This is a genomic window from Extibacter muris (assembly GCF_004345005.1).
Classification (GTDB): domain Bacteria; phylum Bacillota; class Clostridia; order Lachnospirales; family Lachnospiraceae; genus Extibacter; species Extibacter muris.
In genome coordinates this window covers 1-50,827 of the sequence record NZ_SMMX01000020.1, presented here as the reverse complement: position 1 = coordinate 50,827, position 50,827 = coordinate 1, and the positions used below count along the sequence as shown (strand labels likewise).

The following is a 50,827-nucleotide window of genomic DNA, read 5'->3' as shown; positions in this document are numbered from 1 at the left end:
CGAATAATCATTCCATCTATTACGACTTTCTTTTTGACCGGCTGATGAGGCGGTCTTAGAGTTGTGCCATAAAATCACTTCACAAAAATTTTTCAAAAAGTGCTTGACTTTTTATTAGCAGGCTTTCTGATTCCATGTCTTCACCGCCCCAAGTCTGACTCCAGCTCATAATAAGCCCTGAGGCATCTGTACCCTTCTTCAAACAGCGCTTTCTGCCTGTCATACGTTACTCTGTTATCCATGTTAGGATGAAAGGCAAGTTCAGGCTTAACAAACTGGTGTATGACCGAGAAGTCTCTGAATGCACCTACACCGACACCTGCAATAACCGCTGCTGCAACAGATGTAGCCGTCTCCACATGGTCAAGCCGGTGCAGCGTGACCCCAAGCACGTCTGAGAGAATCTGGGCAACAACGTCTCCCTTTGCCCCTCCTCCGGTCAGCACCAGCTCGCCAACATGCGCATGTTCTCTGTGTGCTTTCAGTATCAAGTCCAGGTTCATTGCGACGCCTTCCAGAACCGCCCTGATATAATCGCATTTTTCATGCTCCATCTTGATTCCGAGAAAACTTCCGGAAGTATCCGGATTCCATCTCGGACTCCGCTCCCCGAGCATATAAGGCAGAAACACAAGTCCCTTAGCCCCGGCAGGGGAATGCATGACAAGCCTGTTCAATATATCATATACGGATCCGCCTTCCTGCTCTGCACGCTGTTCCTCCTCCCGGCACAGTGCCTTCTTGATATAGGAATAAGAACTCCCCGCCGCCTCCGGAAGCAACTGTCCGATTACATCCGTAGACGCATGTAGTTCGGGCATCTTTTCCGCCTCTATCCCTGCGGCTTCAAGAACCTCCTGCGACCACTCCATCCTCCTTAGGTCAAAGGCATCTGTACCGGATGCTTCCGAATAATCGGTCACAAATCTTCCTGTCAGCCTGCAGATGATGTAATCCTTAGCCAGCAGCATCTTATAAGTCCGTCCATACAGTTCAGGCTCATTGTCCCGTATCCACATCAGCTTCTCGATACTGTAGCTCGCGCTGGCCCTGTGCCCGTTCAGTTCATACATCCGTTGTCCGCCGACGCGCCCCACAAGCATACGTGCCTGTTCTTCTGCCCGCAAGTCAGCCCATATCATAGCCGGGCGCAGTACATTTCCCTGCCGGTCCACGATAACACAAGCCTGCATCTGCGAAGAAAATGAGATGCCGAGTACATCCGCGGGGCATATTCCTTCCACTATCTTCCTTGTGGCCGTGCAGACTGCGTTCCACCAGTCAAGGGGATTCTGTTCCGCACAATTCTTATGGAAAAAATGTACATCATAGGGCACGGTGTAACTCTTTATCAGCCTGCCATCTGTCGAAAACAGAGACGCTTTGTCGCTTGACGTTCCCATATCATGGGCAATCAGGTATTTATCCAATCTTCTTCTCCCTCTCTTAGCCATTAACGCCTTCTCTGGCCTGGCTTTTTTGTCCACCTGTCCCATTGCGATTATTATAGCATACGATATGGAAAAAGTAAACTAAAGAAATATATTTACTTTCGTACGAAATCGGCAATCTTGACATAAAGTATTTTCTGTGCTAGTATACAAGTGATTCACATAGCAATAGGAACGTAGTCAGGAGGGATATCAATGAAAGAACGGCACACTGCGCTTCTGGAATATGTCATACAGCACGGCAGGACAGAGGTGAACACACTTGCCGCGTATCTCCACACATCCAAGGTAACGGTCCGCAAGGACCTGGATTACCTGGCAGAACGGGGGATGCTGAAACGGGAACGTGGTTATGCTGTCCCGAACGATCCGGGCGACATCAATTACCGAATGGCGCTTCATTATAATAACAAGCAGAGAATCGCCCGCAGGGCAGCTTCCTGCGTGCAGGACGGCGAGACGCTCATTATCGAATCCGGCTCTACCTGTGCGCTGTTTGCAGATGAACTGGCAAAGTCCAAGAAAAATGTCACTATCATCACGAACTCTTTCTACCTGGCCAATTACCTGAAAGGTTACACGAACATACAGCTTATCGTGCTGGGAGGGACGCTCCAGCCCCACGGCCAGTCACTTGTAGGGCCGCTGACGAAAAGTGCCGTGGGCGCTTTCCACGTCGAGAAGATATTCGTGGGAACAGACGGTTATTCCCGCACGGCCGGCTTTACCGGGGACGATCTCATACGGTCCGATACATTGAGCTCTATGACCGGTTCCGCAGACCATACGTATGTGCTTGCCGGCTCGGAAAAGTTCAGCCAGCCCGGCTCTGTCGCTTTTCTGGACTTGAAAGACGTATATGAGGTAATTACGGACGGAGAGATTCCGGCAGAGGAGCGCGATTATCTGGAAGAACAGGGAATCATCGTCACAATCGCATAATCCGGCGTTCCGGTCCGAAGGGGATACACGGCGCTATAACAGGAGGTTATCATGAAATATCTATTAGACACCGCCAGCCTTAAGGATATCGCACATTACTGTGAGATATTCCCCATAGCCGGCGTTACATCCAACCCGTCAATTGTAAAAAGAGAAGGTCAGATCGACTTCTTTTCACACATGGGAGCGATCAGGTCTATCATCGGCAGAGAGAAGCCGCTTCATATACAGGTAGCGTCACTTGACGCGGAGGGGATGCTGAAGGACGCGGATGCTATCCTGGAAAAAGTAGACGCGGACGTATATGTCAAGGTTCCGGTCACGATGGAGGGAATCAAAGCTATCCGGCTTATGAAAGCCCGCAATATCCGCACGACCGCCACCGCGGTCTACAGCAGACAGCAGGGGTTCCTGGCCATGGAGGCCGGCACGGATTACATCGCCCCTTATTATAACAGGATGGAACATATGGGGCTGGACGCCGAGGATGTCATCGCATCTATGGTGGAAATGATCGACCGTTACAGCTATCCGTCACAGATTCTGGCGGCCAGCTTCAAGAATGCCGGCCAGGTTGACCGGGCCTTCCTTGCAGGCGCCCACACTGCCACCATGGATCCCGCTATCCTGGAATCAGCACTGACGCAGCCACACATTATAAATGCGGTCGATACATTTGACGCAGACTGGAAATCCGTATTTGGAGATAAGACGATATCAGAACTTTAAAAGCCATTGCAATAACGGTTATAAAACGGTATAACACATAAAAGGAAACCGTTTTATAACCGTTATTTAACTGGGAGGGATACGATGAATCTACAGCAGATGAAATATTATAAACACAAGAAGGGCTACTCTTATGCACAGCTGTCCGAACTATCGGGCGTGCCGCTTGGAACGATACAGAAAATATTCAGCGGTGAGACGAAGTCCCCGAGGCATGCTACTCTTGTGGCTTTAGAAAAGGTGCTGGCCCCCCGGGATGAGGCAGATATGCTCCGTGAGCCGGCCGTCTGGTACCATTCGGGGAAAGACAAGTATACGCTCGAAGATTACTACGCCCTGCCGGACGACCAGAGGGCAGAATTGATTGACGGGATGTTATTTACAATGGCCGCTCCCTCCCTGATGCACCAGATGATATCCATGGAGGCCTCATATAAGATCAAGGATTTCATCCGAAGGCAGAAGGGAAACTGTGTCGTACTTGCCGCCCCGGCAGATGTGCAGCTCGACTGTGACGAACACACGATGGTGGAGCCGGATATCGTAATCGTATGTGACAGGGATAAGCTGACGGACCGCTGTATCATGGGGGCACCGGATTTTATACTGGAGATCCTGTCACCAGCGACAAGGCAGAAGGATATGTTCTTAAAACTTACAAAATACCGCAACGCAGGCGTACAGGAATATTGGATGGTAGATCTGGAAAAGGCGCGGGTCATCGCGTATTTTTTTGAAGAGGACGAGATACCAGTTATCTACGGGCTCGGAGAATCCATACCTGTTAAGATATTCGGCGGGGAATTAAAAATTGATTTTTCCGAGGCAGAGCAGTCGCAGAGAGTGCCGGAAAGCTCACAATAACTGATTGTAAAAATGTGCCGGATATAGTAAAATATAGCTAATCATAAGAAAAGGGGTGTCGATAATGGATAAAAAAGTATTAGACTATGTTGTGGAAAAATCGCACGAACTGATGAATGCACCGACATGCAGCAAAGAGACGAAAGAAGCCGCCGAGGCGTGGCTTAATGCTGTCGGTACGGAAAAGGAAGCAGAAGTGACCAGAAGCTATGTAGCCGAGTTGGAAGAAGATATCATGCCGATTGATACTTTGATTGGTTTTGCAGAGTCCGAGGGAGGCGCCCAGGTATTCGGAGCTGACAAGGCAAAAGAAGTAGCGGCGCATGCCAAAGAGATCAAATCAGCCGGAGCAGCATACTGCGACTGCCCGGCCTGCGTAATAGTGGCAGAGATTCTCGAAAATAAGGACATGCTTCTGCAGTAACGGAAGATATGGATGCGGACCAGTATGTGTACATAGGATGAAGAGCGGGGCAGCTGCCCCGCTCTTCATCCTATCCCGCACTTCCGGTTCCATCTGACGCCGTCGGACCCTCATCGAGCATCCCTTCCATGAGGTAGAGGTCCGCCATCCAGCTGCCCACCATGCCGCACTGGTTCTGCAGCAAGGTGAAAATCTGCTCGACAGCCGCATTCAGGTTCTGCTTGTACATGATGATTTCTGTACCGGCAGTTCTTGACAGTTCATCTACTGCAGCTATTTTAACACCGGAACCTGATCTCTTACATATCTCCGCCGTCAGTTCGCCGCTCTCTCTGTCACTGCAGATGACTGCGTCAGCCGGACGCTCATCCCCCGTCACGAGGAGCTCATCTAGCATAGCCGCGCTTCTTTCCGCATCCTTCCACGGCAGGATGAGAAGCTGCCCCGCAGGACCGGCCATCTCCCTGTAAGCCAGTTCACGCATGCGGATACTGTACGCGTCCTTCAGATTCCATCCTATATAAACGACATCCTTATATCCGCGCCGCTTAAGAACTTCATACAATGTCTGTACCGCCAGGCTGTTGTCCAGCGCTACACAATCCGCATAGGGAAGCCCTTTGTCCGTATCAAAGAACACCAGGTTCATGCCGAGGGCGCGCAGCCGCTTCAGCTTATCCGGATCTGCCGTCATATCATCCAGCCACACGACTACATTGCGCAGACCTCTTTTATACAGCCTGTAAAGGCAGCGTTCCAGTTCCTCCGCGCGCGGCTTTTCCACATAGAGCAGAAGCGCTCCTTTTTCCTGAGCATGATTCTGGAAACGGGCGATAAATTCCGAGAAGAATGGATTCCGGGCCGGGGCTATGAGCACGACCATATCCAGATCGCCTTTATTCCCTACATTGCGAAGCGTAATTTTCGTTCCTCTTCCTACTTCGCGCACAACCAGTCCGTCCTCCTCAAGAATCTCAAGAGATCTGCGTACCGTGACACGGCTTACATGGAGCAGTTCTTCCAGCTCCCGTTCAGGCGGTATCCGGTCGCCATCCTCATAATGCCCCTCGAATATCTCGTCACAGATTTTATTTTTTACAATCTCATATAAATTTTCATTCACCATAATAAACCTATCTTACATGCTCGTGGATTCCATGTCCAGACGCTTGATGATATCCTCCTGAATATCCGGCGACAGGTCCAGGAAGTTGACAAATGTACCGTGGATCCTCATGATATAGACTCCGCCCGGCGCATACTTCTTCGGATTCTCAAGCACCTTTCTGAGCATCTCAGGCGTTGTAACATTTACGTACAGATAAAACGGCGATATCCCTTCCTTCTTCGGGTTATAAAAGAGCGGCGCTATGATCTTGTTCTTGAACTCGATCCCTTTTTCTTCAAACGACTCCGACCTGAAATAATTCGGATTCACACCGAGGTGGGAGGCGCAGCCTCCATTCATCTTGTCAAATGGCAGCTTCATATTCGACATCATCCTGAATCCGAGACCTGAATGCGCTTCACCGTACAGCGGATCGATCCCGTAGCCGAGCTGCTCTCTGGCTTTGCGTCCGTCAGGTGTCGCTCCCACCCAGTATCCATACAGCAGATGGGTAGACGGGGAAGCCCAGTCTGCCCGGAATGGATTGCCAAGGTAATTTTTCCTGGAGGCCACAAGGTCGCTGACTCTCCCTGCTATTTCTGCCGCTTCGTCATCCACTTTCGCAATATTGTTGCCGTATTTCACTGCCTTGAGCAGATACTGCCGCATCTCCGGATCATGTCTGAAATCATCCCGGAGCGCTTCCAACAGCCTACCTGCATCTTCAGGCCTCTCATCGAGCAGCGTATCAATGGCCGCAAAAGAGTCCGCCACGACAGATAGCCCGTGAATCAAGCATCCGCTGCCGTTATATTTCGTCCCCTGTACCTTCGTGTCCCTCACATCAACTCCACTTTCAATTCCGCCCATCAGGGAAGACAGAAATGGCACCTGCAGCAGTGAGATCGCTTCCGAAGCCGCATTGGCGCACATGGTCATCTTATCTACATACCATTCCAGATTCTCGTAGAAGACAGTACGGATATTCCGTAACAAGTCCAGCTCCGTACTATATCCGTTTTCTTCATTGCTTCTGCCGAATTTCTTACCGGAGATTGTCGAGACGCCGCCGTTCAAGGACAATTCCAGCACCTTTGCCATATTCAGCCAGCTGTTTGTCGTATTGCCGTTATCTTTCCCCATAATGAGAGGTTCCTGGCAGCCTGCCACGGAATAGTCCTCCAGATCCTCCGGATCTACCTTGTTCCTGTCTGTTAATATTTCAAATACTGAATCGTCATTAAAGAAAGACGGGGTCAGGCAGCCCGGTGTAAACAAGAACCTTCCGAGACTTTCGTACAGTTCATCCGGCGTATTCTTATGCAGCTTCACCGACAGGATAGGCTGCGGCAGGTTCATGTCATAGTACGCATCCAGAAGCGCGTAGGATGTAAGGTTCGTCATATCTTCTCCCGCCAATGACCGTCCGCCGATAATCAGGTTCTGCGAGATGGCCCAGCTCCGGTCTGCCACATTGTAAAAGACGAGGAGGTGCTTCAGCAGCGCCGCCGCCATATCCCGCTCGGTGTCTTCTGCCAGCCGGTACGGTTCAAATATGCGGTCTGCATTCCCTACGGAGAACGCATATGGGTTCGGTGTCTGCTCCAGGCACATCACCTGCCACATGAGGAGGAAGGACTGTATAGCCTCGTAGAGGTTGCACGCTCCATGTGCCGGTACTTTTCCAAGCGTCTCCGCCATGATTACGAACCGTTCCCGGTCTCTGCCTTCTGCCGCTTCTGCTTTCTCCTGCGCCAGCCGGGCATATCTGCCGGCTAACACGATTACGGCGTCAAGCGCAGTGTCTATCCCCTCATAGTACACCCGCTTCTTTTCGCACGTCTCCTCCTGCCGTTCCTTTATCTGCCGCTTGAGCCCCTCGACCCCGATCCGCAGTACGGGACGCATATCCGGTATGAGATGTCCCGTCACCTGTTCGATAAAGAATATGGCTTCGCTCGTATCCTCTCCGGCCTTATCGTATGCGCCGCAGAGTGCCCTGGAGAATTCCGTATCAATATTATATCCTTTCAGGTCTTCTATACGTTCCTGCGTAATATCTCCGATAGGCTCGATATCCCCAAATACAGCGGCCGGGTCACAGTAACCGGTAAAAGAGTCTACGGAGAATGCCGGGTTGATAAGTGCATATGACCTGGCAAACGCATCGTCCTGCGTCCCCGCAAACACATGGTAGTCGCTGAGCCAGAGGGGAATCTTTTCCGCTACCGTGACAAGCGTCCTGGCAATCCGTATGCAGTCCGGCTCCTCTTTATATTCGCGGTCGCACTCCCGCATGATCTCTTTGGCAAGAAACCAGCCTTCCAGATGGTCTATCGCCCGCTCTTCCTGGAATCTTTTTTTCGCCAGGTCCGTAATCTCACCGGCGCTTAATATCTTTTCAATCTTCATATCCGCTGCTCTCCTTATATGGATCATATGATTTTCCATGCACCTGTGAAGGTCTGGTCACGTTCTTCTATAACGGCAACCCAATAAAGCGACTGATTCGCGGAATTCTTTGAGTGTCTCATCCTTCACATATGCATCTGCGGCCATCTTATATTCCCATCCGCATTCTTCCCATTTTTTTCTGCCGAATTCGTGATATGCCAGTACTTCAAACGTCACGTTATCTCCTTTGATCTCGTCGAAAAACGTGAGGAATCCTTTCCGGTCGTCCGGACCGTCATTTACCCCGCCAATCAGAGGTACGCGCACATGGAGCTTCGGGTGGCGGGCCGCTGCCTCCCTTATGTTGCTCAAGACACCGCTGCAAGGGACGCCCGTGTACCGTTCATGCTTTCCGGCACTGCAATGCTTGCAGTCTATGATGAGCTCGTCAATAAGCGCAAACAGCTCCGGCAGCCTGTGATGTGTCCCGTTCGTCTCTATTGCAGTGTGTATGCCGTGGTCTTTCAGCATGTGAAGCACCTCTTTTAGTTCCTTGAACTGCATGGTTGCTTCTCCGCCGGTAAAGGTCACCCCGCCACCGTCATAAAACATCATTTCATTCGCACATGCCTCGCGGAATACTTCTTCCGGCGTCTCTTCTTCGTAAGACAAGCACATGCCCTTTGTATCATGTTCTGTGATACACTCTTTCTTTTTGCATGTGCGGCACATATCCCTGTCTACATGCGTCCCCTTAATGGCGCCGTGGGGACAGACAGATTCCAGTATCCATTCGCTGTCCGCGATGATTACGCCATCCGGCTCCATCCCTTCCGGATTGGCACACCAGGGGCATTTCATATTGCAGCCCTGGAGGTGGTAGACAAGCCGGTTGCCGCTCCCGTCCTGTGAATAGTTGAATCCTTTTTGAAATATCTTCATCACATATCTCCGCCGCTTCTTCCCTTACATATGGAACAGATCTTTGTTATGTCCGTACAGTTCTCGGTAAACCGCGAACTGTTCTTCATAATATTTCTGGTTCTCGCGGTTCGGCGTCACGACTGTGTCTTTCATATGCACGAGCCGGGCACACGCCTCTTCGTAGTCCGCATATTCTCCGCTGGCGACTGCCGCTGTTATTGCTGCTCCTATTCCTGCCTGTTCGTTACCAACATTCGTATAGATGTCGCAGTCGAATATGTCCGCCTGCATCTCCAGGAACAGCCGTCCTCTTGCCCCGCCGCCAGACGCGATAATCTTGCTGTACTCGATGCCAAGCCCTTTGAATATCTCGATGGATGTGCGCAGGCCGAATACGATTCCTTCCATCGTGCTTCTAATCATATGTTCCCTTCCATGCCGGAGCGTCATGCCGAAATAGATCCCTTTGGCACCAGGGTCATTGTATGGCGTCCTCTCTCCGCTCAGATACGGAAGGAATACGAGCCCTTCGCTGCCCGCCGGAGCCTCTGCCGCCATCGCTGTCATCTCATCGAACGTATCCATATACAGGATCTCGTTCATAAGCCATTTCAGCGCAACTCCACCGCTCAAGTGGGCTCCCATCAGCATCCACAGGTCTTCCTTTACATGGCAGAACGTGTTCGTGCGATACTTTTCATCATACAGCGGTTCATTAAATCCGCCCGATATCTGGCATGCAGTCCCAATATTAGCTGCCAGTGTCCCAGGTCCGATGATGCCGTTGCCCACGCCCTGCATCAAGGTGTCGCCACCGCCGCAGGCAATCTTTATGCCAGGCTTCAGTCCTGTCATTTCCGCGCATTCCTTCGTCACTGTTCCGACCACATCACATGACTCATGGCACTCCGGGAAAATATCCCTGTCTATGCCAAGCCTGTCTATCAGTTCCCAGGCCCACCGGCGCCGCTTCGTATCAAATATAGCGCCGCTTGAGGCATCTGTCATGTCCGTGCCATATTCCCCGCACATCCGAAATCTTATGTAATCCTTCGGGAACATGACATGCCGTATCTTCTCATAATTGTCCGGCTCATGTTCTTTCACCCACATCAGGGAAGAGATAAGAAATCCTGTGCTGAGAGAATTCAAGGCTACGCTGCGGTACGAGTCCTCCCCCACGACATCGTATATCCTGTGGATCTCATCTTCCGAACGCTGGTCTGCCCATATGATTGCATTGCGTATAAGACGGCCTTGCGCGTCTGTCATGACAAGACCATGCATCTGCCCGGAATAGCTGATCCCCTGAATACGTGCCGCTTCTTGCGGGTACTTTTTCACCACGTCTGCAATCGTCTGCCGCGAAGCCTCCCACAATATCTCCATATCCTGCTCCGCATATTCCGGCCTGCTTTTTATTATGTCGTATCCAACCTGGGCACTACCGACTACATGCCCTTTCGCATCCATGAGCAGTGATTTCACGCTGGACGTCCCAATGTCCACACCCAAAAAATAATTCATATGCCGCGCACCTCCTTATATTGGTATTGTAATACAATACCAATTCTGCGTCAATACTTTATGTACCGATTGTACTAAATATACCCAGAGCGGCAATGTAACGCTGCCAGCTGATGGAAAGGCTTTGGCTGTGTCAGTATCGTTGGAAACCTTGGTTGGCAATAACATAATGAAGAAGAGCCGGAACCAGGTACAGGGATGTTATATGGAATAGCATCCCCTTCCTAGTTCTGGCTCTTTTTGTAGTAACGTCACACAGCTGCCCTCGCCCGTGGCAGTAAAGTAGATAGCCGATGGGGAGGTATGGGGCAGATGCGAAGGTATAAGCGGTAGGGACGGAGAATCCTCACCAGAATCCTTTGCCAGTGGGGTGAGAGCCGCTATCGGCGAACACTCCACTGGCTTAGGAATCTGTGTGATAGTCGCAGTTCCCGGACGCATCAGAGCGGATGCGCCATACCTCTCCATCGGCGTCTACATTACATAACCCCCTACTACTCTGACACCTGAATCATGACCTTTCCGGTCCTTCTGTATTCCGGTTTTGTAAATACATCCACGATATCATCCAGCGGAACGATATTTGTTATCAGGCTTTCCAAGTCGATTGCCTTGGATTCCAGCACCTGGATTGCACGTTCAAACGTATATGGATTGATGAACGAAGAAGTGATTTTCAGTTCTTTCTTGAACACGTCATCCGGTTTGAGAGGAAGGCTCTCGTCCGGCGCTGCCAGGCCGAAATACATAACCGTCGCACCTTTTCCGGCGAACTTGATGGCATCTTCCTGCGTATGTATGTTGCCGACACATTCGATGACTACGTCCACGTTGGCACAGTAATCAGCCAGCACGGCCTGCACATCCTCTTCTATCGGGTTGATCGTCTTTGTCGCACCGAGCTTCACAGCCAGCTCCCTCTTCTCCTCAACAGGCTCTGACAGGATTACTTTGGATGCCCCCGCATTTTTAGCCAGCTGCATCATGATCATTCCTATCGGACCGCCGCCCATCACAAGCACCGTGTCCCCTGACTTGATATTACACAGGTCTATTCCATGCAGACAGCAGGATATCGGTTCCGCCATAGCGGCTTCAATAAAGCTCAGCTCATCTGAGAATTTGTGCACCTGCTTTTCCCTTATGACGACATACTCGGCAAAGCCGCCGTCTACCGTCGTTCCAAGCCCGATATTGTTCGTACAGAAATGCTGCATCGCATTCTTGCAGTAATAGCATTCGCCACACATATCGTTCGGGTCGCCGCTTACTCGGTCGCCGACCTTCACCGAGGTGACGCCGGCTCCGGCTTTCGCTACCACGCCAGAGAACTCATGTCCCGGAATGAGCGGAGGCGTAACCGCAAAAGAGCCTCCGTCACCGTTGAATATGTGGATATCCGTCCCACACACCCCACAGTATTTCACCTTGATCATGACTTCATTATCTTTCAGTTCCTTCTCGGGTACCTCTTCTACTCTCAAATCCTGCTTTCCATAATATACCGCAGCTTTCATATCTATAATCCTCCATTAATGACTACAGTCAAATAGTATCAAAAAACTCATCGATAAAGCAGATTGCCGCACCTGCCGCGGCAGATTCCACCTTATACTTGCAAGGGAACAGAAAGTCTTTGGCAAAGTCGCTGAAGGAAGTCCTCTCGTCTACTCTTCTGCACAGTTCCTCCATATAAGACTCTATATATGCACCGACATAGCCGCCAAGTATGATGTCCGAATCGAACAGCATACGTATGTTGTTGATGCCGAGCGACAAGTCATCTAGATATTTATCCCAGAGCCTTTCCGCTTCCCTGTCCCTGGACTGCAGAAGCGCAAAGAACATCTCCAGGTTCCCGTCCGTGTACTGGTCCAGGTTGGTCGAACGGCAGACAGTGTCAAAGCAGCCGTATCTCCCACAGTAGCACAGCTCCCCGCCTTCCGGCACCACAGTCATATGGCCGATCTCGCCGCTTTTCTGCGTGTTGCCTTCATATATGTTGTTGTCGACCAGGACCGCCCCGCCGACACTGTTGCTCAGGCTGATGTAAAATGCATTGCATATATCATGGTCAATCCAGACCTCCGCATAGCCCGCCGCGCTGGAATCATGGAACAGCCGGCTGTTGTACGGAATATATCTCGCTATTTCTTCCCTTGTCTTTCCGGTAAAGTTAAGGGTAAGGCCATAGGTTACAATCTCACCGTCTTCAGACACAAGACCCTGCACCGCGATTCCGACACCAAGCAGCGCTTCGTCGCTGATCTCTGCCTCATTCTTGATCCGCTCGACCACTTCACCGATTTTCTTTAAATATTCTTCATCCTCTAAATTAAATGTAATGCGCTCCTTTGTCATGTCAATGACATCGCCCGACAGATCTACCGCCACGCAGTTGATGTGATGCCCGGTCAGGTAGACGCCGATGGCTGCCCTTGCCTTCTTCACATAGGAATATGCCGTCGCATTGCGCCCTCCGGTATTCTGTATCTTCCTGGAGGTATCTATGAGATTCCTCTGCTCCAGATACTGGAGCTTCTGCGTAATCGTCGGAAGGCTGAACTTGAGCCCTAAAACGATGTCCTGTTTGGAAACTGACTGGTGCGTCCGTATATAATGATATATCTGTTGACTTTTATTCAATGTTAGCTACCTTCACTTGTCTTATAATTATATACTCATCATTTTACTTACGATTGCGCCATATGTCAACAAACAGTCCCCCAATCGCCCTTCATACCCCTTCATATTCTCTAAAATCCCAGTAAATTGACATTTACCGGGATTTTTGACTTAATTGTACTGTATTAATGTATCATCGTTAACTCTGCTGCTTTTTCTTCTGGATACAGTCAAAACCAACTGCAAGCGCAAGCACGACGCCCAATACGACGTCCTGTACATAAGAATTGATGTTCATCAGAACCATGCCGTTCGTCAGAGCTCCAATAATAAATGTACCTGCAACGACACCTGATATCTTTCCATAGCCGCCGGTTACAGACACGCCGCCTAATACGACACAGGTGATAACTTTAAATTCATATCCAAGTCCGGCATTAGGCATACCAGAATTCGTACGGGACAACATGACGATACCGGCAAGCCCTGCAAAGAATCCGGATATGGCAAAAACAAGATATTTGATTCTCCCAACGCGGATACCGGACAGCTTTGCAGCCTCCATATTACCGCCTACTGCATAGAAATAACGCCCAAAATAAGTCTTGTTCAGGATAAAAGACCCGACCGCAAAGCAGACAGCCATGATGATAACAGGAACCGGAACGACACTTATGTATCCCTGACCGATAATACGGAATCTATCTGTAAAACCGTTGATCGGAAGACCGCCGCTCACAATGTAGGCAAGTCCTGCAAATGCCGTCTGGGTCGCAAAGGTAGCAATCAAGGCAGGGATTCCTATAGTGGAAACCATAAAACCATTCAATACGCCAATCAGTGTTGCCGCTATGAGAGTTAGGAGAATGGCAAGCCACATATTCACACCCATATGAACCATCATATATGCACAGATAATGTTAACAAATGACATGATTGAACCTGTAGCCAGGTCAATGTCTCCAAGTAAGATAACAAATGTCATACCGATGGAGGCAATACCGAACATGGATACCTGACGGAGCAGCGAGAATATGTTGCTCGGGTTTATAAATCTCGGATTTGCAATGGTAAACGCAGTGACGAGAACTAAAAACACTACCCATATCGCTTTATCTTTTAATTGGTATACTACTTTATTTTTCATACAGTCTGACCCTCCTCCATTCTTGCTGCGGACGCATACGCCATAATGGTTTCCTGATTGAACTCGCTCTTTTCAAGCTCTCCGGTCATCTCACCTTCCGACAGCACTACAATTCTGTCCGACATACCCATCAGTTCCTCCATCTCAGAAGAAATCATCAGAATTGCCTTTCCTTCTTTTTCAACTAAATCATTCATCAGCTTGTAAATCTCATACTTTGCTCCGACATCGATTCCTCTTGTCGGTTCATCAAATATGATCAGCTCGGAATCCGCCGCAAGCCATCTCGCCAGAATGACCTTCTGCTGATTCCCGCCGCTTAAGTTCTTCACGAGCTGATGCAGCGTCGGTGTCTTGATCGCCATGCTCTTCTGATATTTCTCGGCGGTCTCCAGCTCCAGCTTGGAATTGATTACGCTGAGACGGGAATTCCTCTCATAAATCGGCATATTGATATTATTTTTGATTGATATCCCGAGCATGGCCCCGTGCCGTTTCCGGTCCTCCGGCACAAGTGCGATTCCCAGGTCAATGGCTTCCCGAGGGCTCTTCGGATTCACTTCCCTGCCCTTAAATATCACCTGCCCGGATGTTTTCTGCGCAGCTCCGAAGATAACTTCCGCCAGCTCGGTGCGGCCCGCGCCGACCAGCCCGCCAAGCCCTACGATCTCACCTTTATGTACCTTCAGGCTTATGTCATTGTCTCCATTGCCGGTGACTCCCTTCAGTTCCAGAACCACTTCATTCTTATCGACACAGTCCTCCCGCGGCGGATAGGTTTCCGTCAGCTCCCGGCCAACCATCAGCTTGATCAGTTCCTGGACCTCGCTGTCCTTCGTAATCAAAGTTTTGACATATTCGCCGTCACGTAAAACGAGGATTCTATCTGACAGACGATAGATTTCATCCAATCTATGAGATATGTAGACAATAGAAATCCCTTCCTTGCGCAGTCTTTCTACTACCCGGAACATACTTTCAACTTCCGCGCTCGTCAGAGGTGCAGAAGGCTCATCCATAATCAATATCTTCGCATCCTGCTGGATCGCCTTGGCAATCTCAACCATCTGCTGATAGCCGACCGTCAGGTTTTTCATCAGAGTCTTCGGGTCGATCTTAATCTGGAGCTGTTCAAAAGCTTTTGCAGCCTCCCTCTCCATTGCCTTCTTATCAATAACAGGCCCTTTTCTGATAGCTCTTCCCAGAAACAGATTCTCTGCCGCCGACAGTTCCTTAACATTGTTGAATTCCTGATAAATGATTGCAATTCCGTTCTCAGCCGCAAGCTGAGGCGTCATGCTGGTGAATTCTTTGCCATTTACGATAATCTTACCGGAAGTCGGGATAACTGCTCCCGAACAGCATTTGATCAGCGTAGATTTCCCGGCCCCATTTTCTCCAATCAGTGCAAGTATCTCGCCTTTCTTCAGTTCCAACGTAACATCTTTCAGTGCGACAACACCCGGGTATTCTTTTCTTATATGCTCTAACTGCAGTACATATTCTTCGCTCATATTCATTTCCCCCTGAGTCAAGCGGATATTACATAGAGGCGGAGCAACCCGCCTCTATCTTATCGTCTTGCTAGCTATATTATGATGTTACATTCCCTTCATGATATCTTCAATGTTGTCCAGGTTGATTTCCATCGTTGGTCTTTCAACATTGTGCTTGTCACCTGAGAAGTCTTCTCCGTCCAGAATTCTTTCGTACATTTCCATACAAGCCGTAGCCGTATCAAGGCTCGATCCCTCAAATCCGATAATGGCTCTTACCGCTTCGTCTCCTGCCTGAAGAGACTCTAACTGCTGCGGAGTTACGTCTGTCGTGATAACGCCATAGTTCTCCGGAATATTGCCGGCTCCGCCGAATTTCTGCAGCAATGCTTCGTTAGAACCGATCATAGCGCCTGCTCCAACTCCTACAAAGATAGAGCAGTCTGGGTTTGCCTGAAGAACAGTCTCAACATTAGTCTGTGCTTCATTTGCTTCCAGTCCGTCAACTTCAGCTACCACTTTGTAGTTGCCCTTGTCACAGTTTTCTTCCAGCCCTTCTTTGATTCCGTTTGCTCTCTCTAACAGGACCTTTGTAGAAGGTTTGCCGATAACACAAACTTCTGCCGGCTTGTCAGCCGTATAGTGTTCATTGATAAATGCCGCTGCCGTCGCACCGATTTTATTTCCAAGTGCCGTGTTGTCAAGAATCCAGTTTGCTGTCGTATTTTCCATCGGGTCATCCCAGCACATAACTTTGATTCCTTCATCAAGTGCCTGCTGGCATACCGTCTCAAGCGCATCTGCGTCTGATGGGTGGACCATGATCAAGTCACAGCCTGATGTGATAAAGTTCTCGACCTGGCTGATCTGTGTTGCAGAGTTATTAGAGCAATCCTGCAATGTGTAGTCCCATCCTTTGTCTTTCAAGAGTTCTTCCAGCTTACCCATAACGCCTGCCCAGTAATCGTTCTTCAAAGACTGGATGGAGATGCCGACCTTGTAGCTGTCTTTCTTCTCGTCATCCTTCTTGTCGTCTCCGCCAGAAGTCGGTGACTTGGTTGTACATCCGACAACCATTGCCGCGATCATTGCCACGCAAAGAATCACGCTTACCACTTTTTTCCTCATAATACGTTTTCCTCCTTGAAATATATTATTTTTATAGCTTTTGCTATCAGCTATCCAGTTAAGCATCCCTTTAGAAGCAGGTAAATGCTCCGTCTACGATGATATCGGATCCTGTTGTAAACGTACTCGTGTCCCCTGCAAGGTATACAAGGATCGACTGGAGCTCCTCAGGCTTTCCTAGCCTTCCCATCGGTGCCATTGCATTCCACTGTGTAATCAATGGTTTCAGGTGCTCTGCATTCATAATCAGCTCAGTTCCTATGTATCCGGGGCTTATGCAGTTTACACGCACGCCCTTCTTGGCCCACTCCACTGCAAGTGATTTGGTCAGCTGGCTAACACCGGCTTTTGAAGCATTGTATGCGCACTGTGGCTGCGGTACGTTCACGATATGCCCTGACATGGAAGCCGTATTGATGATGGATCCATGTCCCTGTTTCAGCATCACTCTTCCAGCCGCGGTAGCACAGAGGAATACGCCTGTAAGATTGATATCGATTACTTTCTGCCACTGTTCAAAGGTCATCTCCTCTGCAGGAGCGTTTACTGCGATACCGGCGTTATTGTAGCAGGCATCCAGCTTTCCATATGTATCGACAACCTTTGCAACCATTGCTTCAACCTGATCCTTATCCGTGACATCACACTCGATTGCAATTGTCTTGGAACCTGTAGCCTCTGCAATCTCTTTGGCAACTTTCTCAGCGCCTTCCAGGTTGATATCCACGACAGCCACGTCAGCACCTGCTTCTGCAAATGCCGTAGCAGCGCATTTTCCAATCCCGCTCGCAGCACCTGTCACATAGATTGCTTTGCCGTCCAGTCTCATGTTTTCAATAATTCCCATTTCGTCCTCCTCCCGGTTACTAGCCGTTCTGCTTAATATTGCGTTGCCGCTGTTCATAAAGTATACTTTTCTGAACAGCCTCTTTTTTTATTGAAAACGCCTGAATCAGGCGTTTTTTTCATGCCTGTTTCCGTTATTTGACTGTGAAAAGAAAAGTATAGTTTTCTTTTACACGCCACTTTTATAAATCTATTTTATAAATTTAATTTATATAATTATATAACAAAATGACATGATTGTGCAATATGCAATGTTACACAATATTTTTTTTGCAATTTCATGTAATTTGCATAATGTTATTTATTTAGCAAACTTATGGCTATTCCGCGATTTTAACTACTGCTTTCACTATCTCGCTCTTTTCGTTCACACTTCTGTCCATAGCCGTCTGTATGTCGTCAAAGTCGAAGATATGTGTGGCGATTCCCTTTAAATCTACCTTTCCCTGTGCCACCGCATCAATAGCCATCGGATAGATATGGCGGTAACGGAATACGGTCTTAAATGTAACTTCCTTGTCGAGGGCAAGGCTCATCATCATATTCATCATGCCTGTCTTGCCATAACCGACAAGGACGATGTTAGACCCTTTTCGTACTGCCTGAATCGCCTGGTTCGTCGTAATCTCTGTTCCTGCGGTCTCAATTGCCAGATCAAAGCCTTCTCCGTCTGTCAGCTCTTTTGCCATGGCCAGCACGTCATCTTCCTTCCCGTTGATAACGCCGTCAGCCCCGAGCTCCAGCGCTTTGTCGAGGCGCTTCTGCATCACATCCACCACATACACTCTGGACACTCCGCATGCCTTTAATGCCATCATGGACACAAGGCCGATACAGCCTGCTCCGAATACGACCGCCGTCTGTCCTGCATGGGCATCTCCCTGCTTAGCCGCATGGAAACCTACTGCCAGCGGTTCGATCAGGGCACCTTCAAGGGTGCTGACATTCTCCGGCAGCTTAAAGCACAGATCTTCCGGATGCGCTACATATTCCTGGAATACGCCATCAATCGGAGGGGTCGCGAAGAACACCACATCCGGACAGAGATTGTACTTCCCTTCTCTGCAGAACCTGCATTTGCCGCATGTCTTTCCCGGCTCCAGCGCCACACGGTCGCCTGGTTTCAGATGGGTCACGTTCTTTCCCACCTCGACAACGGTTCCGCCCGGTTCATGTCCAAGGACAAATGGAGGCTCTACGATATAGTCCCCGATTCTTCCCATCTCGTAGTAATGCATATCGCTGCCGCAGATTCCTACATACTCCAGCTTCACAAGCACTTCATCCTCTTTAGCCTGCGGTATCGGGCGCTCGGTGTAGCCCATCTCACCAATTCCATTCATTACTGCAACCTTCATCATTCCATCCATCTTCTTCTGCTCCTTTTCCTTATCTATATTGAATTTATAAAGTTTTCAATGTAATAGACCGCTGCTCCCAAAGCGGATGCAGCTTTTTGATATCTGCACGCACGGACATAAGCCCCGCCGCCCTCGAAGATATTCTTTTCCGCCACCTTTTTCTGCAGCTCCTTGATATATGGGCCGATTAAGCTCCCGACATAACCGCCGAGCACTATGTCACAGTCAAAACACATCCTCAGGTTATCGACCGTGATAGCCAGGTCGTCCAGATAATCTTCCCATACTTTCACAAGTTCAAGATCCCCATCTTCCATCCTGTCAAAAAAGCGTTCCAGATATCCGTCTGCATATTCCGCCAGACAAAGCGCGGAACAGTATGCATCGACACAGCCCTTTTTGCCGCAGTAGCATGTCTTGCCTCCGGGATGTATGATCATATGCCCGAATTCTCCGCTATGCCAGTGCTTCCCGATATACATATTCTCAAACACGCTGCCCAGAGGGCTGCCCGGCTCCTCCTGTCCGTTCTCCTGGCGGAACACGACCGCACCGCCCACCGTATTGCTCAGGGACAGGTATATCATGCTCTCCAGCTGCCTGTCCGCAATACACTCAGTCGCCGCCGCGGCATTGGCATCATTAATCAACACGCACGGATACGGAATATGGCGGGAGAACACCTCCCCGTCTATATCATACAGATCCAGCGCCCTCGAATAAGTGATGTGGTTCTCGGTGCTGTCCACGATGGAAGGGACCGATATCCCCACGCCTGCGATCTTATCCCGCACCGCTTTGTCCTCTCCGAGGAACTCTTCCAGCGCCGCTCCAAGCTGCTTGAAATACTCATCTTCATATGTAAAAGCTTTCCGCATTCGATTATGCTTCAGCACAGTCTCGGTCATATCCGTCAGGACCATCCCGATATGGTTCCGGGTTATCTCAATTCCCACTGCATATCTGGCATCCCTCACTGCTGCAAGCGCCTTCGCCTTCCTTCCGCCTGTCGATTCAAATTCTCCGGCTTCGCATATGACATGTGCCTCCCTCAGCTCTTTCACTATCTGCAGCACTGTAGGTCCGCTCATGTCAAGCGCGGCAGCAATATCCGGCATAGAAGTTCTGTTCTTACTGTTTATATAACGAAAAACGCGGTTCCGGTTCAGCTTTTTCACCTCTGAGTTGTTTGTTCTCTGTATCACCATCCACCCCTCCTTTTCACTATATTCTATTATACGCGCCCTTTTCGCCAAAACTTTATTAAAGTATTTAATAAAGTCCTTAATTAAGTATAATATTACCATTTTATAGGAAAAAGTCAACATATAATTTTCGACACAGCTAAAGAATTTGGTGAATTTGCCAGATAGCCCGGCATATCACCGGGCTATCTTTCCAGTATTTCCGCCACTTCTATCATTCCATGTGGCGTATCGATGGTTCTTCGTGGCCAGTCAGAAGACCTGGACAGTATCTTTATTCCATCAGGCCCGAGATAGGTCGTCTCCTCGCACTTTGTACCGAGAATCGTGGGATTCCACGCGTAAGCCTGGCCTTCATAGATTGTCCGCTCATCGCGGGGGACCGGGATGAACTCCCGGCATGCATATCCGGTGGGCCCTCCCTGATGATGCATCTTCCACTCGCCGTCATACCCGGCCTCTGCGTATAATGCCTTTACTTTCTCAAAGTATTCTTTATAAGGCATACCGTCCCGCATCATCGTCTGCATGCATGCAAAGATATACTGCGTCTTTTCGTAACGCTCCTTTATCTCTGCCGGCACCGGGACAAAATACACCATCCTCGTCAGGCTTGTGTTCAGGCCGTATATTTCGCCACCGAGGACGACCATCAGGCAATCCTCTATCTTCTTTCCGGTCGGAACCGGATGACGGTATGTCAGGATGCGCTCATCGGCACCAGCAAGTACACAATCCGGGCTTACTCCGTGCCGGATGCAGCGGCATCTGAGCAGATCCGCCACATCGTTTTCCGTCATGCCCGGCCTTGCATCCATGCAGACTCCTTCGACGATGTCCGCGCAGAGTCTGCCGGCCGTTTCATAGCGTCCCACTTCCTCTTCCGTGAGCCTCAGGCGCAGCTTTACCAGCTCTTCCTGTACATTTGCCGTACCCGCTGTACCCGTGTCTGAAGCAAACCGTCTCCCGCCTATGTAGTCTTTTATCTGCGTTTCCACGGATTCATACCATGGCAGAAGTACCGGGGCAGCCCCGAGCGGGTTCTGCTCCGTGTCCATGCGGTGAAGGTCGCTGCTGTCCGCCAGCAGGTCGATGCCGTCCCGTCTTATGGCATAGTAGGCTACGCCATTTTCGCTGTTGGTCACCACATTGCTTTTGGCTCCTTTGCTGACCCAGGCATAGTTATCCCTCCGGTTCAGAAGCACACCGTCATACTCGTGTTCTTCAAGCCATTTCCTGATCCGTTCTACTGCCTCCATAATCTGCCCCTCTTTTATTCCATCTCGTGGTTGATACATACTTTACCTGTCCTGCCAGTCGCAAATACTTCAAACGCTTTGTCTGTCTCCTTCAGCGGGAAGCGGTGCGTGATAATCTGGCTCGGGTGGATCTTCTTCCTGTCGAGCAGTTCTACAAGTTTCTCCATATTACCTACTGATGTCACCCAGGAGCCGTGGAGTGTAAGATTCTTGTGCAGCAGAAGCGGGCTTGGCTCAAACGTCACGGTTCCCTGCTCTCCGAGAAATACGACGTTCCCCCACATCCTGGCCGCCTCCAGGCATCTGTGACGTCCGATGCTGCTGCCGGAGCAGTCTACCGCCACCTCAACACCTTTGCCGCCGGTGAGCTTCATAATGTTTTCTACCACATCGTCATCACCCGGAAGGACTTCATCTGCCCCGATTGCCCTGGCCATCTCCATCCGTTCCTCCGAGATATCTACGCCAACCGTCTGCGCCCCAAGTGCCTTGGCCAGAATAAGGGCTGCCTGGCCTACCGGGCCAAGCCCCATGACAAGCACCCTGTCATTGCCGGATACATTGGCTCTTAAGAGTCCCTGGTAAGCGGTGCCAAATCCGCAAGCTATCATAGCACCGTCTTCATAAGTCAGGAAATCCGGCAGGTGGATGCATGTGCCGGCATCTGCAACCATATATTCCGCCAGCGCGCCGTCCCTCTGCCAGCCGTACGCTCTTCTCTCCGGCTGCTGGCAGTTGATATAGAAGCCTTTGCGGCACTCGTCACAGTATCCGCAGCCCTGGATGTGGTATACGACCACGCGGTCTCCTTCTTTAAAATCATCCACCTTGTCTCCGACAGCCACGACCTGCCCGCTCGGCTCATGTCCGGCGATGACATCATCGTATCTGGCGCCGCCGGTCTTATCCGTGTGTTCAAAATAGATATACTTCAGATCACTTCCACACAGGCTGGCAGCCTTCATCTTTAAAAGCACCTGCCCCGGACCCGGCTTTGGCACATCACATGTGACCGGCTGTACTTTAGCTCCGCCCGGAAGCTTCATCCCTGACATCATTTCTGGAATCTTCTCACTCATCTTCGTTCCCTCCTGTTTTTGCATCGACCGGAATCATGTTACTCACATCTGTACTCCATGGAACATCAGCGGTTCAATCCGTTTAAGTTCTTATACGGATTATAACATCATTCTTTCGCATGCAAAATTCCATATGTTATCTTTTGATGGACTATATTACACTTCTCCAATCATTCTATACGTTTTGCCTCGTCATACAGAGGCAAAGTCTAAGTACAGGGCAATTCAGTTTATTTCTTTCCTATTCGCAATAGAAGTAATCCCCGTTTTTATAATCTCTCGGCGACATTCCCACCACTTTTTTAAATATCCTGGAAAAATAATACTGGTCTTCATATCCAAGTTCCAATCCCACCTCATAGATATACATGTCCGTTGCCTTCAGCAGCTTGCACGCCTCCTGCATCTTCAGATGGATGAAGAATTCCACCGGCGAATGCCCTGTCTGCGTCTTGAATATCGTATTCAGATAACTTTTGGACAACTGCACTTCTTCGGATATCTCTTCCAGCGTCAGGCTTCTTCTCAGATTCTGGTACATGAACCGGATAACCATCGTCACATGCCGGTCCTGCACCGTACTCTCATCCGTCTTTTCCCTGTAATATATCTCAGACAGTATCAGGGATAGCACCTGTGAGATATAGATGAAGTTGCCAATCGTATAATTGCGCTCCAGTACACGGAACAGCAGCTTGAACAGAACCATCATACGGTTGTCGCTCTGTCTGGAATTCATATGTACGATCCGGCATTCCTCCAAGGGATAATATCCTGAATCCTCTCCCTTGAAGTGGGCCCACAGTATGCTCCACGGGTCTTCCTGGTCTGCATAATATCTGTGCCGCCTGCCCTTGGGGATGCAGAATGCGTCCGAATGGCCGATATGGTACACCTGGTCTTCCACCTCTATTATCCCTTTGCCTTCTGTACAATAGATGAGGATATACTGTTCCGCCCCATCCTCACGTTCCCGGTAATGGGCTCGCGCCCTCGGAAAGAATCCCACATCCGTCGGATATATCGTGCGCACGAGCGGATGCGCCGCATAGTCAGCAAAAGATTCGGTCGGAATGATAATATATTTTTCATCTTTAAATCCATCTGCTTTGCCGGATATATCATTCATCCTGTCCTATAACCTCCTCATTTACACATAGCTTTTGCCATATTATTTGGCTCCATTATATTCTCCCGGCACAATATTGTCCATCTTTTTATCATTTATGTCATTTTAACACACCGCACGTTATGATACTCTGGACACAGAGAAACACAAGGAACATGCAGCCTGCGACTGATTTATATGAAAGGAGAATTAAAATGATGTTTGACAAGGTCCACGTGTGGGAAGAGACGGTGACAATTCCCACCTACAAAGTATATCCGGCAGAGAAAAGTCCATTATTTATTGAAAACCGTGCTTACCAGGGAAGTACGGGAAAGGTCTATCCCCTCCCGGTGACGGAAAAGATATCTGATGAAAAGGAGGATGTGGCATACCGGGCCGTCTATCTGGAGAACGACTATCTGCTCGTCATGGTGCTTCCTGAGCTTGGAGGCCGTATCCAGCGTGCACTGGACAAGACGAACAACTATGACTTCGTATATTATAACCATGTGATCAAACCGGCCCTTGTGGGGCTGACCGGACCATGGATATCCGGAGGCATCGAGTTCAACTGGCCGCAGCACCACCGCCCTACTACCTATTCTCCTACAGACTGCCACTGGGAAGAAAATGCCGACGGTTCTTCTACTGTATATGTAAGCGAGATAGACAAGATGTACGGGACAAAGGGAATGGCTTCTTTTACGCTCCGTCCCGGCAAGGCTTATATCGAGATCAAAGGCCGTCTGTTCAACCGGACAGATACGCCTCAGACCTTTCTCTGGTGGGCCAATCCCGCTGTACCTGTGAATGATTATACATACTCTGTATTCCCGCCGGACGTCCATGCCGTCATGGACCATGGCAAGCGTGCGGTGTCCACCTTCCCTGTCGCGACCGGCGAATACTATAAATACGACTATTCTGAGGGAATCGATATCTCTTGCTACCGCAATATAAAGGTTCCTACTTCTTATATGGCAGCACATTCCGACTATGATTTTATCGGAAACTTTGACGAACAGGTGGATGCCGGCCTGCTTCACGTAGCCGACCATCACATATCCCCAGGTAAGAAGCAGTGGACATGGGGCAACAGCGACTTCGGCCAGGCATGGGACCGCAGCCTGACAGAGACCGACGGACCTTATATTGAATTGATGACAGGTGTCTACGCCGACAACCAGCCTGATTTTACCTGGCTGAAGCCATATGAAGAGAAGACATTTACCCAGTATTTCATGCCTTACAAGCATGTGGGACGCGTAAAGAATGCCACAAAAGACGCAGCGGTCAGCATCGACCTTGATAACGGCAAATGCCTGCTCAAAGCCTACACTTCAGGAACCTTTGAAAATGCCGTAGTCTCTGTTAAGAAGGAGGATGAGACTCTTTTTAGCGACAGGGCGGATTTCACGCCGGCACAGTATTATGACGTGGCCTTTGACACAGCTCTTAAAAGTCTCGAAGGGGTAACTGTCACCTTATCTGACGCAGAAGGTTATGAGCTTGTCTCTCATACCCACGAAGTGCAGGAGCTGGAGCCGACGCCGGAGCCGGCGGAACCTCTTCTTCCTCCGGAAGAGCTTAAGACTACGGAGGAGCTATATCTGGGGGCGCTCCATCTCGAACAGTACCGCCACGCCACGCTCGCCCCGGAAGATTATTATGCAGAAGGGCTGAGACGCGATCCGTCTGATATGCGTCTGAACAATGGGTATGGGCTTCTACTGTACAGACGTGGCAGCTTTGCGGCAAGTATCGGTTGCTTTAAGAAGGCGATTGAGAAGCAGACGTGGAAGAACCCGAATCCATACTATGGTGAGAGCTATTTCAACCTCGGCCTGGCACTTGTCATGACCGGCGACGTGCAGGCGGCTTATGATGCTTTCTACAAATCCACATGGAGCTATGAGACACAAGGAGCCGGTTATTACTGGCTGGCCTGCCTCTCCTGCCGCAAGGGCGAGTACCGGCAGGCGCTTGAATTTATCGATAATTCTCTCATCCGAGGCTGGCACAATATGAAAGCCCGTACATTGAAGGCGGCAATCCTTCGTATGCTGTCTGAAGACAATGAGCCGCTGATTGCGGAGAGCCGTTCTATCGACCCGCTGGACATGGGAACACTGTACGAATGTGCGCTGCGACGCAATGACCTTTCCGAGTGGAAGTCCAAGATGCGCGAGCCCGCCCATAACTATCTGGAGCTGGCACTCGATTATATGAAAGCCGGTTTCTATGAAGATGCCTTTGCCATACTGGACTCCTGCGCCGACAGCTCTCCGATGCTTCCTTATTATAAAGGATACATCTATGAGCTGAAGGGAGAGATGGGCGAGGCTGCCAGGATGCATCAGCTCGGCGAAGCTGCCGATTCCAGCTACTGCTTCCCGAACCGCCCTGAGGAAGTGCTTATACTGGAAAGCGCCGTCCGCCTGCTTGAGGATGCACCTTTTGCCCACTATTACCTTGGATGCCTCCTGTATGACAAGAAGCAGTACGAGAAAGCAGTCAGCCATTGGGAATCTGCTGCCGAAAAGGCGCCAGGCTTCGGCATGAACTGGCGGAACCTTGCAATCGCATATTACAACAGGCAGAATGATATTGGGAAAGCACTGGAATGTATGGCGAAAGCATGCTCACTAGATCCTTCCAGCTCCCGCTTCCTTCTGGAATATGACCAGCTTCGGGCAAGGGCCGGGGTATCTGCCGAAGACAGGCTTGCGCTCCTTGGTGCCCACCTTGAGCTTGTGGAATACCGTGACGCACTTTATGTGGAGTATATCACGCTGTTAAACAATACGGGCCAGTACGATAAGGCGCTCGACTGCCTGAACGGCCACAAGTTCCATCCGTGGGAAGGCGGTGAAGGCAAGGTCAGCACCCAGTACCGCTACGCGCTCACGCAGAAGGCGCTTAAGCTTCTGGCAGATGCTTCTTATGACGAGGCAATCTGCCTGCTGGATGCGACGAAAGCATATCCCGAGAATCTAGGAGAAGGGAAACTTCCCAACGTCCAGGATAACATGGCAGACTATTATCTCGGCATGGCTTATAAGGCAAAGGGTGACAGCACGACCGCCCGGTCATACTTCGAGAAAGCGTCCACGGGCCTGGAGGAGCCGTCCAGCGTGCTGTATTATAATGACCAGCCCTCCGACACGATACTCTATCAGGGACTGGCAAACGAGGAGCTTGGCAACAGGGCTGCGGCAAGGAAATGCTATCATCAGCTCCTGGCATTTGGCGAAAAGCATATATTCGACAACGTGACTTATGATTATTTTGCCGTATCGCTTCCAGAAATAGAAGTGTTCCCGGAAAACATCAAAGAACGCAATGATATATACTGCCAGTATCTCATGGCACTTGGTAACATCGGCCTGGAAGAAAAGGAAAAGGCTGCAGAAATTCTACATAAAATACTGGCAACGAAACCAGATTATCAAGGTGCCGTATGCCATCTGCCTCTGGCAGAATAAAAATAGGGGACACCCTAAAACGCGGTTGGGGACGGGGTTTTTTTCAAAAAACCCCGTCCCCAATTCGTTTTAGGGTGTCCCCTCATGTATACCATTATTCCAAGGTCCTATCTTTGATACATCGCTCAAAAATTAATATCATCTGGTCTACTGTAGCATTAGTCCCAATTCCTGCAGCAGACAAAACCATCTTACCCAGTTCATTTGTAACAGCAGTATGAAGACGCCATCCGTCCAACGCATAGACAGCCAAAACATTTTGTATATCTGTCTTTTTGAAAGCACCTGTCAGGGCAGAATCCTGAACAACCTCCACTTTGTACTCGTACAATGGATTTCTTCGGTATTGTTCAAATCTGGTTTTAGCTGCCTTGACATAGTCTTCATTGCTTAAGCCCTTTATATCTGTATAAATATATCCGCAAGTACCACAGATGTCCTCCTGAGGGTCTCTGATTTTACCACATACCGGACACGCCTCCCATCTGGCGTTTTCCTCTTTAAGATTCTGCGCTTCTTGATACTTAAAGTAATCTTCTACATATTCATACCCCGAGTTGCCATTCTCTGCCCTTATCTGTTCCAGTATACTCTGCTTCACGCTGTTGTAGCCAATAGAATCATTCATTTCATCTAACCGCTTTTTGACAGTATTAACAAAGTATCGATGACATTTGGGACAAAGACCTCTGTTTTTATCGTCTTGAAATTCCCTGCTAATGGTTTCCATCAGCCCTAACGTTTTCCCGCACATTGCACATTCATACTTAGCCATAGTTTCTTCCCTTTATATGTATTTTTATTCTACCTGTTGGTTACGAGATTACTCCGTATACTCTCCACTAATCTGGGTGGCAACAAATTCCTTCTCCGTAGTGAATTCAAATTTCACTTTTTGTCCGCTGTTCCAATTACTTACGTTGGCATATGTTGTTTCGAGAATCACATCGTCTTGATCTAAAAGGTTTATATCCAACCCAAAGTAAGAGAAATTCATATCTGTAGTATTCTCCACAACAGCATTATATGTTTTCCATCCATACCCATCATCTTCGGCCAGCGTAAACTCTATTGAACCTATTAATGCCTGCACTTTATCTTCTTTTTCGTTTTCTTCATTAACCTGTTGTGCATTTAGAGTAAACTCTTTTAGTGTATCCTCATATTTATCGGACACTTTAAGTTTATAATCATTTACGAACTCAACAATAATTTGGGTTCTTTTGTTATATGCATCGTACCATAGTTCATCATATTTTTCATAGTTGACAGTTATATAATCACAAGCCTCCTTCTGCTGTTTTAATAAATTTATATATTGAATCGCTTTTTCTTGAAGTTTACTATCTTTGAATTTTTCCGTCTGATATTTTCCTAATATATCTAATTCCGCAGAAACATACTTTTCATATGATTCCTTATGCTCTTCACTCCCCATTTCCGCATTCGCATATTTATCCATAGACTCATACTTATCTGATAAAGCCCATCTTGCTTCTAGCGCCTTTGCTAAATCTTTCATAAACGTTTCATCTGCCGTAGCTTCTTTTTCTTCCTTTTTAGCTGAATTCTCTTCTTTGCCTCCACACCCTATAACAGATGCTGAAACAAGCATTAATAATAAACCAATGACTACTATCCTTTTTCTCATATACTGTTCCTCCCTCAACATTTTATTGTACCTTCATTCTATCATATATTTCTACATTTTCCATTATATTTCTGCATTTTCCACAAGAAAAAACGAAACGAATTGGGGACGGGGTTTTTTTCAAAAAACCCCGTCCCCAATTCGTTTTAGGGTGTCCCTCATGCTATCACAAGTGGTACGTCTAGTTCTTTTGCTATTTTTATGTTCTCTTTTGCTACTTCATCGTCTGTAATTATCAGGTGTACGTCTGTAATCGGGCAGATTATGGACAGGTAGCCGCCGCCGAACTTGCTGCTGTCCGCAAGTACGTATACTTCTTTTGCCGCTTTGAGGATCGCATGCTTCACCTGCATCTGCGGCGTGGCTATAGAAGTAAGCCCCACCTCAAAATTGATGCCGTGGACTCCGATAAATGCCTTGTCCACATGAAAGCTGCGCATGTTCTCCAGCGCCGCATCGCCCATGGTGGCAGCGAGATGCCCTCCCACATGGCCGCCTACCATATAGAGTTCGACATGCTTTGCGCCCGCCAGCTCATTGCCCACAAGGAGGGAATTGGTGACGACAGCTACGCGCTTTTCGGGGTGGTTTTTAATATGGACCGCGAGATAAAAGCTGCTGGATGCGTCATCAATGATTATCGTGTCCCTGTCTTCGATATACTCATATGCACAGGCCGCAATCTTCTTTTTCCTGTCTGTATGCCGGTATATGCTTTCAGCCGAGTATTTACGCACCGGACTTTCCTCCCGCTTTATCGCACCCCCGTGAACCCTCTGCAGCAGACCTTCCATATCCATATTCTTGATATCGTTCCGAATCGTCACCTCTGAACAGCCCAGTTCTCTGCTCAGATCTGCAACCCGAACCCTTCCTCTTTCGTCCAGTTCTCTCAGTATCGTACGCCTGCGTTCTTCCATTCTACTACCCTCTGTCTCTATTATTGATTCTCTATCTCAGCCTTACCTTCTGTGGATCGATATGTTGTGCTATCATCTTCATGACAGCCACGAAGCGGCTGCCGAAGGCCTGCTTCGGAATGATAAATGCGTGGTCTTTTCCATAATATATCCCGATTGTCTTGGGAGTCGTCGCCACACGCTCAATCTGTTCCCAGGCCACCTCTTCTGCTTTATCTCCGCGCACGACAGTTATCCCATGCCCGTTAAGTGTATATTCCCATTCTGTCTGGTATTCCTCGTTAAGTTCCATCTGCTTTTTAGCCCTGTACTTCAGCTGTAATGGAGTAAACGCGATAAATGCAACGGCAGCGGCAAGATAAAACACGAGATGCGCCGGCTTTATCCTTCCCGTGGCCAGCAGGATAATCCCCATGATTCCAACGGCCGCCCCCAGGACATTCGTCAGAAAACCGGAAAACTTAGAGTATGTATGGTATAAAAGAAAATCAAACAATGCTTCTTTTGTCATCTGAACCGACAGTTTCTCTTCCATGATTGTGCTCCTTATAATAAAGTCCTCTCATATATTACGAAATCATTGTAACATATTAGAGGACTTTTTTCACTTTCCTGTAATGAATTATGTATACTTATTGAACATTAGCAGTTCAATATGGTGCGATTAATTTACATTTCTGCCGGCGCCGCTTCGCCCGTGACCTTGTAGTGTGCCCATCCTTCCGGTGAGTAGATACCCTTCTGCTTCTTCTGCATCATCTTGTCAAAGAATGCCACGATGAACGGGCAGAGGAACAATGTGATGATGGAAGCTGTGGCGCATTGTGCGGTAGCCATCTCTGTGTACTGGGCCATAGATGGGTCGGCCTCGGCTACAGCGGCCGGTGTCATCGCTGAGTTGAGCGCTGTCGTACCTACAGCAGCTCCCATGGCGTTTCTTTCCTTCTTCGGAAGCAGCAGGTTGAACAGGAAGAAGAATACTACTGCGAGTACTGCTGATATGAGTCCGAGCACGATACCTGCCGCACCTGCTGTCACGATGGTCTTGACATCCGTCTTGGCGCCGATGGAAATCGTCATGAAGAAGGTTACGATCGGCTGTGCGGTTGCACATGCTTTACGGAATCCTGCATCCAGGTTGCCCCAGATAAATCCAATCAGAATCGGCACCAGCGTGGCAATCAGAGAGTTGATCGGGATAGAGGCAAGCCCTGTAGCTCCAAGTGCAACCAGCGTAAAGAACGGTCCGTCGTTCAGTGACAGGATAGAGATCGCACCCGTATCTGTAGCATTACCAAACTGTGAGGACAGGGATATGTACAGGGAACCGTTGGAGTTGGTAATAGCCGCAATCATGACGAACGGCGTAATGCCGAGGAATCCGTCCGGTCCGCAGATTCTTCCGACGAGGAGCCCGAACAGCACACCAAGCATGAACTTCAAGCCGGTAAGCGTAACGCCCTTGTATAAAGGCATACCTACCTGTTTAATATTGATGGTGGAACCGCATACGATGAGGAAAAATCCCATCATCGCTGAATTCCCTTCATAGAATAATGCCGTTACATAACCACCTATTTGAAAAGCCTGCGGCACAAATGTCGCGATTAGCACTGCAATTACAAGCGGTATGATTACAAGCCCGCCCGGCAGCTTTTTCATCTTGTTCAAAAGGTCAAGATCTTTCGTCTTTTTTACTTCTGTTTTCTGTTCTCCCATTTTCTCACTTCCTCCATAATTATTGTTTTCTTGCTGATTCACGGAACAGCCGGCTTACAATGTCACAAGCCGTATTGTCGTTGCCTGTCAGACCACCTTTGCCTACCACCGGCAGTCCGTCGTAGCTTCCCACAAGACGGCCAACGTCCGTCTGCGGTATTACATAATCCATTACTTCTATACACTCGACACCAAGCTGGTAACATACGTTGACCATCGTATCACCGCCTGTTGTGTAAAGTCCCGCTATCTTTTCTCTTCCAATCTGCTCGAGCACCTGTGAAATAATCGTGCCTAAGCCGGCATTAATTCTGTCAGCGCTCATACCGCCGGCATAATGCCTCTTGTTATCTTCTTCATCCAGGTTCAGCAATTCGCCGTGCAGGGCAGTCTCAAAGAGAATTGCTCTTGGCTGGCTGTCAGATTCGAGCAGTTCCACTGCTTTATGTACCGCCTTGAACGCCTCATCCATGGCAGCATCCCCACCTTCGATAAGAGGAATCGGATCTACGCTGATACGGACATGGCGGTCATCTTCACAGAGCACTTCCATCTGCCTCTTCGTGACAGGTGTCGCACTGCCTGCAGCAATGAGCACCGTCTTTCCTGCTTCATCTGCCTCCGGCGGAACATTCGGCTCTTCCGTGCCAATCAACCCTCGGTGATAGGCAAGCTTTGACGTGAACGGTCCCGGATCTACGGATACTACGTTCCAACGAAGTTCGATACAGGCTTTTGCTATCTCCTCTACATCCTCCAAGGTAATCGCATCTACTACGATAACGCTGCATCCTGCGCTGCGCTCTGCTTCCAGCGCTTCTCTGACAGTGTCCGCCCCCTTCAGGACCTTGTCGAGAGCCACGAGCCCCACCTGACGTTTCGTCTGCGAGGAGAGCAGCCTCGGTATATAGTTCTCCTTGACCGGAGTACGCACATCCTGCGCAACCGGAGTATTGATAAGTGCCACGCCGTCGATAACAGAATAGCCGCCCACCAATATCCTTCTTGACTGTGGCATTGCAGGTACGACTACCGCCACGGCATCTTCGCCGACCATATCCAGCATCGCGTCTACTTCGATTCCCACGCCGCCGCGAAGTGTCGTATCGATACGTTTGGTAAAGTGTCTGACGCCCATCCGCTTCAGCGCCTGTGTCGCAGACTTTACCTTTTCGTAAGCTTCATTTGCCGGAAGTGCCCTGCTGTTGCTGCTGATCAGCACTGCGTCCAGTGCATCCAGCCCTTCTGCTTTTTCCGCCGCTTCCTCATTAAAAAATACCGCCGTCCTCGCTTTTGACCTTGCCAGCAGCACGCCTGTCGTGGTGGCTCCTGTCAAATCATCCGCTACTGCACCGATTAAAGGCATCTTTATCCCTCTCTTTCTATATCACAGTCTCTTAGTTCTCTTCTCTTTCATGCTGTTTCGCAGCATATTCGGCAACTACCTTTGTAGATTCGATAAGGCTTATGGAGCCGGCGATGCCTTTTCCCGCGATATCAAAGGCTGTCCCGTGATCTACAGAGCCTCTGATAAACGGAAGGCCAAATGTAAGCGTTACAGATTTTTCAAAATCCAGCGTCTTGCAGGCGATGTGGCCCTGGTCATGATATAGAGAAAGGATTGCATCATATTTCCCCGACTTGCCGATGTGGAATACAGAATCTGCCGGGCAGGGTCCCACTGCATTGATGCCTCTTTCCTTCGCCGCTTCTACTGCCGGTCCGATATCTGTCAGCTCCTCTGTTCCGAACAGGCCGTTGTCTCCATTGTGGGGATTCAGGCCCGCCACTGCGATATGCGGATGCTCGATTCCGACCTTGCGCAGTTCTTTATCTATATTAATTACATTGTCTAATATAACGTCCTTGGTTGCATAATGGCATGCGTCTACAAGAGACATATGGCGGCTGACAAAGAATACTCTCAGCTTATGGCAGGAGAACATGGTCAGTGCATACGGTGAATTGGTAACATTCTGATATATCTCCGTATGTCCGGGCTCTTTCACTCCGACAAGCTTGATTGCCCCTTTGTGGATCGGCGAGGTAGAGACAGCGTCGATCTTCTTATCCATTCCTAATTCAATGGATCTCATAATCCAGTCAATTGCCATCTGTCCGGCAAGCTTCTGTTCTTTTCCCCATTCGATGGAGTCCGTGTCATAGTCTCCTGTCTCCATAATATCTACGGTACCATATTCATGTTTTGCCTCTGAAGGTTCCGTTATAAGATTATACTTCAGCTCCTTGCCAAGCACCTTAGCCGCCCGTTCCATGATTGCCTTGCTTCCGATTACAAATGGCTTGCAGCACTCATGGATTTCCTTATCCAATATCGTGCCAACTACTATCTCCGGGCCGATACCTGCAGGGTCTCCCATGGTAATCGCTGTCACTGGTCTGAATTTCTCGCTCATCTTCTCTCCATCCTTTCGTTTGCTTTCGTTTATGTTTCTGTTTTTGTTTTCGTTTTTCTTTATTTGTAGTTTCATTTTATATGTGTTCCTTTCATTATGCAACCGTTTTTTGTAATTTCAGTACATTTACATATTTCTATTATTCTTGTTTTGTGCATTTTAACCTGTTTATTTATCGCTTTCTTTCGTTTTATTTCGTTTTTTCGTTTTGTTAATATTTTCACGGTTTTGAAGTTGCGTTTTGACAGCTTATCATATATAATAGATTCAGATTAAAACAGAAACAATATCAGATTACCATAAGGAGGCAGTCATGCAGAAAAAATTGTATTTTGGAAGTAACCTGAAGATGTACAAGAACATACACGACACCGTGGAATACCTTCAGAATCTCGTGGAGTACACGAGGGATCTAAGCCGCGATGAAATCGAGCTTTTTATCATACCTTCCTACACCACGCTGGAGAGCGCAGCGAAACATGTAGACCGTACATATGTAAAGATCGGGGCGCAGAACATGTGTTGGGAGGATGAAGGGCAGTTTACCGGAGAAATCTCACCTCTCATGCTGAAGGAAATCGGGATTGACCTTGTCATGATTGGACATTCCGAGAGAAGGCACGTATTCGGAGAGACCGACATTGAAGAAAACAAGAAGGTAAAGGCAGCGCTCAATCATGGCTTTACGACTTTGCTCTGTATCGGAGAGACGGCAGAAGAAAAGAACTACGGCATCAGCCCCGAGGTTCTCCGCACACAGCTCAAAATCGGTTTCCACGACATACCGGTATCACAGATTCCGAATATCTGGGTGGCATATGAACCAGTGTGGTCCATCGGCGTAAACGGAACTCCGGCTACTGCAGACTATGCAGAAGAGATGCACAAAGTCATCAAGCAGACATTGCTGGACATCTTCGGAGATGCCGGGGCGGACATCCCTGTGCTCTACGGCGGGAGCGTCAATCCGGGCAACGCCAGCGAGCTCATCGTACAGCCGTCCGTCGACGGGCTGTTCACCGGAAGGGCTGCATGGCAGGCAGATAAATTCGACAAGTTAATCCGCGATGCAAAAACAGCCTTTGAATCTAAGTAAAAGGGACACCCTGAAACGAATCGGGGACGGGGGAAAATGAATTTTCCCCCGTCCCCGATTCGTTTTCCCCTGTCCCTAATTTATTTTGGGGTGTCCCTCTTTATCCTTCTACAAATTCTCGCATTCCCTGGAAGATGAGCCATACGGAGGTGGCTCCTGCATCCTGGTATCCGATGGCCCGTTCCATGAGCGACTTGGCACGGCCGAACTTGGCTGTATAGTTCTTCGTATCCTCGACGCCCTGCCTTGCAGCTTCTTCTGCTGCCCTCAGCATTTCGAGCAGGCCCTTTGCGCTGTTGGCCTCCATGGCGTCTACGGCGGGCGACAGGGCGTCTACCATCGTCTTGTCCCCGACTTCTGCTTTGCCGCGCTCCTGGATTGCCGCCAGGCTCTTCCGCTCCATCCCGGCCAGATCTTCCGGGGTGATAGATGCTTTTGGCTCTGCGCCTTTCGCCCCTGCCAGGTACAGGCTTCCGAAGATGACGCCGGAGGCGCCGCCCATGGACATGAGCATCGCCTTTCCCGCTGCCTCGAATATGGCGTAGGCGTTCTCTTCGCCTTCCATCTTAAGCAGCTTCTCCTTTGCCTTCTTCATGCCGCCGGCCATCCCGATGCCGTGGTCGCCGTCACCGATAGCGCTGTCAATCTCAGTCAGATAGGGCTTCTTGGCGATCACTTTGTCCGCTATGTAGATGAGCATCTCCCTTGCATCCTCCGCCGTCAGTTCCATGAGCGTCCCTTCCCTCTTTCTGGACACGTACGGCTCCGCCAGATCTTGTGCGGCAGCCGATGCCGCTTCTGCTCCACGTGCTTCCTTATCCGCCTCTTCTTCCGTAACCGGCACATAAGAGCCGCCTGTCAGCTCCCCTTTGGCGTAATATGGGCACCAGCACGGCATGTCGTAATATTTCTTCAGTTCCTCATCCAGCTGAAACAGGGTGATGGAGAATCCGCCCATCTCCTGGCTCGTACAATAATTGTTCAGATCTGCATCGTATACCTTGACGCCGTCCCTGTCCAGAAGCTCCTTCACCTTGCGGAACACGATTGCAAGTTCCGTTATCGTCGTGGAGCCAAGCCCGTTCACAAGCACGCACACCTCATCGCCTTCTGCCAGGCCCGTGTCCTCTTTGATCTGGTCATACATCTTCTCGGCGAGAACGTCTGCCGGCTGCCATTTGGTCCGTAGAACGCCACGCTCCCCGTGCAGCCCCATTCCATACTCGATCTCATCCTCTCCAAGTTCAAATATCGGCTTATCCACACCCGGCAGCTGCGCCGGGGCAGTCGCCACGCCTATCGTATTCGTATGGTCCCTCGCCTTTTCCGCTACCCTTGTCACTTCTTCCAGATCAAGGCCGGCGTCGCATGCCGCTCCAGCCGTCTTGACGACATACACATCACCGGCAATCCCACGCCGGTCCGATATCCTGTCCCTGGGCGCGCTCGCCACATCGTCCCACACACGCACATGGGCTGTCCTGATCCCGTCGTCGTTCAGGAATTCTTCCCCCATGTCAAAGTTCAGGTTATCCCCGGCATAGCAGCCATATACGAAGAGCACGCCCCTGCCGTTATCGACAGCTTTTGCCGTCTCATATACCGTATTCGGGTCCGGGGACGCAAATATGTTGCCGCAGGCGGCCGCATCTGCAAGCCCTTTCCCGACAAATCCCGAGAACATAGGCTCATGTCCGCTGCCCCCGCCGATGACAAGGGCCACCTTGTCTTTTCTCCTCTGTTTTAATATGACCCCGTTCACTTCCGGATGTTTCCTGTAATATCTGCTGTAAGCACTGATATAACCTTCCATCATCTCCTGCACTACATTGTCCTCATCATTGATTATCTTTCTCATCACTCAACCTCGCTTTTCGTCCATTATATCATGTTTAATAAATAATAGGAATTATCCTTTGATTATTAAGTAGATTTAGTAATGTGCTCTACCCATCGCGCAGCCATCCGCCTGTGCCCCTCTTCTGCGGGATGGATGCCGTCCAGATAAAATGCATCCATCCCGCCGGAATCGGCAGGAACGCATTCCCAGAAGTCAACGACAGGTATACGGAAGCTCTCGCCAAATCGCAGCAGCCACTCCCGATAATTTCCAAGCTGCCTCTTGACATTTTCTCCAGATGCAAATGCTGTCCATTCTTTTGCAAGCCCCGGCTCATATACAGGAAGAGGGACACCCACAAAGGGGCGGATGCCCTCTTTACGCCGTACCCATATGTAAGACTGTCACCTAAGCAAACAATTCTCATGTACTTCCTCTCTGCATCATTCCGGGGCACAGCAGATGCACGCCGCAACTTCATCCGCCCCGATGGTTCCAAAGTAATCCCTTATCCGGAACTCCCGGAGCACTTCCAGCACCTCTCCGTACCGGTACCTGCATCCCGTCAGCCCATCCGCCACCTCCGAAGCCGGCCTCAAAGCCATGAAGTCCCCGTACATCAGGCATTCCTCTATCCTGCCCTCCCGCACGTTCATATACACTTCCACCGTGCCGCCGTCATACTTTTTATAGTTATGAATCGCGCAGTTTATCGGCTGTCCGTAATTCCACTCCCACGTCTCATATTTATCCCGTTTCAGCTTCTCTATCCTGACAAGCTCATCCTCCGTCAGGGCAAGCGCCTCATAACCGGCATCTTCAAGCAGCTTGCAGGCAAGACGCTCCTTCAGCACCTCGATCGTAACCTCTCCGGGCATGTAATCCTTAATATTGCCGACACGGCTCTTTACGGACTTGACCGCTTTGGAATTGAACTTCTCGCTTCTTACATGCAGGCTTTTTGAAACGGCAGACAGATCCGAGTCAAAGAGCAGGCATCCATGGTGGAGTATCCGGTTCTTATAGATTCTCTGCGCGGTCCCGGATACTTTCTTCCCTTCTATCATGATATCATTTCGGCCGCTGAACATAGCCATGGCCCCCAGTTCCCTCAGCACTTCGACGACAGGTCCGGTAAAATATCTCATCTCATCCCGGTCATCCTCCCCCCTGTCCGCGATAACGGAATAGTTCAGATTGCCCAGGTCATGGTACACCGTTCCGCCTCCGGTCGTCCTGCGGACGACCCGGATACCGTGTTCTGTTACATATTGCTGGTTGACCTCCTCCATGGCGTTCTGGTGCCTGCCGACTATGATAGCATTATCATTCTGCCAGAGCATGACGATGGCACCCTCCATATGATGTGTCAGGAGATATTCCTCCAGCGCAAGGTTATAATAGGGATTGGTACAATTATTTACAACAAGGTAATTATTCTTCATACTTTTTCGCCACCCGGTATAAATCCGTAAAATCTTCCTTCAGATGCGCATACAGGTTCCTGTATATATCAAAATACTCCATATAGCGCTCATGTGCCTCCTGGTCTGGTTCCATATAATCGATGTAGTTGACTTTATCCTTGGCAATCCCAAAGTCTTCAAATACCCCTACAGATACTCCCGCAAGAATGGCATCCCCATAAGGCGCCCCGACACGGTTCTCCACAAATGCCGTCGGCACGTTGAATACATCCGTGATGATCCTTCTCCACAGCTTGCTCTTTGCCCCGCCTTCATTCAGGATGATTGGCGCATTAGCCTTGACCCCTTTCTCCAGCATAAGCCTGTAGTTGTCATACAGCGCATATGCCACCCCTTCCATCATAGCACGTATGAGATGCCCCTTCGTGTGATGGAGCGACAGGCCAAATACCGTCCCTCTCGCATAGGCGTTCCAGAGCACCGTACGTTCACCCATAAGGTAGGGGAGCACGATAAGCCCCTTGCTGCCGGCTGGCACTTTTTCTGCCTCTTTATTCATAATATCATAGACATCCATATCTGACATCATCTGTGCGGTGGCATGCTCCATCTGGCAGAAATTGTCCCTGATATATCTGAGCACCTGGCCCCCTGTCAGCACGACGGCGATGGAGATGAAGTCGTTGCAGGAGTTCGTCGTATAGGCGTCGTTGCATACAAGGTCGATAAACTCTCTGCTGTCATTCACCACGCCCATGACACCGCATGTGCCGAGGTTGATCTGTACATCGCCCGGCGTAATGGCACCGCCGCCTACAAAACCCGCATTGCAGTCTACCTGTCCGGCGCAGACCGGTATGCCTGCAGAAAGCCCAAGCTCCTCTGCGGCCTCCTCCGTCACCGTCCCGACAATATGCTCGCACGGATACAGGTCCGGCATAAGCGCGATATCGATGCCGAGCTTATCCATCAGCTCCCTGTTGAACTCTTTCTTCCTGATATCATACGCCACACCCCAGAAGCCCCCGTGGGAATAGCTCATGGCAGCCTTCCCCGTCATGCGGAGCCTTACGAAGCCGTCAATGGTCAATGTCTTCCAGATCTTCTTGTAATCCTCCGGACGGTTGTTCTTCTCCCACATGATATTTACCATGGTCGGATAGTCTTCAATCCGATTGCCGTTGATTCGGAATATCTCGTCCACCCCTACATGTTCCCTCAGCCACTCTACCTCTTTCACCGCCCGCCTGTCCATGAGGTTATAGGCACGGTTGACCGGACGGCCGTCCCTATCCACCATGACGAGGCACGGCTGCGCCGAAGATATGCCGATGCCCTTGATATCCTCCGGCGCTACCCCCGCCTTCTTCATGCAGTCCTTTATCGTCTCACACGCCAGCGTCCAGTAGAGTTCGGCATCATGTTCAGACCATGATGGCTTGTCTACATAGATGGGATATTCCTGAAAGGAATACGCAAGCACATCTGCGTGTCCGTCAATAATACATGCCTTGCCCCCTCCGGTACCATAGTCAAGGCCTATCATATATGTTCCCATGTAATTCTACCTCCTTATCATACCGCTTTGTGCACGCTCTTCCCAAAGCAGTCGAGTGCCGCTTCTTTGATCATCTCGGACAGCGACGGATGTGCCACGACCATCCTCTCCCACTCTTCTAGCGTCATCTTGTCCCTGACCGCCGCAGAAGCAAATGCAATCATCTCCGGGGCATTTTCACCGACGATATGTACGCCGAGCGTCGTCTCTCTCTCCTTGTCCATCACTACACGTACCAGGCCGTCCGCCCCTTCCGCCAGAGCCATCCCGTTCGCACTGTAGGCAAATTCCCCCGTAACCGCTGCTATCCCCATCTCTTCTGCCTTAACGGCGCTGATCCCTACTGCTGCAAACGCAGGCATCGTATAGATGCATCTCGGCATGATGCTCAGATCCACGGCTTCACTCCTGCCCATGATATTCCTGACCGCCGCCTCTCCTTCCGCATATGCCGCGTGGGCAAGCTGGTATCCTCCCACAGCATCGCCGATGGCATAGATATGCGGCACGCTCGTCTCCATGTATGCATCAACCTGTATCTCACCTCTTGGCGTAAGTGAAATTCCGGCTGCTTCGGTGTCAATCCCGTTCAGGTTCGGCTTCCTTCCGGTGGCCATGAGCACCACGTCCGCTTCCGCCACGCCGGATTGAGCCCCCTCATAGCAGACGCGCAGTCCGGTTTTCGACTTCTCTACCTTCTGCACCTTCATCCCGCAGAAAATATGTATCCCGCGCTTTTTAAGCGCGCGGGCCATATATGCCACAGCCTTCCTGTCTTCTGCCGGGAACAGTTCCGGCAGAACCTCGAGCACTGTCACTTCAGACCCGAGGGAGCAATATGCGCTCGCCAGCTCCATGCCGATGACCCCGCCGCCGATGACCGCCAGACGCCCCGGTACTTTTTCAAGCTCCAGCACCTGGGTGCTCGTCATCGCATGTTCCGCGCCCTCAATCGGTATAAAAGAAGGAACGGAACCAGTGGCAATCAAGATGTCCTTCCCTCTGTATCGGATGCCGTCACACTCCACTTCCCCGGGGCCTGCCAGCGCTGCATAGGCATGCACCACCCTCACTTTGTTAGCTTCCAGCAGATACTCCACACCGGATACGAGCTTATGTACTACTTCGTTCCTGCCTTCCTGTATCTTCCTGAAGCTGAACAGTCCACATTCCCTGAATATCTTCTGATCCACAAGCGACCGCACCTTTTCCATAGCCGCCGCCTTGTCAAGCAGATACTTGGTCGGTATGCAGCCCACATTCAGGCATGTACCGCCTATGCGGCCTCCTTCAAACAAGAGCACGGACAAGCCTTCCTTTGCCGCGGTTATGGCGGCCAGATAGCCGCCCGGCCCGCCGCCGATTACAATCAGGTCATAGTCCTCTCTCATGGTATCGCATTCCATTTTTTACGCCTCCTTACCTACAGCAGAGCCATTGCCGGGTCTTCTATCACTGCTTTCAGTTCCGTCAGGAACCGGGCTCCGTATGCTCCATCTACCACCCGGTGGTCAAAACTTCCCGTTAGGGTCATCACCGGAACCGCCACCCACTGTCCGTCCATAAGAACCGGCTTATCGTGCACGGTACCTGCTGCCAGAATACACACTTCAGGCGGGTTGATGATAGCGTCGAACTGTACCACAGGATACATGCCTAGGTTGGACAGCGTAATCGTCCCCCCGGACATATCTTCAGGCGCCAGCTTTCCTTCCCGTGCCAGGCTGATGTTGGACTTGTTCGCCTCCGCTATCTCTGTGATGGTCTTTTCATTCACCCCTTCCACTACCGGGACGACAAGCCCTCCCTCCAGAGAGACAGCCAGCCCGATATTCACATGCTTATGCAGCAGGATGGCATCCTCCGTATAGGATGCATTTACATACGGATATTTCCGGACTGCCGCGTCGATACATTTGAACAAAATGTCGTTGTATGATATTTTAAATTCCGTTTTATTGCTGTTGACCTTCGTACGGAAGGCAATGCACGGCTCCATATCGACTTCCACCGATGCCCGGAATACGGGTATGTTCCGGGAACTCTCCAGCATCCTGCGGGCAATCGTCCTGCGCATGGAGGTGAGCGGAATTTCTGTAACGGAAGCTTTTTCATGTATCGTCTCCACCGTCCCGGATATATCCATACACGGTGCCTCATCGATATATTTCTGCACATCTTCACGTTTCAGGTTATGTTTCCCAAAGCAGGCTGCCACATCACGGAGGGAAACCCCATGTTCGCTCGCAAGCAGTTTTGCATTTGGCATCGCCCTGATATGATCCATATCCATCTTGCCGCATACCGATTCTAACCTTTCCTTCTCCGGTGCACACGCAAAGCGGACCGGCTGCGACTTGTCTATCGGCTGATATTCTTCCTCTTCCTTCCCGGCCGGGACATGTACTGCTGCCATGGCCGCTTCCAATCCGGCGGAGCTTCTGCCGCCAAGCCTTTCTTCCGCCTCCGGCCTGTCACTCTCATCCCCGATGAGGGCTATCACCTCTCCGGCCGCCGCCTGATCCCCTTCTTCTGCCAGGATGGCAAGCACGGTGCCCATCGTAAAGCTTTCTACCGAGAGGGTGGCTTTGTCCGTCTCAACGGTGAGCAGCTCGTCTCCCCGTTTGACCTTATCACCTGTTTTTACCAGCCAGGCGCCTATGGTGGACATGTCCGTCGTCTGACCGCCTGCCGGCATCGTAATCTCTTTTATCATAATCTTCCCCTGCCTTAGAATGCTTTGTTCTCTCCGTTCAGCGCACGAATCTTCTCTTCCACATATGCCATGACCGCCTCCTGCTCCTTTACGATCATGTCTTTTCCGGCGCCTCTTCCGAGGATATCGTTGGGATCCATCTGATCCACGTCATGTCCTGCCATATACGCTTTCACCGCATCGATGGCGGCACGTTTCATACCCGTGCCAAAGTTCACCTTTGCAACGCCCATGGATGCAGCTTTGGACAGATCTTCATGGGCGATGCTCGTTCCGCCATGGAGCACGAGCGGAATGTCGATTGCTCTGGCAAGCGTCTGAAGCGCATCGTAATCAATCGTAACGTTTCCGTCCTCCTTCAGATGACAGTTTCCAACCGCTACAGCCACTGCGTCTATTCCCGTCTCCCGGACAAACCGGCAGCACACCTCCGGGTCGGTGTCCTCCCCTTCATGAAGCTCTCCCGTGGCCGAGTTGAAAAGCGGCAGTTCGCCCACTTCACCTTCTACCGCCACGCCATATGCATGTGCCTTATTCACGATTCTCTTCTGAATCTCGGTCAGTTCCTGAAGGGGCAGCGCGTCAGAGGCAAATACGGGGGCGAACATGACCATGTCGAATCCGATTTCCGCAGCCCTGATTACCATGTCCTCGTCATCGGACTCATTCAGAAGCAGTGCCACCGGAACCCCTGCCTCTTCCGCTATCTGGGACAGCATGGCATAGTATACGTCAAGGCTTTCTCTGTAGCGCCTCTTGGCCTCCCCGATGTAGGTTCCGCATACGCCTATCATGACAGGTGATTTGACATGTTCGGCCGCCCTAACCATGGCAAGCGTAGACTGCAGGTCCCAGCTCTCGAAATATCCGACTGCATAGTTATGTTCCTGGGCGTGCTTAAGTAGTTCGTTTGCTGCTATTCTGCTCATAATTTCATTCTCCTTTATGAATACTATATTATGTCCGTTAAAATGATACCGAGGTAAAAGGTCCCCGGCATCTTAAAATGCGATAAGTGCAACGGCACGCTCATGCCTTGACCAATTCCCGGGCCGCATCTGCAATGCGCCTGGTATCCGGGATCACGAAGTTCTCCATCGGAGATGCAAATGGCACCGGCGTATCGTATGCCGCCACAATCTTTATGGGCGCATCCAGGTCATAGATATGGTTCTCAGCGATATAAGCTGCCACCTGCGCCCCCCATCCGTTATTCTTGTGGTCCTCATGGACAATCAGAAGCCTGCCCGTCTTCTTAAGTGACGCTGCCACCGTCTCATAGTCGAACGGCACGAGCGACCTCGGATCGATCACCTCGCAGCTGATCCCTTCTTCCTCCAGTTTCCTGGCAGCCTCCTGTGCCCGGTAGCTCATAAGCAGGTTAGCGACTATCGTCACATCCTTGCCTTCTCTTCGCACGGCCGCCTTGCCGAATTCTATCGCATAGTCCTCCTCCGGTACTTCTCCGGACGTCTTAATCGCATCTTTTTCTTTTCTCGTTCCTCCGTACAGCAGCTTATGCTCAAATACCAGTACCGGATTGTCATCCCGGATTGCCTGCTTCATCATGCCTTTCGCATCGTACGGCGTGGACGGGCATATTACTTTCAGCCCCGGCACATGTGTAAAGTAGCTCTCCAGGCTCTGTGCATGCTGCGCGCCTCTGTTCGTGGCCCCGCAGGGCGCCCTCATTACCATCGGCACATGGACCGTACCGCCGGACATATAGCACATCTTTGCCGCCTGGTTCACAAGCTGGTCCATCATGCAGAAAAGGAAATCACCATACTGGAGGTCTGCCACCGGGCGCATGCCCGTAATTCCGGCTCCCACGCATACGCCTGATATAAGTATCTCGGCGATGGGCGTGTTGATGACCCGCTCCGGCCCGAATTCTTCCATAAGCCCTTTCGTAACGGTGAACGCTCCACCCATCCCTCCCTCTATATCTACGTCTTCCCCAAGGCAGAAGACGGTGTCGTCTCTTCTCATCTCTTCCTGAATCGCCTGTTTTAAGGCATCCGCTATGGACATCTCGGCCATTATGCATTTCCTCCTTCCCAGTATACATCCCGAAGCGCTGATTCTGGTTCGGGATCCCTGCTGTTCTTGGCATATTCCACTTCTGCTTCTATCTCTGCCTCTATTCCTTCTTCTATCCGGACCAGCTTTTCCTCACCGATAATATTCTCCTCCAGCAGGCGTTTCCTGAAAGAACGCACCGGGTCTCTGAAGAACCATTCCTTCTCTTCCTCTTCCGGACGGTAGCCGCAGGCATCGTTTCTGGAATGTCCGCCGATGCGGTAAGTCTTCAGTTCCAGAATCGTCGGCCCCTCTCCTCTTCTCGCCCGTCCTATCGCCCGAGAAGCCGCTTCGTTCACGGCCAGCACATCGTTGCCGTCCACGACTTCGGACGGGATCCCATAGGCCGCCCCTCTGTCCGCCGCCACGTTCTTAAGATTACACGTCAGCTTAATAGACGTCGTCGCAGAATAAAGGTTATTCTCACACACATAGACTACCGGCAGCTTCCATACCGCCGCCGCATTGAGCGCTTCATGGAAGGCGCCCTCATTGCTTGCCCCGTCTCCGAAAAAGCAGACCGCCACATGGCCCGTCTTTCTCATCTTGCACCGGAGCGCCACTCCTGCGGCTATCGGCAGGTTCCCTCCTACGATGGCATTGGCCGTGACTGCTCCGACAGATATGTCTCCCGTGTGCATGGCGCCGCCTTTTCCTTTGCAGCACCCTTCCGCCTTGCCGAACATCTCACACATCATGGAACGTAAGCTCACTCCTTTGGCAAGATCATGTCCTGCCGGCCTGTGTGTCGTCAATATGTAATCTTCTTTCCTCAGGTCATATATCATCCCCACCGCACAGGCTTCCTGTCCGTGGGACTGGTGAATCGTTCCCGGCATGATTCCTTCCAGGAACAGATAATATATCGTTTCCTCGTACTGGCGTATCAGGTACATATCCTTATACATACCGACCGCCCGTTCTCTCTCAGGCATTTTCAGCATAACGCACTCTCCTTGTTTTTTAAGATTCTAAATTCATCATATCGGGGCCAGAGGCATCTGGCTCCCTGACACCTGCGAATCGCTCCGCACTATGTGCACCCGCAATTCTAAAAACATTCAAAATCCGCCCGGGCCGGTCTGCTTTCCTATTCATTATATTTTTAAAAAGTGACTTAATCAACAGTTGAGCCCCCTCATAATGTTCGAATCAAAACATAATAGGCTTATTATTGTTCGTTTATAAACGCTTCGGTATTCTGCACTGGTTGTAATACGGAAAAATATGATATAGAATAAACATAGACGTCAATCTTGAAAGGAGCCTCAAAATGAAAAAGGAACGCCATGCCCGGATTATTGAATTGCTGGAAAACCATATGGTATGTACTCCGAAAGAACTGTCGGAAGAGCTCGCCTGCAGCGAGATGACGATACGAAGAGATCTGAATGAATTGGAAGAGATGAACCTCGTACGGAGAAAACACGGATGTGCATTTCTCGTAAAGGCTGCCAAGCCGAATTATTTCCTCGAGCAGATAGATGAACAGCAATACGAAAAAGAAGCCATAGCGAAAGCCGCCCTGCAGTTTGTACATCCGTACAGCGTCATATGCATCGACTCCGGGACTACGGCCCACACCGTATCCCGTTTTCTGCCGGACAACATCCCCCTGTCAGTCATCACTTCTAATCTGATGACTGCCGTAGAACTGTCAGAAAAGGAAAATATACAGACTTATGTCATTGGGGGAATGCTGTATCACAGGACGAAATCCATCATGACAGAATCGCCGGAACTTCTGACACAGCATCCCGCAGATGTGGCGTTCATATCCGCCCGGGCGTTCCGCATTCCGGGAGGAGCGTTTGAACATACCTACCCTCTTGTGGCGACGAAAAAAGCCCTCGTGTCCATCGCTCGGAAAACCGTGCTCCTCATCGACCACACGAAAGCAGAGCACGTATCCCTGTGCAATTCTATCCCGCTGAACCAGATTGATGCAATCATTACAGACAACAAGACGTCAACCGAGATATTAAAAAAAGCAGTCGGCCTCAAGAAAGAAGTAATCGTCGTCAATCCCGAGACCGCTGCCATCGAACATCACTATAATAAAATGTAAGCCAGTCATATTTGGTTTGCAGAACCGCCGGATACTTTCCCGCCCGTGCCCTTCCTCTTCTCCAGCCGGTCCAGAGCATCATAAAGGCTGGATTCCTTCCAGCCTGCTTCGCGGAATACATTCTGAAGTATTTCGTCGGCCGTAGCGATATCCAGTTCCGGCTCCTTCGTTATCTCTCTGTGATCTGGCACCTGCGTCATGGCCGCCGCTCCTTCCCATATCTTTCACATGCCTATGATCGGCTGTTTTGAAGACGTCTCAAGCCGATACAGTGCACGGACTAAAAACCAGACTTTTTGGTCCGGCTTTTTTTTGGTCTTTTATGTTTGATACTCCCTTAGTCTTTGTATTTTAATTATTATATCAGCACCTGTACAAAAAGTCTACCTTTCAAACCATATTTTATCATATTAATCCAAATTATCCAGTTCATTTCCTTTCGTCATCTGCTATCGAAGCGTATGATATCCAGCGGCTGAACGTGCTGTGAGACGTATTCAGCATCCGCGCCGCCTGCCGTTTGCTGATCAGATTATTTCTCCACATCTCTGCTATTTCCGGAAAATTGTCAGGAATCTTCCTTCTCGGTCGGCCGAATCTGATACCTTTGGACTTTGCTTCCCTGATTCCTTCCATCTGTCTCTGGTATGTATTTTCCCTTTCAACCTGCGCCACATAAGAAAGAATCTGGAGGACAAGATCTGATATAAATTTGCCTGTTATTCCATTCACCTTCTTTCTCGTATCAAGCAGCGGGAAGTCAAGAACAATGATATCTACATCTTTTATTTTGGTAAGGAAACGCCATTGTTCTATTATTTCATCATAATCCCTTCCAAGTCTGTCGATGGATTTTACATATAGCTCATCTTCAGGTTTGAGCCTCTTAACAAGCTTTTTATACTGTGGACGGTTAAAATCTTTGCCCGACATCTTGTCTATATAAATCTTATCTTTTACTATTCCGGCGGCCGTCAATGCAGACATCTGCCGGTCAATATTCTGGTCTTTTGTTGACACCCTGACATAACCATACTTTTGCAATATTTCGCGCCCTCCTTTTCATGCTGTCTGGCATATATTATCTCACGCCTGCCAGCCGGAGGAAATTATTTCCATATATTGGCAATTATCCATGCAGATACCCAATTGACGCCAGGCTTGTTCATGCACAGAGGAGGACAGCAGGCAGAACGGCTATCCGTTCTGCCTGCTGTTCTTATATTTCATTCATCTGATTCTTGACCTGGGCGGTGTCTCCCTGCCACGAGTGCGCTGCCCTTTTTATCCTCTTCGGGAACGAAGCTGTCATCACTCCAGGATATTATCTCAACTTTATCATCGTCAGACACTTCCACGATAGTAAGCGCAGCGTTTCCTATGGGCTTTACATCCCATATCTCACTGATCTGCCTGCCTTCAAAATGCATCAGAAGAAGCGTCAGGCAGATCATGTGGGATGTTATGAGGATGGTCCTGCCCCTGTTGCTGCCTACGATTCTCCAGAATGCCTCGATTATGCGGTCTGACACTTCCTGAAACGTGTCGCCGCCTTCTATTACAATCTTTTCAGGGTGCTTTCTCCACAGGGCCATCTGGCCCGGATATCTTTCTTCTACTTCTCTGCCGTCGAGCCCTTCCCACTTGCCGCAGCAGATTTCCCGAAGCCCTTCGTCCGTCAGTATGGGAAGTGTCCGGCTGCCCCGTATGATTTCTCCTGTCTCAAGGGCACGCCTCATAGGGCTTGTATAGATGACGTCTATCTGTTCGTCTTTCAAAGCTTCCTTCGCATATCCGGCCTGCCTTCTTCCTTTTTCATTTAACGGAATATCTACACTTCCGAGAAACTTGCAGTGTACATTCCATTCGGTCTCTCCATGGCGCACCATGATTACTTTTGTCTTCATAAGTTCCATCGTCTCTTTCTATTGGGCTGTAGCTTTTCCATCCTCATTTGCCTTCGTCTCTGCTTCGGCCGTCTCATCTTCCCTATCTTCCGCCGTCGTCTCTTCCGATGCTTCTACAAGCTTACAGCGGTCAGCAATCCAGGATTTCACATTATCCTGCGTTACGAGAAGGCGCATCTCTTCTTCAGATACTGCTTCCAGAAGGAGATCCGTATTGGCGAATTTGTATTCTTTGGCGTATTCTTCCAGTGCCTTCTGGAACTCTTCTTCATTTGGCTTCAGCCCGTATCTGTCAGCTATGACATCTGCTGCAAGCTCCTGCTTTACAGATGCCTTTGCCGCCTTGTCCAGCTCTTTGTCTGTCATTCCAAGCGCTTCCATATATGCGTCGTATTCCATCCCCGCTTCTTTTGCATACGCTTCATACTGACCTTCCAGATGCTTCTTCACCTCTTTGATGCGGTCTTTCGGATAGCTCTTGACTTCCGTTTTATCGATCACCTGCTCCCAGGCCCTCGTCTCTATTTTCTCCCGGGCAGCGTCTTCTTTTGCCGCATCTATCTGTCTGCGGAGGTCTGCTCTGTACTCTTTTACTGTCTCTGCCGTATCCGAAAGCGTCTCCTTTACAATCTCATCCGTAATCTGCGTGTCTTCCGGAAGGTCATGCTGTGCCACATACCCTTCCATCATCCTTGCTACCACCTTATCTATCTCTTCCTCCGTCGTCTCTGTAACTTCCGCTTTTTCGACTTCGATCCCTTTGTATTCATTTACGGTTACATATTCATCCGACAGTTTATCCGAGCAGCCTGCAAGTGATGCTGCAGCTATAAATGCTGCCAATAGCACTGCTGTTTTTTTCATAATGTCTACTCCTGTTTTTCCCAAAATGTGAATGGGGACAGACTCCTCCATGCAAAAAAGAGACTGCCCCCGTATAAAGAATGAGCGAATTCTCTCCCTTTATACCGTTCTTATGTACAGTTTACACAAACTTGACGACTGATTTTATTACCTCATCCTTGTGGTTCAGGCTGTATTCGATGGCCTCGATACAATCCTTGAAATCAAAATCATGGGATACGATATCCTTTACCGGAATCGCCCCTGATGAAACAGCGGCAATTGCTTTGGGCCACAAGTTTCTATAGCGGTATACGGAATAGACGACACCTTCCATCGCATTCAGCGTCGCGATGTCCAGCTCCAGGACCGGCTCCGGCGAAACGCCTACGAGTGTCACTTTTCCGGCACGTTTGATCAGCCTGCACGACTGGAGCGTCGTGACGCGGTTGCCCGCGCACTCATATACCTGGTCCGCACCGCCGCCCGGTAACGTCTTGGCAAATTCTTCGATGCTCTCTCTTGTGCTGTTGAATACTCTTGTCGCTCCGACTTCCATGGCCTTCTCGAGCCGTTTGTCCATCACATCCGCCACATAGATCTCGCTGACTCCACGGGCTTTCAGGCTCATGACCGTGCACAGTCCGATGCAGCCGCTTCCAAGGACGATGGCCGCCTCGCCGATTCTGGCGTCTGACAGTTCTGTGGCGTGCATACCGACTGCAAGGGGCTCTATCATAGCTCCTTCCAGAGTTGACATATTCTCAGGCAGCTTGTAGCACATGCTGGCGTCATGTGTACAGTATTCCGCATTCACACCGTCCCGCTCTCCCGGAATGGCAAGCATTTTTATATTCTGGCACAGGTTATAATTGCCTTTGCGGCAGTCTTCGCATTTTCCACATGGCACTGCCGGCTCGATCGACACTTTGTCACCGACTTCAAATCCCTCCACTCCTTCTCCAATTCCGGTAATCACACCGCCCGGTTCATGTCCGAGGGCTAGCGGGCCGTCTAACGCCCAGTTCGCAAGCTGCCCCTCCTGATAGAAATGAAGGTCAGAGCCGCACACGCCTACATATTCAAGCTTGATCTGAAGCTCTCCCTTTCCCGGCTGCGGTACGTCGCGCTCTACCCATTCCAGCTTTTGCTTTCCTGTCAAAACACATACTTTCATTTTTCCTTCCATTGCTGTCTACCTCTTTTCTTGGTTTATTAAGTGTCTTACCTCGTTAATATAGTTCCGACTGCTGATTTCCAGCCCTGGTACTTTCTATCCCTCACTGCGCTGTCCATACGCGGCTCATATTTTACCCGTTTCAATCTGTCAAAGATGCTTTCATCCCACACGCCGAGGGCAAGCCCTGCCGCGTACGCCGGGCCGATGCCCGACAGCTCCTCCGAATCCGGCACCTGTACCGCCGCCTCTGCGATGTCGCTCTGGAACTGCATCAGGTACCGGTTCCTCGTCGGCCCTC

At 50.0% G+C, this 50,827-nt stretch carries 45 protein-coding genes and 1 pseudogene; 7 read left to right on the top strand and 39 right to left on the bottom strand.

Annotation, left to right across the window (positions count from 1 at the left end; translation table 11 throughout):
• Positions 1–140: 140 nt before the first annotated feature.
• Positions 141–1,454, bottom strand: coding sequence for a xylulokinase (locus tag E1963_RS16910; RefSeq protein WP_243117780.1), 1,314 nt, complete (start codon positions 1,452–1,454; stop codon positions 141–143).
• A 192-nt stretch (positions 1,455–1,646) separates the two neighbouring features.
• Between E1963_RS16910 and E1963_RS16905 the strand changes: the two genes are divergently transcribed.
• The 4 genes from E1963_RS16905 (at position 1,647) to E1963_RS16890 (ending at position 4,410) form a co-directional block, all read left to right on the top strand.
• Complete coding sequence (locus E1963_RS16905; protein ID WP_132280547.1) at positions 1,647–2,393, top strand: DeoR/GlpR family DNA-binding transcription regulator; 747 nt, start codon at positions 1,647–1,649, stop codon at positions 2,391–2,393.
• A 51-nt stretch (positions 2,394–2,444) separates the two neighbouring features.
• Positions 2,445–3,122, top strand: coding sequence for a fructose-6-phosphate aldolase (locus E1963_RS16900; RefSeq protein WP_132280544.1), 678 nt, complete (start codon positions 2,445–2,447; stop codon positions 3,120–3,122).
• Positions 3,123–3,206: 84 nt separating this feature from the next.
• Positions 3,207–3,986 carry a Uma2 family endonuclease gene (locus E1963_RS16895; protein ID WP_132280541.1) on the top strand — a complete coding sequence of 260 codons (780 nt, stop codon included), beginning with the start codon at positions 3,207–3,209 and terminating at the stop codon, positions 3,984–3,986.
• Between the two features lie 64 nt (positions 3,987–4,050).
• Positions 4,051–4,410, top strand: coding sequence for a molecular chaperone Hsp90 (locus E1963_RS16890; RefSeq protein WP_132280539.1), 360 nt, complete (start codon positions 4,051–4,053; stop codon positions 4,408–4,410).
• Between the two features lie 70 nt (positions 4,411–4,480).
• Here E1963_RS16890 and E1963_RS16885 read toward each other — a convergent pair whose 3' ends face one another.
• The 16 genes from E1963_RS16885 to E1963_RS16815 all read right to left on the bottom strand — a co-directional run bounded on the left by E1963_RS16885 (position 4,481) and on the right by E1963_RS16815 (position 23,638).
• Positions 4,481–5,536 (bottom strand): GntR family transcriptional regulator, encoded by a 1,056-nt coding sequence (locus tag E1963_RS16885; protein WP_132280536.1) that lies wholly within the window; start codon positions 5,534–5,536, stop codon positions 4,481–4,483.
• Between the two features lie 12 nt (positions 5,537–5,548).
• Positions 5,549–7,930 (bottom strand): pyruvate formate lyase family protein, encoded by a 2,382-nt coding sequence (locus E1963_RS16880; protein ID WP_132280534.1) that lies wholly within the window; start codon positions 7,928–7,930, stop codon positions 5,549–5,551.
• Between the two features lie 57 nt (positions 7,931–7,987).
• Positions 7,988–8,854 (bottom strand): glycyl-radical enzyme activating protein, encoded by an 867-nt coding sequence (locus tag E1963_RS16875; protein ID WP_117772296.1) that lies wholly within the window; start codon positions 8,852–8,854, stop codon positions 7,988–7,990.
• 24 nt (positions 8,855–8,878) lie between these two features.
• The gene (xylB, locus tag E1963_RS16870; RefSeq protein ID WP_132280531.1) at positions 8,879–10,363 is read right to left on the bottom strand and encodes a xylulokinase; all 1,485 of its coding nucleotides are present in this window, start codon (positions 10,361–10,363) and stop codon (positions 8,879–8,881) included.
• Positions 10,364–10,564: 201 nt separating this feature from the next.
• A complete protein-coding gene (locus tag E1963_RS19475; protein WP_145964198.1) occupies positions 10,565–10,804 on the bottom strand; it encodes a hypothetical protein in 240 nt (79 codons plus the stop codon).
• Positions 10,805–10,857: 53 nt separating this feature from the next.
• Positions 10,858–11,880, bottom strand: a complete 1,023-nt coding sequence (locus E1963_RS16865; RefSeq protein ID WP_132280528.1) for a zinc-dependent alcohol dehydrogenase family protein — start codon at positions 11,878–11,880, stop codon at positions 10,858–10,860.
• Positions 11,881–11,908: 28 nt separating this feature from the next.
• Positions 11,909–13,009 carry an ROK family protein gene (locus E1963_RS16860; protein WP_132280525.1) on the bottom strand — a complete coding sequence of 367 codons (1,101 nt, stop codon included), beginning with the start codon at positions 13,007–13,009 and terminating at the stop codon, positions 11,909–11,911.
• 178 nt (positions 13,010–13,187) lie between these two features.
• Complete coding sequence (locus E1963_RS16855) at positions 13,188–14,135, bottom strand: ABC transporter permease (RefSeq protein ID WP_132280523.1); 948 nt, start codon at positions 14,133–14,135, stop codon at positions 13,188–13,190.
• Positions 14,132–15,649, bottom strand: coding sequence for a sugar ABC transporter ATP-binding protein (locus E1963_RS16850; RefSeq protein ID WP_132280521.1), 1,518 nt, complete (start codon positions 15,647–15,649; stop codon positions 14,132–14,134). The genes E1963_RS16855 and E1963_RS16850 overlap by 4 nt, the downstream gene beginning before the upstream one ends.
• A gap of 87 nt (positions 15,650–15,736) precedes the next feature.
• Positions 15,737–16,759 carry a substrate-binding domain-containing protein gene (locus E1963_RS16845; protein ID WP_132280519.1) on the bottom strand — a complete coding sequence of 341 codons (1,023 nt, stop codon included), beginning with the start codon at positions 16,757–16,759 and terminating at the stop codon, positions 15,737–15,739.
• A gap of 70 nt (positions 16,760–16,829) precedes the next feature.
• Complete coding sequence (locus E1963_RS16840) at positions 16,830–17,606, bottom strand: SDR family oxidoreductase (RefSeq protein ID WP_132280517.1); 777 nt, start codon at positions 17,604–17,606, stop codon at positions 16,830–16,832.
• 319 nt (positions 17,607–17,925) lie between these two features.
• Entirely contained in the window at positions 17,926–18,975 is a 1,050-nt protein-coding gene (locus E1963_RS16835; RefSeq protein WP_132280515.1) for an NAD(P)-dependent alcohol dehydrogenase, read from the bottom strand.
• A gap of 23 nt (positions 18,976–18,998) precedes the next feature.
• The gene (locus E1963_RS16830) at positions 18,999–20,174 is read right to left on the bottom strand and encodes an ROK family transcriptional regulator (RefSeq protein ID WP_243117779.1); all 1,176 of its coding nucleotides are present in this window, start codon (positions 20,172–20,174) and stop codon (positions 18,999–19,001) included.
• A gap of 182 nt (positions 20,175–20,356) precedes the next feature.
• Positions 20,357–21,469 (bottom strand): M24 family metallopeptidase, encoded by a 1,113-nt coding sequence (locus E1963_RS16825; RefSeq protein ID WP_243117778.1) that lies wholly within the window; start codon positions 21,467–21,469, stop codon positions 20,357–20,359.
• Entirely contained in the window at positions 21,445–22,509 is a 1,065-nt protein-coding gene (locus E1963_RS16820) for a zinc-dependent alcohol dehydrogenase family protein (RefSeq protein ID WP_132280513.1), read from the bottom strand. Before E1963_RS16820 ends, E1963_RS16825 begins: the two co-directional genes overlap by 25 nt.
• Before the next feature lie 241 nt (positions 22,510–22,750).
• Positions 22,751–23,638: an AraC family transcriptional regulator gene (locus tag E1963_RS16815; RefSeq protein WP_132280511.1), complete on the bottom strand. Its 888-nt coding sequence runs from the start codon at positions 23,636–23,638 to the stop codon at positions 22,751–22,753.
• Positions 23,639–23,832: 194 nt separating this feature from the next.
• Here E1963_RS16815 and E1963_RS16810 point away from each other — a divergent pair, with 194 nt between their 5' ends.
• On the top strand, positions 23,833–27,105 hold the full coding sequence (locus tag E1963_RS16810) for a DUF5107 domain-containing protein (RefSeq protein ID WP_132280509.1): 3,273 nt from the start codon (positions 23,833–23,835) through the stop codon (positions 27,103–27,105).
• A 94-nt stretch (positions 27,106–27,199) separates the two neighbouring features.
• Here the strand turns inward: E1963_RS16810 and E1963_RS16805 are convergent, their stop codons facing one another.
• The 7 genes from E1963_RS16805 to pdxA form a co-directional block, all read right to left on the bottom strand.
• On the bottom strand, positions 27,200–27,880 hold the full coding sequence (locus E1963_RS16805) for a DUF4177 domain-containing protein (RefSeq protein WP_132280507.1): 681 nt from the start codon (positions 27,878–27,880) through the stop codon (positions 27,200–27,202).
• A gap of 48 nt (positions 27,881–27,928) precedes the next feature.
• The gene (locus E1963_RS16800) at positions 27,929–28,756 is read right to left on the bottom strand and encodes an FxLYD domain-containing protein (protein WP_132280505.1); all 828 of its coding nucleotides are present in this window, start codon (positions 28,754–28,756) and stop codon (positions 27,929–27,931) included.
• Between the two features lie 158 nt (positions 28,757–28,914).
• Positions 28,915–29,676, bottom strand: coding sequence for a DeoR/GlpR family DNA-binding transcription regulator (locus E1963_RS16795; RefSeq protein WP_132280503.1), 762 nt, complete (start codon positions 29,674–29,676; stop codon positions 28,915–28,917).
• 31 nt (positions 29,677–29,707) lie between these two features.
• Complete coding sequence (locus E1963_RS16790; RefSeq protein WP_132280500.1) at positions 29,708–30,211, bottom strand: YcxB family protein; 504 nt, start codon at positions 30,209–30,211, stop codon at positions 29,708–29,710.
• 134 nt (positions 30,212–30,345) lie between these two features.
• Positions 30,346–31,395, bottom strand: a complete 1,050-nt coding sequence (locus tag E1963_RS16785; protein WP_132280497.1) for a 2-keto-3-deoxygluconate permease — start codon at positions 31,393–31,395, stop codon at positions 30,346–30,348.
• A 19-nt stretch (positions 31,396–31,414) separates the two neighbouring features.
• Positions 31,415–32,761 (bottom strand): four-carbon acid sugar kinase family protein, encoded by a 1,347-nt coding sequence (locus tag E1963_RS16780; protein ID WP_132280494.1) that lies wholly within the window; start codon positions 32,759–32,761, stop codon positions 31,415–31,417.
• Between the two features lie 31 nt (positions 32,762–32,792).
• Positions 32,793–33,812, bottom strand: a complete 1,020-nt coding sequence (gene pdxA / locus E1963_RS16775) for a 4-hydroxythreonine-4-phosphate dehydrogenase PdxA (protein WP_132280492.1) — start codon at positions 33,810–33,812, stop codon at positions 32,793–32,795.
• A 313-nt stretch (positions 33,813–34,125) separates the two neighbouring features.
• On the opposite strand from pdxA, the gene tpiA reads away from it, so the two are divergent.
• Positions 34,126–34,908 carry a triose-phosphate isomerase gene (tpiA, locus tag E1963_RS16770; RefSeq protein WP_132280489.1) on the top strand — a complete coding sequence of 261 codons (783 nt, stop codon included), beginning with the start codon at positions 34,126–34,128 and terminating at the stop codon, positions 34,906–34,908.
• 100 nt (positions 34,909–35,008) lie between these two features.
• On the opposite strand, the gene dhaL is transcribed toward tpiA, so the two are convergent.
• From dhaL to E1963_RS16725, 9 genes are all read right to left on the bottom strand, one after another.
• Positions 35,009–36,766, bottom strand: a complete 1,758-nt coding sequence (gene dhaL / locus E1963_RS16765; RefSeq protein WP_201272058.1) for a dihydroxyacetone kinase subunit DhaL — start codon at positions 36,764–36,766, stop codon at positions 35,009–35,011.
• A 65-nt stretch (positions 36,767–36,831) separates the two neighbouring features.
• The gene (locus E1963_RS16760; RefSeq protein ID WP_132280484.1) at positions 36,832–37,107 is read right to left on the bottom strand and encodes an SGNH/GDSL hydrolase family protein; all 276 of its coding nucleotides are present in this window, start codon (positions 37,105–37,107) and stop codon (positions 36,832–36,834) included.
• Between the two features lie 84 nt (positions 37,108–37,191).
• On the bottom strand, positions 37,192–38,193 hold the full coding sequence (locus E1963_RS16755; RefSeq protein ID WP_132280481.1) for a lipoate--protein ligase: 1,002 nt from the start codon (positions 38,191–38,193) through the stop codon (positions 37,192–37,194).
• Positions 38,183–39,733, bottom strand: coding sequence for an FGGY-family carbohydrate kinase (locus tag E1963_RS16750; protein ID WP_132280478.1), 1,551 nt, complete (start codon positions 39,731–39,733; stop codon positions 38,183–38,185). The genes E1963_RS16755 and E1963_RS16750 overlap by 11 nt, the downstream gene beginning before the upstream one ends.
• Before the next feature lie 17 nt (positions 39,734–39,750).
• Positions 39,751–41,139, bottom strand: coding sequence for a dihydrolipoyl dehydrogenase (lpdA, locus tag E1963_RS16745; protein WP_132280475.1), 1,389 nt, complete (start codon positions 41,137–41,139; stop codon positions 39,751–39,753).
• 17 nt (positions 41,140–41,156) lie between these two features.
• A complete protein-coding gene (locus E1963_RS16740; RefSeq protein WP_132280472.1) occupies positions 41,157–42,449 on the bottom strand; it encodes a dihydrolipoamide acetyltransferase family protein in 1,293 nt (430 codons plus the stop codon).
• A gap of 14 nt (positions 42,450–42,463) precedes the next feature.
• On the bottom strand, positions 42,464–43,378 hold the full coding sequence (locus tag E1963_RS16735) for a class II fructose-bisphosphate aldolase (protein WP_132280469.1): 915 nt from the start codon (positions 43,376–43,378) through the stop codon (positions 42,464–42,466).
• A 100-nt stretch (positions 43,379–43,478) separates the two neighbouring features.
• Positions 43,479–44,492, bottom strand: a complete 1,014-nt coding sequence (locus E1963_RS16730; protein WP_132280466.1) for an alpha-ketoacid dehydrogenase subunit beta — start codon at positions 44,490–44,492, stop codon at positions 43,479–43,481.
• Positions 44,492–45,475, bottom strand: coding sequence for a thiamine pyrophosphate-dependent dehydrogenase E1 component subunit alpha (locus E1963_RS16725; protein WP_132280463.1), 984 nt, complete (start codon positions 45,473–45,475; stop codon positions 44,492–44,494). Before E1963_RS16725 ends, E1963_RS16730 begins: the two co-directional genes overlap by 1 nt.
• A gap of 329 nt (positions 45,476–45,804) precedes the next feature.
• On the opposite strand from E1963_RS16725, the gene E1963_RS16720 reads away from it, so the two are divergent.
• Entirely contained in the window at positions 45,805–46,599 is a 795-nt protein-coding gene (locus tag E1963_RS16720; protein ID WP_132280460.1) for a DeoR/GlpR family DNA-binding transcription regulator, read from the top strand.
• Between the two features lie 5 nt (positions 46,600–46,604).
• On the opposite strand, the gene E1963_RS16715 is transcribed toward E1963_RS16720, so the two are convergent.
• The 6 genes and pseudogenes from E1963_RS16715 to E1963_RS16690 all read right to left on the bottom strand — a co-directional run.
• A complete protein-coding gene (locus E1963_RS16715) occupies positions 46,605–46,799 on the bottom strand; it encodes a hypothetical protein (protein WP_132280457.1) in 195 nt (64 codons plus the stop codon).
• Between the two features lie 229 nt (positions 46,800–47,028).
• Positions 47,029–47,646, bottom strand: coding sequence for a recombinase family protein (locus tag E1963_RS16710; RefSeq protein WP_243117781.1), 618 nt, complete (start codon positions 47,644–47,646; stop codon positions 47,029–47,031).
• Between the two features lie 179 nt (positions 47,647–47,825).
• Positions 47,826–48,506: a histidine phosphatase family protein gene (locus tag E1963_RS16705; RefSeq protein WP_167482233.1), complete on the bottom strand. Its 681-nt coding sequence runs from the start codon at positions 48,504–48,506 to the stop codon at positions 47,826–47,828.
• Positions 48,507–48,524: 18 nt separating this feature from the next.
• A complete protein-coding gene (locus E1963_RS16700; protein ID WP_167482232.1) occupies positions 48,525–49,370 on the bottom strand; it encodes a trigger factor in 846 nt (281 codons plus the stop codon).
• A 121-nt stretch (positions 49,371–49,491) separates the two neighbouring features.
• Complete coding sequence (locus E1963_RS16695; RefSeq protein ID WP_243117777.1) at positions 49,492–50,526, bottom strand: NAD(P)-dependent alcohol dehydrogenase; 1,035 nt, start codon at positions 50,524–50,526, stop codon at positions 49,492–49,494.
• Positions 50,527–50,573: 47 nt separating this feature from the next.
• Positions 50,574–50,827 (bottom strand): annotated as a pseudogene (locus E1963_RS16690) (glycerol kinase); the annotation flags it as partial.

Coding starts and splice junctions, on each gene's coding strand:
- E1963_RS16910 (WP_243117780.1), bottom strand. CDS start 1,454: ATGGCTAAGAGAGGGAGAAGAAGATTGGATAAATACCTGATTGCCCAT.
- E1963_RS16905 (WP_132280547.1), top strand. CDS start 1,647: ATGAAAGAACGGCACACTGCGCTTCTGGAATATGTCATACAGCACGGC.
- E1963_RS16900 (WP_132280544.1), top strand. CDS start 2,445: ATGAAATATCTATTAGACACCGCCAGCCTTAAGGATATCGCACATTAC.
- E1963_RS16895 (WP_132280541.1), top strand. CDS start 3,207: ATGAATCTACAGCAGATGAAATATTATAAACACAAGAAGGGCTACTCT.
- E1963_RS16890 (WP_132280539.1), top strand. CDS start 4,051: ATGGATAAAAAAGTATTAGACTATGTTGTGGAAAAATCGCACGAACTG.
- E1963_RS16885 (WP_132280536.1), bottom strand. CDS start 5,536: ATGGTGAATGAAAATTTATATGAGATTGTAAAAAATAAAATCTGTGAC.
- E1963_RS16880 (WP_132280534.1), bottom strand. CDS start 7,930: ATGAAGATTGAAAAGATATTAAGCGCCGGTGAGATTACGGACCTGGCG.
- E1963_RS16875 (WP_117772296.1), bottom strand. CDS start 8,854: ATGAAGATATTTCAAAAAGGATTCAACTATTCACAGGACGGGAGCGGC.
- xylB (WP_132280531.1), bottom strand. CDS start 10,363: ATGAATTATTTTTTGGGTGTGGACATTGGGACGTCCAGCGTGAAATCA.
- E1963_RS19475 (WP_145964198.1), bottom strand. CDS start 10,804: ATGCGTCCGGGAACTGCGACTATCACACAGATTCCTAAGCCAGTGGAG.
- E1963_RS16865 (WP_132280528.1), bottom strand. CDS start 11,880: ATGAAAGCTGCGGTATATTATGGAAAGCAGGATTTGAGAGTAGAAGAG.
- E1963_RS16855 (WP_132280523.1), bottom strand. CDS start 14,135: ATGAAAAATAAAGTAGTATACCAATTAAAAGATAAAGCGATATGGGTA.
- E1963_RS16850 (WP_132280521.1), bottom strand. CDS start 15,649: ATGAGCGAAGAATATGTACTGCAGTTAGAGCATATAAGAAAAGAATAC.
- E1963_RS16845 (WP_132280519.1), bottom strand. CDS start 16,759: ATGAGGAAAAAAGTGGTAAGCGTGATTCTTTGCGTGGCAATGATCGCG.
- E1963_RS16840 (WP_132280517.1), bottom strand. CDS start 17,606: ATGGGAATTATTGAAAACATGAGACTGGACGGCAAAGCAATCTATGTG.
- E1963_RS16835 (WP_132280515.1), bottom strand. CDS start 18,975: ATGGATGGAATGATGAAGGTTGCAGTAATGAATGGAATTGGTGAGATG.
- E1963_RS16830 (WP_243117779.1), bottom strand. CDS start 20,174: ATGGTGATACAGAGAACAAACAACTCAGAGGTGAAAAAGCTGAACCGG.
- E1963_RS16825 (WP_243117778.1), bottom strand. CDS start 21,469: ATGTATCAACCACGAGATGGAATAAAAGAGGGGCAGATTATGGAGGCA.
- E1963_RS16820 (WP_132280513.1), bottom strand. CDS start 22,509: ATGAGTGAGAAGATTCCAGAAATGATGTCAGGGATGAAGCTTCCGGGC.
- E1963_RS16815 (WP_132280511.1), bottom strand. CDS start 23,638: ATGAATGATATATCCGGCAAAGCAGATGGATTTAAAGATGAAAAATAT.
- E1963_RS16810 (WP_132280509.1), top strand. CDS start 23,833: ATGATGTTTGACAAGGTCCACGTGTGGGAAGAGACGGTGACAATTCCC.
- E1963_RS16805 (WP_132280507.1), bottom strand. CDS start 27,880: ATGGCTAAGTATGAATGTGCAATGTGCGGGAAAACGTTAGGGCTGATG.
- E1963_RS16800 (WP_132280505.1), bottom strand. CDS start 28,756: ATGAGAAAAAGGATAGTAGTCATTGGTTTATTATTAATGCTTGTTTCA.
- E1963_RS16795 (WP_132280503.1), bottom strand. CDS start 29,676: ATGGAAGAACGCAGGCGTACGATACTGAGAGAACTGGACGAAAGAGGA.
- E1963_RS16790 (WP_132280500.1), bottom strand. CDS start 30,211: ATGGAAGAGAAACTGTCGGTTCAGATGACAAAAGAAGCATTGTTTGAT.
- E1963_RS16785 (WP_132280497.1), bottom strand. CDS start 31,395: ATGGGAGAACAGAAAACAGAAGTAAAAAAGACGAAAGATCTTGACCTT.
- E1963_RS16780 (WP_132280494.1), bottom strand. CDS start 32,761: ATGCCTTTAATCGGTGCAGTAGCGGATGATTTGACAGGAGCCACCACG.
- pdxA (WP_132280492.1), bottom strand. CDS start 33,812: ATGAGCGAGAAATTCAGACCAGTGACAGCGATTACCATGGGAGACCCT.
- tpiA (WP_132280489.1), top strand. CDS start 34,126: ATGCAGAAAAAATTGTATTTTGGAAGTAACCTGAAGATGTACAAGAAC.
- dhaL (WP_201272058.1), bottom strand. CDS start 36,766: ATGAGAAAGATAATCAATGATGAGGACAATGTAGTGCAGGAGATGATG.
- E1963_RS16755 (WP_132280481.1), bottom strand. CDS start 38,193: ATGAAGAATAATTACCTTGTTGTAAATAATTGTACCAATCCCTATTAT.
- E1963_RS16750 (WP_132280478.1), bottom strand. CDS start 39,733: ATGGGAACATATATGATAGGCCTTGACTATGGTACCGGAGGGGGCAAG.
- lpdA (WP_132280475.1), bottom strand. CDS start 41,139: ATGGAATGCGATACCATGAGAGAGGACTATGACCTGATTGTAATCGGC.
- E1963_RS16740 (WP_132280472.1), bottom strand. CDS start 42,449: ATGATAAAAGAGATTACGATGCCGGCAGGCGGTCAGACGACGGACATG.
- E1963_RS16735 (WP_132280469.1), bottom strand. CDS start 43,378: ATGAGCAGAATAGCAGCAAACGAACTACTTAAGCACGCCCAGGAACAT.
- E1963_RS16730 (WP_132280466.1), bottom strand. CDS start 44,492: ATGGCCGAGATGTCCATAGCGGATGCCTTAAAACAGGCGATTCAGGAA.
- E1963_RS16725 (WP_132280463.1), bottom strand. CDS start 45,475: ATGCTGAAAATGCCTGAGAGAGAACGGGCGGTCGGTATGTATAAGGAT.
- E1963_RS16720 (WP_132280460.1), top strand. CDS start 45,805: ATGAAAAAGGAACGCCATGCCCGGATTATTGAATTGCTGGAAAACCAT.
- E1963_RS16715 (WP_132280457.1), bottom strand. CDS start 46,799: ATGACGCAGGTGCCAGATCACAGAGAGATAACGAAGGAGCCGGAACTG.
- E1963_RS16705 (WP_167482233.1), bottom strand. CDS start 48,506: ATGAAGACAAAAGTAATCATGGTGCGCCATGGAGAGACCGAATGGAAT.
- E1963_RS16700 (WP_167482232.1), bottom strand. CDS start 49,370: ATGAAAAAAACAGCAGTGCTATTGGCAGCATTTATAGCTGCAGCATCA.
- E1963_RS16695 (WP_243117777.1), bottom strand. CDS start 50,526: ATGAAAGTATGTGTTTTGACAGGAAAGCAAAAGCTGGAATGGGTAGAG.